46 protein-coding genes (1 of these 46 running past the window's edge) are annotated in these 57671 nt (G+C 68.8%); 21 read left to right on the top strand and 25 right to left on the bottom strand.

Going from position 1 to position 57671, the window contains the following annotated elements:
* On the top strand, positions 1–1165 hold the 3' portion of the coding sequence (locus ACTWQN_RS12320; protein ID WP_443203777.1) for an MBL fold metallo-hydrolase. It extends 191 nt beyond the left edge of the window; only the last 1165 of its 1356 coding nucleotides appear in the window; its start codon lies beyond the left edge, outside the window; the stop codon is at positions 1163–1165.
* A gap of 193 nt (positions 1166–1358) precedes the next feature.
* Positions 1359–3674 (top strand): LuxR C-terminal-related transcriptional regulator, encoded by a 2316-nt coding sequence (locus tag ACTWQN_RS12315; RefSeq protein WP_443203550.1) that lies wholly within the window; start codon positions 1359–1361, stop codon positions 3672–3674.
* Positions 3675–3933: 259 nt separating this feature from the next.
* Here the strand turns inward: ACTWQN_RS12315 and ACTWQN_RS12310 are convergent, their stop codons facing one another.
* The gene (locus ACTWQN_RS12310; protein ID WP_443203549.1) at positions 3934–4338 is read right to left on the bottom strand and encodes a hypothetical protein; all 405 of its coding nucleotides are present in this window, start codon (positions 4336–4338) and stop codon (positions 3934–3936) included.
* 598 nt (positions 4339–4936) lie between these two features.
* On the opposite strand from ACTWQN_RS12310, the gene ACTWQN_RS12305 reads away from it, so the two are divergent.
* The 3 genes from ACTWQN_RS12305 to ACTWQN_RS12295 all read left to right on the top strand — a co-directional run bounded on the left by ACTWQN_RS12305 (position 4937) and on the right by ACTWQN_RS12295 (position 10366).
* Positions 4937–6730 (top strand): HEAT repeat domain-containing protein, encoded by a 1794-nt coding sequence (locus ACTWQN_RS12305; RefSeq protein WP_443203548.1) that lies wholly within the window; start codon positions 4937–4939, stop codon positions 6728–6730.
* A 137-nt stretch (positions 6731–6867) separates the two neighbouring features.
* Complete coding sequence (locus tag ACTWQN_RS12300) at positions 6868–8091, top strand: MFS transporter (RefSeq protein ID WP_443203547.1); 1224 nt, start codon at positions 6868–6870, stop codon at positions 8089–8091.
* Between the two features lie 283 nt (positions 8092–8374).
* Entirely contained in the window at positions 8375–10366 is a 1992-nt protein-coding gene (locus ACTWQN_RS12295; protein WP_443203546.1) for a PhoX family protein, read from the top strand.
* Positions 10367–10665: 299 nt separating this feature from the next.
* On the opposite strand, the gene erm is transcribed toward ACTWQN_RS12295, so the two are convergent.
* Positions 10666–11403, bottom strand: coding sequence for a 23S ribosomal RNA methyltransferase Erm (erm, locus tag ACTWQN_RS12290; RefSeq protein ID WP_443203545.1), 738 nt, complete (start codon positions 11401–11403; stop codon positions 10666–10668).
* 331 nt (positions 11404–11734) lie between these two features.
* Between erm and ACTWQN_RS12285 the strand changes: the two genes are divergently transcribed.
* Both ACTWQN_RS12285 and ACTWQN_RS12280 read left to right on the top strand, forming a co-directional pair.
* Complete coding sequence (locus tag ACTWQN_RS12285; RefSeq protein WP_443203544.1) at positions 11735–12565, top strand: M55 family metallopeptidase; 831 nt, start codon at positions 11735–11737, stop codon at positions 12563–12565.
* A gap of 447 nt (positions 12566–13012) precedes the next feature.
* Positions 13013–15007, top strand: coding sequence for a PhoX family protein (locus tag ACTWQN_RS12280; RefSeq protein WP_443203543.1), 1995 nt, complete (start codon positions 13013–13015; stop codon positions 15005–15007).
* A gap of 98 nt (positions 15008–15105) precedes the next feature.
* Here ACTWQN_RS12280 and ACTWQN_RS12275 read toward each other — a convergent pair whose 3' ends face one another.
* The 3 genes from ACTWQN_RS12275 to ACTWQN_RS12265 form a co-directional block, all read right to left on the bottom strand.
* The gene (locus ACTWQN_RS12275; RefSeq protein ID WP_443203542.1) at positions 15106–15951 is read right to left on the bottom strand and encodes a PPOX class F420-dependent oxidoreductase; all 846 of its coding nucleotides are present in this window, start codon (positions 15949–15951) and stop codon (positions 15106–15108) included.
* 109 nt (positions 15952–16060) lie between these two features.
* Positions 16061–16804: an MBL fold metallo-hydrolase gene (locus ACTWQN_RS12270; protein WP_443203541.1), complete on the bottom strand. Its 744-nt coding sequence runs from the start codon at positions 16802–16804 to the stop codon at positions 16061–16063.
* Positions 16804–18150: an MFS transporter gene (locus ACTWQN_RS12265; protein ID WP_443203540.1), complete on the bottom strand. Its 1347-nt coding sequence runs from the start codon at positions 18148–18150 to the stop codon at positions 16804–16806. The genes ACTWQN_RS12270 and ACTWQN_RS12265 overlap by 1 nt, the downstream gene beginning before the upstream one ends.
* 101 nt (positions 18151–18251) lie before the next feature.
* Here ACTWQN_RS12265 and ACTWQN_RS12260 point away from each other — a divergent pair, with 101 nt between their 5' ends.
* On the top strand, positions 18252–18935 hold the full coding sequence (locus tag ACTWQN_RS12260) for an SDR family oxidoreductase (RefSeq protein WP_443203539.1): 684 nt from the start codon (positions 18252–18254) through the stop codon (positions 18933–18935).
* A gap of 99 nt (positions 18936–19034) precedes the next feature.
* On the opposite strand, the gene ACTWQN_RS12255 is transcribed toward ACTWQN_RS12260, so the two are convergent.
* Together ACTWQN_RS12255 and ACTWQN_RS12250 are read right to left on the bottom strand one after the other, a co-directional pair.
* Positions 19035–20366 (bottom strand): amidohydrolase family protein, encoded by a 1332-nt coding sequence (locus ACTWQN_RS12255; RefSeq protein ID WP_443203538.1) that lies wholly within the window; start codon positions 20364–20366, stop codon positions 19035–19037.
* Positions 20367–20599: 233 nt separating this feature from the next.
* Positions 20600–21571: a LysR family transcriptional regulator gene (locus ACTWQN_RS12250; RefSeq protein WP_443203537.1), complete on the bottom strand. Its 972-nt coding sequence runs from the start codon at positions 21569–21571 to the stop codon at positions 20600–20602.
* 406 nt (positions 21572–21977) lie between these two features.
* On the opposite strand from ACTWQN_RS12250, the gene ACTWQN_RS12245 reads away from it, so the two are divergent.
* A complete protein-coding gene (locus ACTWQN_RS12245) occupies positions 21978–23210 on the top strand; it encodes an MFS transporter (RefSeq protein ID WP_443203536.1) in 1233 nt (410 codons plus the stop codon).
* 3 nt (positions 23211–23213) lie between these two features.
* Here ACTWQN_RS12245 and ACTWQN_RS12240 read toward each other — a convergent pair whose 3' ends face one another.
* Positions 23214–23873: a response regulator gene (locus ACTWQN_RS12240; RefSeq protein WP_443203535.1), complete on the bottom strand. Its 660-nt coding sequence runs from the start codon at positions 23871–23873 to the stop codon at positions 23214–23216.
* Complete coding sequence (locus ACTWQN_RS12235; protein ID WP_443203534.1) at positions 23870–25645, bottom strand: sensor histidine kinase; 1776 nt, start codon at positions 25643–25645, stop codon at positions 23870–23872. The genes ACTWQN_RS12240 and ACTWQN_RS12235 overlap by 4 nt, the downstream gene beginning before the upstream one ends.
* A gap of 193 nt (positions 25646–25838) precedes the next feature.
* Here ACTWQN_RS12235 and ACTWQN_RS12230 point away from each other — a divergent pair, with 193 nt between their 5' ends.
* A complete protein-coding gene (locus tag ACTWQN_RS12230) occupies positions 25839–26546 on the top strand; it encodes an ABC transporter ATP-binding protein (protein WP_443203533.1) in 708 nt (235 codons plus the stop codon).
* Entirely contained in the window at positions 26543–28777 is a 2235-nt protein-coding gene (locus ACTWQN_RS12225) for an FtsX-like permease family protein (protein ID WP_443203532.1), read from the top strand. Before ACTWQN_RS12230 ends, ACTWQN_RS12225 begins: the two co-directional genes overlap by 4 nt.
* 299 nt (positions 28778–29076) lie before the next feature.
* On the opposite strand, the gene ACTWQN_RS12220 is transcribed toward ACTWQN_RS12225, so the two are convergent.
* The 4 genes from ACTWQN_RS12220 to ACTWQN_RS12205 form a co-directional block, all read right to left on the bottom strand.
* Positions 29077–30306: a nitric oxide synthase oxygenase gene (locus ACTWQN_RS12220; protein ID WP_443203531.1), complete on the bottom strand. Its 1230-nt coding sequence runs from the start codon at positions 30304–30306 to the stop codon at positions 29077–29079.
* Between the two features lie 392 nt (positions 30307–30698).
* Entirely contained in the window at positions 30699–31349 is a 651-nt protein-coding gene (locus tag ACTWQN_RS12215) for a formylglycine-generating enzyme family protein (protein WP_443203530.1), read from the bottom strand.
* A 160-nt stretch (positions 31350–31509) separates the two neighbouring features.
* The gene (trmB, locus tag ACTWQN_RS12210; protein ID WP_443203776.1) at positions 31510–32154 is read right to left on the bottom strand and encodes a tRNA (guanosine(46)-N7)-methyltransferase TrmB; all 645 of its coding nucleotides are present in this window, start codon (positions 32152–32154) and stop codon (positions 31510–31512) included.
* 140 nt (positions 32155–32294) lie between these two features.
* Positions 32295–32870, bottom strand: a complete 576-nt coding sequence (locus ACTWQN_RS12205; RefSeq protein ID WP_443203529.1) for a hypothetical protein — start codon at positions 32868–32870, stop codon at positions 32295–32297.
* Positions 32871–33101: 231 nt separating this feature from the next.
* Here ACTWQN_RS12205 and ACTWQN_RS12200 point away from each other — a divergent pair, with 231 nt between their 5' ends.
* Complete coding sequence (locus tag ACTWQN_RS12200; RefSeq protein ID WP_443203528.1) at positions 33102–33569, top strand: universal stress protein; 468 nt, start codon at positions 33102–33104, stop codon at positions 33567–33569.
* 38 nt (positions 33570–33607) lie between these two features.
* Positions 33608–34216 carry a hypothetical protein gene (locus tag ACTWQN_RS12195; protein ID WP_443203527.1) on the top strand — a complete coding sequence of 203 codons (609 nt, stop codon included), beginning with the start codon at positions 33608–33610 and terminating at the stop codon, positions 34214–34216.
* Positions 34217–34702: 486 nt separating this feature from the next.
* Here ACTWQN_RS12195 and ACTWQN_RS12190 read toward each other — a convergent pair whose 3' ends face one another.
* From ACTWQN_RS12190 to ACTWQN_RS12175, 4 genes are all read right to left on the bottom strand, one after another.
* On the bottom strand, positions 34703–35428 hold the full coding sequence (locus tag ACTWQN_RS12190) for an ABC transporter permease (protein ID WP_443203526.1): 726 nt from the start codon (positions 35426–35428) through the stop codon (positions 34703–34705).
* Complete coding sequence (locus ACTWQN_RS12185; RefSeq protein ID WP_443203525.1) at positions 35425–36360, bottom strand: ABC transporter ATP-binding protein; 936 nt, start codon at positions 36358–36360, stop codon at positions 35425–35427. Before ACTWQN_RS12185 ends, ACTWQN_RS12190 begins: the two co-directional genes overlap by 4 nt.
* A 167-nt stretch (positions 36361–36527) precedes the next feature.
* The gene (locus ACTWQN_RS12180) at positions 36528–37331 is read right to left on the bottom strand and encodes an HAD family hydrolase (RefSeq protein ID WP_443203524.1); all 804 of its coding nucleotides are present in this window, start codon (positions 37329–37331) and stop codon (positions 36528–36530) included.
* Positions 37332–37379: 48 nt separating this feature from the next.
* A complete protein-coding gene (locus tag ACTWQN_RS12175) occupies positions 37380–38036 on the bottom strand; it encodes a response regulator (RefSeq protein WP_443203523.1) in 657 nt (218 codons plus the stop codon).
* Positions 38037–38400: 364 nt separating this feature from the next.
* On the opposite strand from ACTWQN_RS12175, the gene ACTWQN_RS12170 reads away from it, so the two are divergent.
* From ACTWQN_RS12170 to ACTWQN_RS12160, 3 genes are all read left to right on the top strand, one after another.
* Entirely contained in the window at positions 38401–39948 is a 1548-nt protein-coding gene (locus ACTWQN_RS12170) for a dynamin family protein (protein ID WP_443203522.1), read from the top strand.
* Between the two features lie 128 nt (positions 39949–40076).
* Entirely contained in the window at positions 40077–40415 is a 339-nt protein-coding gene (gene grpE / locus ACTWQN_RS12165; protein ID WP_443203775.1) for a nucleotide exchange factor GrpE, read from the top strand.
* 100 nt (positions 40416–40515) lie between these two features.
* Positions 40516–42372, top strand: a complete 1857-nt coding sequence (locus ACTWQN_RS12160; RefSeq protein ID WP_443203521.1) for a dynamin family protein — start codon at positions 40516–40518, stop codon at positions 42370–42372.
* A gap of 64 nt (positions 42373–42436) precedes the next feature.
* Here ACTWQN_RS12160 and ACTWQN_RS12155 read toward each other — a convergent pair whose 3' ends face one another.
* The gene (locus tag ACTWQN_RS12155; protein WP_443203520.1) at positions 42437–42679 is read right to left on the bottom strand and encodes a DUF397 domain-containing protein; all 243 of its coding nucleotides are present in this window, start codon (positions 42677–42679) and stop codon (positions 42437–42439) included.
* Between the two features lie 9 nt (positions 42680–42688).
* Positions 42689–43525, bottom strand: a complete 837-nt coding sequence (locus tag ACTWQN_RS12150) for a helix-turn-helix domain-containing protein (RefSeq protein WP_443203519.1) — start codon at positions 43523–43525, stop codon at positions 42689–42691.
* Between the two features lie 99 nt (positions 43526–43624).
* Between ACTWQN_RS12150 and ACTWQN_RS12145 the strand changes: the two genes are divergently transcribed.
* The 4 genes from ACTWQN_RS12145 (at position 43625) to ACTWQN_RS12130 (ending at position 47712) form a co-directional block, all read left to right on the top strand.
* The gene (locus ACTWQN_RS12145; RefSeq protein ID WP_443203518.1) at positions 43625–43849 is read left to right on the top strand and encodes a hypothetical protein; all 225 of its coding nucleotides are present in this window, start codon (positions 43625–43627) and stop codon (positions 43847–43849) included.
* A 231-nt stretch (positions 43850–44080) separates the two neighbouring features.
* Entirely contained in the window at positions 44081–44857 is a 777-nt protein-coding gene (locus ACTWQN_RS12140; protein ID WP_443203517.1) for a DUF6802 family protein, read from the top strand.
* A gap of 561 nt (positions 44858–45418) precedes the next feature.
* Positions 45419–47233: a phosphoenolpyruvate carboxykinase (GTP) gene (locus ACTWQN_RS12135; protein ID WP_443203516.1), complete on the top strand. Its 1815-nt coding sequence runs from the start codon at positions 45419–45421 to the stop codon at positions 47231–47233.
* Positions 47234–47547: 314 nt separating this feature from the next.
* Complete coding sequence (locus ACTWQN_RS12130) at positions 47548–47712, top strand: hypothetical protein (protein ID WP_443203515.1); 165 nt, start codon at positions 47548–47550, stop codon at positions 47710–47712.
* A gap of 96 nt (positions 47713–47808) precedes the next feature.
* Here the strand turns inward: ACTWQN_RS12130 and ACTWQN_RS12125 are convergent, their stop codons facing one another.
* The 4 genes from ACTWQN_RS12125 to ACTWQN_RS12110 all read right to left on the bottom strand — a co-directional run bounded on the left by ACTWQN_RS12125 (position 47809) and on the right by ACTWQN_RS12110 (position 52601).
* Positions 47809–49437, bottom strand: a complete 1629-nt coding sequence (locus ACTWQN_RS12125; RefSeq protein WP_443203514.1) for an alpha/beta hydrolase — start codon at positions 49435–49437, stop codon at positions 47809–47811.
* A gap of 118 nt (positions 49438–49555) precedes the next feature.
* Entirely contained in the window at positions 49556–50395 is an 840-nt protein-coding gene (locus ACTWQN_RS12120) for a carbohydrate ABC transporter permease (RefSeq protein ID WP_443203513.1), read from the bottom strand.
* Positions 50395–51261 carry a carbohydrate ABC transporter permease gene (locus ACTWQN_RS12115; protein WP_443203512.1) on the bottom strand — a complete coding sequence of 289 codons (867 nt, stop codon included), beginning with the start codon at positions 51259–51261 and terminating at the stop codon, positions 50395–50397. The genes ACTWQN_RS12120 and ACTWQN_RS12115 overlap by 1 nt, the downstream gene beginning before the upstream one ends.
* Positions 51261–52601 (bottom strand): extracellular solute-binding protein, encoded by a 1341-nt coding sequence (locus ACTWQN_RS12110; protein ID WP_443203511.1) that lies wholly within the window; start codon positions 52599–52601, stop codon positions 51261–51263. Before ACTWQN_RS12110 ends, ACTWQN_RS12115 begins: the two co-directional genes overlap by 1 nt.
* A 121-nt stretch (positions 52602–52722) precedes the next feature.
* Between ACTWQN_RS12110 and ACTWQN_RS12105 the strand changes: the two genes are divergently transcribed.
* Positions 52723–53937, top strand: coding sequence for an ROK family transcriptional regulator (locus ACTWQN_RS12105; protein WP_443203510.1), 1215 nt, complete (start codon positions 52723–52725; stop codon positions 53935–53937).
* A 127-nt stretch (positions 53938–54064) separates the two neighbouring features.
* Here ACTWQN_RS12105 and ACTWQN_RS12100 read toward each other — a convergent pair whose 3' ends face one another.
* Together ACTWQN_RS12100 and ACTWQN_RS12095 are read right to left on the bottom strand one after the other, a co-directional pair.
* Positions 54065–54925, bottom strand: a complete 861-nt coding sequence (locus ACTWQN_RS12100; protein WP_443203509.1) for an SGNH/GDSL hydrolase family protein — start codon at positions 54923–54925, stop codon at positions 54065–54067.
* 143 nt (positions 54926–55068) lie between these two features.
* Positions 55069–57342 carry an oxidoreductase gene (locus ACTWQN_RS12095; protein ID WP_443203508.1) on the bottom strand — a complete coding sequence of 758 codons (2274 nt, stop codon included), beginning with the start codon at positions 57340–57342 and terminating at the stop codon, positions 55069–55071.
* Positions 57343–57671 lie beyond the last annotated feature (329 nt).

Below are 57671 nucleotides of genomic sequence, written 5' to 3'. Positions count from 1 at the left end.
TCTGGAGCTGTGTCGGCTCACCGGCGCGGAGTACGGGGTGGCGGCGGCCGACGAGGTGTCCTTCGCGCGGCGCCCGCTGGTGGAAGGCGATGTGCTGGAAGTGTCGCCGCAGCTGCGGTTGCGGGTGCTCGCGACACCCGGGCACACCTTCCACCACCTGTCCTACGTGCTCGAAGGGGACGACGGCGCGGTCGGGGTGTTCACCGGCGGATCGCTGCTGTTCGGCGCGACCGGGCGCACCGATCTGCTCGGGCAGCAGCACAGCGAGGAGCTGGCCCGCCACCAGCACGCCTCGGTCCACAAGCTCGCCGAGGTGCTGCCCGATGGCGCGGAGATCTGGCCGACGCACGGTTTCGGCAGTTTCTGCTCGGCCAGCGCGGTAACGGGCAGTTCCGGGACGGTCGGCCAGCAGAAGAAGGTCAACGCCGCGTTCCGCCTCAGCGAGGACGAATTCGTCGAGCACACCCTCGGCGCGCTCGACCCGTTCCCGACCTACTACGCGCGGATGGGCGCGCGGAACACGACCGGACCGCAGCCGGTGGACCTGCGGGAACCGGCCAGGGTGCAGCCCGCGGAGCTGGCACGACGGCTGCGCGGCGCGGACTGGGTGGTGGATCTGCGGTCCCGCCGCGCCTTCTCACGCGCCCACCTGGCGGGCGCGATCAGCCTCGGACTGGACGGCCCGCTGGCGACCTGGCTCGGCTGGCTGACCGACTGGGGAACGCCGCTGACCCTGCTCGGCGAAACACCGGAGCAGGTCGCCGCGGCGCAGCGCGAGCTGGTGCGCATCGGCATCGACCGGCTGACCGCGGCGGTCGGCCAGCCGCACGAACTCGCCATGGACGCCAGTCTGGTGCGCAGCATGCCGTCGGCGACCTTCGCCGATCTCGCCGAAGCCGGTCCGGGCACCGTCGTGCTGGACGTCCGGATGCGCGGCGAGTGGCGGGCCCGCCACCTCAAGGACGCCGTGCACGTCCCGCTCTTCGAGCTGCGGGACCGGGGCCACGAAATCGGCGACGGAGTCGTGTGGGTGCATTGCAGCGCCGGATACCGGGCCGCCGCGGCGGCTTCGCTGCTGGCGCGCGAAGGCCGCGAGGTCGTGTTCGTCGACGAAGAATTCGACGCCGCGCAGCAGGCCGGACTGCCACTGGTATCCGATCGCTGAGCCGCGCATCGACCAGGCGTCGTCGGATCATTCGGGAACCTCGGTCGCGGCCTGGAAGCTCACGAGCCACAGGCGCCACGCACGTCGATCCGCGCGGCTCGCCGCTTCGCAGCGCAAGATCGAAGACCGGCTCTGCGGCCGCTCGCCGATGACGAATCCGGGCCTACACTCGTGGCGACAAGGTGTTCGGTGAGTGCGGGTGGTCGTAATGGCACCCCGGCGGGTGGGCAGACTCCCCGACGACCTGACGAGTTTCGTTGGCCGCCGCGGAGCGATCACACAGGTCAAACGACTGCTGTCGGCATCCCGGCTGGTGACCTTGACCGGTGTCGCGGGGGTCGGCAAGTCGCGCCTGGCCACGCGCGTCGCCCGTGATCTCCGCCGCGCCTTCCCGGACGGCATCTGGCTGGTGGAGCTGGCCAAGATCCCCGCGCGGGACCAGCTCACCCGCGTGCTGCTGACCACCCTGCGGGTGCGCGACCGACCGGCCCTGTCGCCGGAGGACCTGCTCGCCGAGCAGCTGGCCGACAAGCGGATGCTGATCGTGCTCGACGGCTGCGAGCACCTGCTCGATGAGTGCGGATCGCTGGTCGGCGGGCTGCTGGCAGCCGCACCCGAAGTGCGCGTCCTGGTCACCTCGCGGGCACCGCTGGCCATCGCGGGCGAGCAGGTGTGGCCGGTGCCGCCGATGCTCATGCCCCGGCTGGACCGCACCGGCCGCGTGGTGCAGCGGGCCACCGGCTACGAGGCGCTGGAGTTGTTCGCCGACCGCGCCTCCGCGGTCCTGCCGGGATTCACCGTCGGCCCGGACAACGAGGCCCTGGTGGTGCGGTTGTGCCAGCAGCTCGACGGGCTGCCGCTGGCCATCGAGCTGGCCGCGGTGTGGATGCGGTCGCTTTCGGTGGAGGAGATCCTGGACCGGCTCACCGACCGGTACCGCCTGCTGACCTCGGGCGATCGAAACGCCGTGCCGCACCACCGCTCGCTGCGCGCGGCGATCGAATGGAGCTTCAACCTGTGCTCGCCGACCGAGCGGGCGCTGTGGGCGCGGCTGTCGGTGTTCGCGGGCGGTTTCGAACTGGACGCCGCCGAGGCGGTCTGCGTCGGTGACGGCGTGAGCACCGAGGACGTGTTCGTGGGGGTCGCGGGCCTGGTGGAGAAGTCCGTGCTGACCAAGGAGGACCACCACGACACGCCGACCCGCTACCGGCTGTTGAAGACGATCCAGGAGTACGGGCGGGAGCGGCTGGGCGGCGGCGCGAAGGAGCTGGTGCTGCGGCGACGGCACCGCGATCACTTCCTGCTGCTCGCCGAACACGTCGACGCCGAATGGCTGGGCCCGAACCAGGCGGAGTGGCTGACCCGGCTCCGGCAGGACCGCGCGAACCTGCGGGCCGCCCTGGACTTCTGCCGCACCGAACCCGGCGAAGGGCACGAGGGCCTGCGCATGGCGGCCGCGCTGCGGTTCTACTGGGTGGCTTGCGGGCTGCTGCGCGAGGGCCGCTACTGGCTGGACGAAGCGCTCCAGGTGTCGACTGGAGCGGGCGAGCAGCGGGCGCGCGCACTGGCGGTCAACAGCCTGATCAGCGGTTTTCAAGGCGAAACCGATACGGCGAGCGAGTTGCTGACCGAGGCGCGGGAGGTGGCCGCCCAGGTCCGGGCCCATTCGGTGCTGGCGTCGGTCGCGCACCTCGCCGGGACCATCGCGATGCTGCGCAACGAGCCCGCGCGGGCTGCGGCCTGGTTCACCGAGGCGCTGGAACGGCAGGAAATGCTGCGGCACGACGGATTCGCGCTGCTGAGCCTGCCGAAACTGGCCTTGGTGACGGCCTTCCAGGGCGACTACCAGCGGGCCGTCGAGCTGTGCGAGCAGTGCCAGGAGATCTGCGAGGAGCACGGCGAGCAGTGGGGTCGGTCGTGGGCCGAAATGGTGCTCGGCCTGGCGCGCTGGCGGCAGGGCGACCTCCCGGCCGCGGTGGCGCACCTGCACGAAAGCCTGCGGATCAAGCACCTGTTCAGCGACCTCACCGGGATTCTGATGACGATCGAAGTGGAGTCGTGGGTGGCGGCAGCGCAGCATCGCGCGGACCGGGCCGCCCGGCTGAGCTCGGCCGTCGCCCACCTGTGGAAGCCGCTGGGCAGCTACCTGTTCGGCATCGAGCGCTATTTCACCTGGCACGCGGAGACCGAGGCGCGGATCCGAAACACCTTGCCGACGCCGGAACTTCGCGCCGCGCGGCGGCAGGGCATCGACGACACCGTGGAGGAGCTGATCCGGTTCACCCTTGGCGAAAGCCGACCGGCGCAACCGGCGGACGCCCCGGTGCGGCTCACCCCTCGCGAGCAGGAGGTGGCGCGACTGGTGGCGCAGGGCCTGTCGAACCGGCAGATCGCGGAGCAGCTGGTGATCTCCAAGCGCACTTCGGACAGCCACATCGAGCACATCCTCGCCAAGCTCGGCGTCACCTCCCGCGCCCAAATCGCCGTCTGGATAGCCGAACAGCCCTAGCAGGTACTTCTGCCGTTGTTGATCAGAAGTTCCCGCAGCCAGCCGCGCACGGGCAACTCCTGGAACAGCCAGCCGGGGACATCAACTGCCAGCCGCGAAGCTCCCGGCGCCGTCCTTGTTCTCGGGCGTTGCCCGAGCGTTTGCGCCTTGAAGATCGTGGCGATTTCGCGCGAAATCGGCGTTTCCCGTGCGGAGCGGGCGACGGTTTCGCGCGAAATCGCCCAGCCCTGCCAACCAGCACGCGTTCGAGAGCGGATGGTCAGGCGGTCGGGTGGAGGATTTCGGCTCGGGCGCGGCGAGCGGCTGAAACGACGACCTGCCAGGACGGGACCGGGCGGTGCGCCTGCGGCGGGCTGATCCAGCGCGGGTCGTCCAGCGGGGGCAGCGCCAGCCGACTCCCGGTCGGCACGGCGGTGACGTCCGCGAGCTCGTCCGGCAGGTCAACCCGACCGTCGGGCTGGGTGAGCAGCACCCAGTCGTCGCCGTCGACCAGCGCCGGTCCGGCCTGCAGGTGGATTACCAGCACGTGCTGCACGCGAGCGGCCAGTTTGGCGGGAATGCGCAGCGCGCTGACCCTGCCGCCGATGATCAGAGTGGTCCGGTCGGTCTTCGGATCTTGCTCGATCCACCAACCGTAGGAGCGGTATTCGGAGTTGCTGTTCATGTCAAGTGATCGCGAGCCTTCGAAGGATCGGGGGAAATGGTCTGGGAATTCCGACGTGCTCTTCCGGACGCGACCTTTTTCAAGTCACGAAGAGCGCACCGGGGAACAGGAGGCCAGCGAGGCGGGTGCGGCGGCTCCTGCGCCGCCTTGTCGGACGGGTGGCACCCGCCCCGCTGATGGGAGGGCCGAACAACAGGCAGCTGGGGCAAATGGCTGCTGTCCGGTCGCTGGGTTACCTCCTCCCCTGTTGCGGGATCCGCTGAAAGATCCGGAGGTCGACCCATGGCCACCCCGGCCGGGTGGGCCGCAGTCGAGGCGACGGTGTCGCTGTTCGACCGCCGGGTCTCCCAGGCGGAAGCACTGATTGCGCCGCTTGTCGCAGCGCCACGTCCTAAACCTCCGGACGTGGCGAAAGCATGGACCAAGGTCTCTGGCGACCGAAGCGGGACATGTACCGATGGCCGTACCGATGTGACTGGGGTTTCACCCATTCGGGGGTCCCGACACGCGTGCGGAATCCGGCTCCACAACCGGAAACCGACCGGGAACTCCCTACCCTCTAGCCGATCCCCAAACACCTGAGCGAAAGGAGCGCGTCATGCGCACTGTTTTCATCCACGGCGAAGTGGACCGATTCGAAGCCGCGCGCACCGAGTTGATCGACCGGTTCGACCGCAGCCGACCGGAACTGGGCGCCGGTTGGCTGGTGGAGTACCTGTTGGACGACAAGTTCAGCCGAGATGGCTTGCTGGCCTGTTGGACCGAAGAGGACTTGGCGAGGTTCCTGGTCGAAGTGGTGCCACGTCGCCTGGTGGTGCAGCAGTGGTCGGTGGTTCCGGAGTTCCTGCACCAGTGGCTCGGTTTCCTCGCCGAGGAGGGCCTGCTGATCTCGCCGAATCCGGAGTCGGAGCTGCACGACGCGGTCGAGCGGGCCGTGCCGAACTACCTGGCCGCGATGGCCGAGCCCACCGAGTGGAGCCTGGAGAAGTTCTGGGACACGACGATGCGCGAACTCGTCGTGGACGTCGACGATCCGCAGGCCGTGATCGAGTTCTTCGACTCGGTGGACTCGGGCGAGATCGACTTCGACGGCGACGTCGTCGACGAGATCGAGCGCCGCGACTCGCTGGACACCGCGCCGCAGCCGACGCTCTGGCTGCCGCCCATCGACCTCGACGGGACCGAACCCCACCGGGCGTTGGCGGCGAACTCGCCGATCGTGCATCGGATGCGCACAGTGCTGGACTGGGTCGGCGACGGCCAGGACCCCTCCGATGTGGACAAGCTCGTGGCGGCCCTGGGCAGCGATGCGCAAGAGGCCGACCTGCTGCTGGAGTGGGCCGAGCGGGTGGGCCTGCTGCGGTCGGCCGGAGATCTGCTGGCGCCAACCCTGATCGCGGAATCGCTGCTGGCCGAACCGGAACTGCTGTGGACCCGGCTCTGGCAGCGATTCGTGCTGGTGGACGACGTCTTCCAGGAGCAGTTCGACATCCTGGCCGATGGCGAGGACGCACTGCCGGAGATCGTGCAGTCGGCGTTGAGCCTGCTGTACTCGCGAACCGACGCGGTGCCGCTGGAACTGATCGTCACGACCGCCTGCGATCTCCTCGGGCAGGGCGAGCCGGCCGAGCGGGAGGCGGTGCGCGGCATCGTGCGGCGGATGCTCGCCCAGTGGGAGGCGATGCAGGCGGTCCGCTGCCACGTCACCACCGCGCCGGAAGAGGTCGCGGTGCTGGAAGCGGACGTGCCGGAGGGGATCACCGCAGATCGCACGATGGTGGAGCTGATGCCAGCGGGCCTGTGGGCAGCGCGAGGATCGTTGCGCGCCTTCGGCTTCCAGGTGCCCACTGTGGACGATCTGGCGTCCTGCCCGGCCGAGTTGTTGGCGCTGGTCGCCGCCGACACCCCAGCGGACGTGCAGCAGGTGTTGATCGCGCGGTGGATCGACCGGTTGGGCGCACCGCAGGCCAGCGCGGAACTGGCGGCGCTGCTGCGGCGCGTCGACGACCCGACGATCCGCCTGGCGGCGCTGGGCCTGCTGGAGCACACCGGCGCGGAAGGCGTCTCGGCGGTGGGCCAGCTGATCGAGGACCCGACCGCTGGCCCGGCGGCGCGGATGTGGTTGCAGTCCAGGCCGACGAACACCGAGAACGTGACTCGGCCAGGCGATGAGCTGCTGTTCTCGTTGGACGGCATGGCCGCGGCGCTGGACGAGGACGTCGACCTGTTCCTGACCGAGTTCAGCCGCCAGCAGGCGGCGGACCAGCTCGCCCTGATCCAGGAGATCGCGACGACCGAGCACCGCAGCGCGGGCGAAGTGCTCGCGGTCCTCGCCGAACACCACCCGGAGGAAACCATCGCAACAGCCGCTCAAGCGGCCTTGAATTCGTGAGCCGCTTTTCCGGAGATCATCGTTTTTGCTGGTCGGAGCCTGGCACTCGTGAGCTGACTCATGTCCGTTTGGTCTGCTAACAGAAACTTGTTAGCCTTGCAAACGAACAGTTCCCAGTCAGCAAGGGGTGGCGGCCGATGAGCGCCGGGCACGACGTTCGGTTACTCGACGTTTTCAAGGGACAACCGAAGGCGGTGTGGATCACCGCGTTCGCCGCAGTGATCGCCTTCATGGGCATCGGCCTGGTCGACCCGATCCTGTTGTCGATCGCGGAGGCGCTGCGCGCCGGGCCCGAGCAAGTCACCCTGCTGTTCTCGTCCTACCTGGGCGTGCAGGTCGTGGCGATGCTGGTGACCGGCGCGTTCAGCGCTCGCTTCGGTGCGAAGCGCACCGTGGTCACCGGTCTGGTGCTGATCGTGCTGGCGACCGTGGCGTGCGCGGCCGCCGGTTCGATCGGCCAACTCGTCGCCCTGCGGGCGGTGTGGGGCCTGGGCAACGCCTTCTTCATCGCCACCGCGTTGTCGGTGATCGTCGGTGCCGCCAGCGGCGGTCAGCAGGCCGCCATCCTGCTCTACGAGGCGGCCTTGGGCATCGGGCTGTCCACCGGGCCGCTGCTGGGTGCCCTGCTGGGCAACATCTCCTGGCGCGGACCGTTCGCGGGCACCGCGGCGCTGATGGCGATCGCGCTGATCCTCTCGGCGGGTTTCCTGCCCAAGGACAGCGATCGCAGCGAACGACCCAAGATCCGGCTGCTCGACCCGATCCGCGCGCTCGGCCACGGCGGCCTATTGCGCACCTCGCTCGGCTCCGCCTTCTACACCGCCGCGTTCTTCATCGTGCTCGCCTGGTCGCCGTTCGTCCTCGAATTCGGTGCCATCGCGGTCGGACTGGTGTTCTTCGGCTGGGGACTGTGCGTCGCCGTCGCCGGTGTCACCCTCGCCCCGCGGCTCGCCGCCCGCTTCGGCGAGGTCGGCGGGACCATGATCGCGGTGCTGATCTACGCCGTGCTGCTGGGAATCATGGCGGTCGGCTCCAAGCCGGTGGTGATCGTGGGGGTGATCCTCAGCGGGCTGGCCTCCGGCCTGCTCAACACCCTGTTCACCGGCTCCGCGATGAGCGTCAGCAACGCGCCGCGGCCGGTGGCCAGCGCGGGCTACAACTTCTGCCGCTGGCTGGGCGGGGCGGCTGCGGCCACCCTGGTCGGGCACGTCGCCGATTGGTTCGGCTCGCCGTACGCCCCGTTCGCCGCCGGTGCGGTGCTGTGCGTGATCGCCGCAGGCCTGCTGATCACCGACCTGCGCACCAAGTCCAACAAGCACGAAGTCCCAACCGAAGCCGCCCTGATCGGCGAAGAGTTCTAACCACCGCCCCAACGTTCGGGTGACCCAACGTTCGGGTGAGCAGTGATGGGCACCTTTCGCCAACTTACTTGGTAGAAGGTGCCCTTCACCTCGCCCTCATCGGGCGGTGCCTGCGGTTTCGCCGTTCTCGGGCGCGATCGAACGTCGGAGTTGGAGCTCCGGCTCAGCATGTTCGGTTGTGCAAGCGGTCTTCGAGAATTCGCCGAATTTTCGAAGAGCGTTTGCCACCCGTTGGTGGTGTCATACGCTCCAAGCCGTTTCTAGATCAGCTTGGGAGGTTGCGGTGGCACAGCTGGGCGAACGTCGACTCCTGCCGCTGTTTTCGACCGGTCGGGCACGAGTGACCTGCCGCTACCGCTGCGGCGACCAGTGCGCCGAGCATCCGCCGAACCCCACGGCGAACCCGTATTTCGGCGACCTGCTGCAAAACGTGCTGAACCGACGCGGATTGCTGCGCGCCGGTGCCGTGGTCGCGGCCTCCGCCGCCGTGCTACCGGCGATCGCCGGTCGGCCCGCATCCGCCGCGCCCGGTCGGCCACCGGGCCTCGATTTCACCCCGGTGCAGCCGAACAGCGCGGACGCCGTGGTCGTGCCGGAGGGCTACCAGCAGCAGATCGTGCTGCGCTGGGGCGACCCGATCCTGCCCGGCGCCCCGGAATTCGACTTCGACAACCAGACACCGGAAGCCCAGGAAGGGCAGTTCGGCTACAACAACGACTTCTGCGCGCTGCTGCCGCTGACCGACGACCGGCGGCTGATGGTCAACAACCACGAGTACACCACCGAGGAGTTCCTGTTCCGCGGCTACGACCCGGAAAACCCCACCGAGCAGCAGGTCCGGGTGGCATGGGCGGCGCACGGGCTGTCGGTCGTGGTGCTCGAAACCCACCACGGCGCACCGAAAGCGGTGCTCGACCCGCTGAACCGGCGGATCACGCTGAACACCCCCTTCGAGCTGCGCGGTCCAGCGGCCGGCAGCGATCTGCTGAAAACTCCGGCGGATCCCACCGGCACGCGGGCCTTCGGCACCATGAACAACTGTTCGGGCGGGGTGACCCCGTGGGGCACCATCCTCTCCGGCGAGGAGAACATCCACTTCTACTTCGCGGGCGCCGACCAGGTCACCGACCCGACCACCCAGCAGCGGCTGGCCCGCTACGGGATCGCGGGCAGCGCCAGCGAACGGAAGTGGGAGCGCTTCGACTCCCGCTGGGACCTCAGCCAGCAGGTCAACGAGCCGAACCGCTTCGGCTGGATCATCGAACTCGACCCGTACGACCCGACATCAACACCGGTGAAGCACACCGCGCTCGGCCGCTTCAAGCACGAAGGCGCCAACATCCGGGTCGCCGACGACGGCCGGGTGGTGGCCTACCTGGGCGATGACGAGAAGTTCGAATACATCTACCGGTTCGTCTCCGACGAGAAGATGAAGCCCGGCAGCAGCAGGCACGCCCGGCGGCACAACATGTCGCTGCTGGACTCCGGCACGCTCTACGTCGCCCGGTTCACCGGCGACAGCCCGGCCAGCGAGTTCGACGGTTCCGGCAAGCTGCCCTCGGACGGCGAATTCGACGGTGTCGGCGAGTGGCTCCCGTTGGCGCACAACGACACCAGCTTCGTGCCCGGGATGAGCGCCGAAGAAGTCTACATCTTCACCCGCCTCGCGGCCGACCAGGTCGCGGCGACCAAGATGGACCGCCCGGAGGACATCCAGCCCCACCCGATCACCGGCCGCGTCTACTGCGCCCTGACGAACAACTCCGACCGCGGCCCGGACGGCAAGGCCGCCGCGGACGAGGTGAACCCGCGCAACAGCAACAAGCACGGCCAGGTCCTGGAACTCGACGACGACCCGACGGGCACCCGGTTCAGCTGGCGCCTGCTGCTGGTCTGCGGCGACCCGAACGACCCGAGCACCTACTTCGCCGGATTCGACAAATCGCAGGTCAGCCCGATCACCTGCCCCGACAACGTGGCGTTCGACCGGCACGGCAACCTGTGGATCAGCACGGACTCGGCAGAAGCCCTGGGCGCCAACGACGGCCTCTACGCGCTGCCCCTGGAAGGCCCGGAGCGCGGTCACGTGATGCAGTTCCTCAGCGTCCCGCGAGGCGCCGAGGCCTGCGGGCCGATCATCGAAGACAACCTGGTCCTGGTCTCCGCCCAACATCCCGGCGAGGTCGACGGGGCCGACGCGGACAACCCGATCTCCCACTGGCCGGATGGCGGAACCTCCCAACCCCGCCCATCCGTCATCGCCGTCTGGCGCTGAATTCCCCGGTGCCGGTGCCTTCGCCCGACTGCGCGAAGGCACCGGCACCACCGTTGCAGCGTCATCCACCAAGACGCCGATCGCAGACGCGGTTGTCCACCAAGAGGCACCAAGCGATTTCACCTCGTCCGCGAAGCCGCTGACCGACTCATCAACGGCAGCCTCACCATCGCCGCTCTGGCACCGAAGCTTGCCCACCGCGCCAACGCAGCTACGAACACCACACCGAACGCACCTGGGGAAACAAAGGTCGGTTCGCTCCGGCCCGGTTTCGCGCTCACGACCGCGTCGGGTGGGTGTCAGGTGGTTTCGGCGTAGAGGTGGGCCCAGGCTTCGGCGGCGAGGTTCTTCGGCAGCGCGGGGAGGTTCGGCACGCGGCGGCCGGTCAGGTTTCGCACGATCTCGGCCAAATCCCGACCACGGCCGGTGAAAACGGCCTCGACGAACCGCTGGTAGCGCGGCAGCTCGTCGGCGGGCACCAGCGGCTGCGGGCGACGCCGCACTTCCAGCACGCCACCGTCGACGGCTGGCACCGGACGAAACGATCGGGCGGAAACCCGGCCGCCGAGCCGGAACTCGTACCACGGCGCCCACTGGGCGTTCAGCATCGTGCCGCCACCAGCGCGTTTCCGGGCGACATCCCACTGCACCAGCAGCACGGCCTGGGACCATCCCGGCGCGTCCAGCAACCGACGGGTCATCGCCGTCGTGATGCCGAACGGCAGGTTGCCCACCACCGCGTGCGGCGCGGCGGGAAACCGGAATTCGAGCATGTCGCACCGGATCACGCGAACCTGGGGACAGCTGTCGCGGAGTTCGGCCGCCCAGCACCGGTCGATTTCCACCGCCGTGATCGACCGTCCGGTGTGGACGAGTTCGCGAGTGATGGCCCCGCGCCCGGCGCCGAGTTCGACGATCGGCACCGGGGACGGATCGAGCAAGTCGACCAGGCGGCGGGCGGCGCCGCGGTCGATCAGAAAGTTCTGGCCGAGTTCACGGCGCGCACGATCGCGCGCCGACGGACGGCGAGTAGCCATGGTGAGTGCTCCTGCGTTCGCGAACCAGTCGGAACCGGGCCTCGCGAGCGCAGGTCAGCGTGCAATCACCGCATGACGAACCGCGCGTCGGGGAATTCGAGAGCCCGGACGCGGAAGGCGACGCGGCATCAAACCCGGCGCCGCCTAGGCGGAACGCAACCGAGCGAGCGCGGCAGCAGCGAAACAATCAGCCATGCCGACCAAGCTAACAACTGCCACCTATCGGCCGAAACCGATTTTTCCGGCCCCCGGCGCCGACCGTTGCCGCCGGGGCCATCGACCGTGAAACGATCTGCATCGCGCATCGACCAGCCAACTCCGGAGCGTGCACATGCGGGTCTACTTCAGCGTTGACATGGAAGGCATCACCGGTCTCGTCGACTCCCACGACGTCCAACCTGACGGGCGGGATTACGAACACGGCAGGCTGATGATGGCCGAAGACGTCAACGCGGCGATTCGCGGCGCGCTCGCCGCCGGTGCCACCGGGATCACCGTCAACGACGCGCACGGTCCGATGCGAAACCTGCGTTCCGACCTGCTGCACCCCGTGGCCCGGTTGATCCGCGGCAAGCCCAAGAGCATGGGCATGCTCGAAGGACTCGACGACACCTACGACGCGGCGATCTGCATCGGCTACCACTCCCGCGCTGGGACTTCGGGCGTGCTCAGCCACAGCTTCATGGGCCACGAGATCGAAGACCTCTGGCTCGATGACCGCCCCGTCGGCGAGATCGGGCTCACCCAGGCCACCGCCGCCGCACTGGGTGTTCCGGTGGTGCTGCTTTCCGGCGACGACACCGCATGCGCGGAGATGACCGCCTGGGACTCGGCCGTGCAGACCGTGCCGGTGAAGTACGCGCGCGGCCGCTTCGCGGCGGAGCTGCGGCCGGTCGCCGAAGCTCGCGACGCCATCGAAGCGGCGGTCAACGCAACCCTGAGCGGAGCACTCCCGACCGGACTTCCCGCGACGGGCCCGACAACGCTCGCCGTGCGCTGGCAGTCCGCCGCCGTGGCCGCCACGCTGCTGGACCTTCCCGGCGTCACCGCCCGCGATGATCGCACCGTCGAGATCAGCGGCCCGCTGCCGGATGTCTACCGGCAGTTCCGCGTCTGGATGACGGTAGCCACCGCGCTCACCAACCAACCGCCGTACTGCTGAAGACCTCTCAGTGGGCGGGATCTTGAGTGCCTGCATTGGGCCGACCGCCTCGGGTGGGAACGGCGATTTCGCGCGAAATCGCCGGGCTCCTCCAACGCAGGACGAGTTCGAGGACAGGGTCTGAGAACCCGCGGCATGCCAGTTGCTTTGGCGGGTTGAGCGGCTGCCGCGCCAAAACCGAGATCACAAACAACGGCACTTCAAGCGGTTTCGTAGTCGGTCAACTACTTGGCGTTCGTCAATTTCGGTTGTCCAGAGGCGGTTTCGGCAACTCTGCGTCATGTGTTTGACCTTTGTTCACCTCCGCGTTCAGGAACTATCGCCTGATCGCCCTAACGTCCGGGTGTTCCCGACGAGCATCTGGAGGTCCGCTTGTCTTCCCGATCGGACAGCGGGCGGGTCATCCCGCTCCCCCTTCTGTCCCACCATTCCGCCAACCGGTCCTCGGTGACCTGCAAGTACCGCTGCGGTAGCGCGTGCGCGCACGAGGCCCCCAACACCTCGGAGAACGCCTATTTCGGCGACATCGTCGAAAGCGTGCTCAGCCGACGCGGCGCGCTGAAGGCCAGTGGCGTGCTCGCCCTGACCGTCGGCGGCGCAGCCGCCCTCACGGGCACCGCGACGGCCAGCCCGGCGCCGACCGCGCCGCAGGCCCGACCGGGCCGGGGCAGCGTCCCGGGCACCGACTTCGCCCCGGTCGCCCCGAACACCGAGGACGCGGTCGTCACCGCCGAGGGCTACGAGCAGGGCATCGTGATCCGCTGGGGTGACCCGGTTATGCCCGGTGCTCCCGAGTTCGACTTCAACAACCAGACCGCGGCGGCGCAGGAAAAGCAGTTCGGCTACAACAACGACTTCGCCGAACTCATCGCGTTGGACCGAGGCGGCAACGAGAACCTGCTTGTGGTGAACCACGAATACACCACCGAGACGCAGATGTTCGCCGGTTACGACGAGAGCAACCCGACCGAGGAGCAGGTGCGCATCGCCTGGGCCGCGCACGGCCTTTCGGTGGTGTTCGTCAAGCGGCAGGGCGGCGGCCTCAAGCCGCAGCCGAGCAAGTACAACCGCCGCATCACGCTGAACACGCCGTTCGAGCTGCGCGGTCCAGCCGCGGGTAGCGACTACCTCAAGACCTCGGCCGACCAGAGCGCCACATTGGTCATCGGCACGCAGAACAACTGCGCGGGCAGCCTGACGCCGTGGGGCACGATCCTCTCCGGCGAGGAGAACTTCAACCAGTACTTCGCCAACACCGACTCGGTCACCGACCCGGCGACCAAGACGCGTCTGGCCCGCTACGGATTCACCGGCGCCGCCAGCACCCGCCTGTGGGAGAAGTTCGACAAGCGTTGGGACCTCGCCCAGGAGCCCAACGAGGCGAACCGCTTCGGCTGGATCGTCGAGATCGACCCGCACGACCCGCAGTCCACGCCGGTCAAGCACACCGGGCTCGGCCGGTTCAAGCACGAAGGCGCGGCCATCCAGGTCGCCAAGGACGGCCGGGTGGTGGCCTACTCCGGCGACGACGAGCGCTTCGACTACATTTACAAGTTCGTCTCCAACGGCAAGATGAAGAAGGGCGACAGCGCCTTCGCCCGGCGGCAGAACATGACGCTGCTCGACGACGGCACGCTGTACGTCGCGAAGTTCACCGGCAACAGCCCGGCCGGTGAGATCGACGGCACCGGCAAGCTGCCCACCGACGGCGCGTTCGACGGCACCGGTGAGTGGATTCCGCTGGCCAGCGGCAAGAAGTCGTTCGTGCCCGGGTTCACCGCCGAAGAGGTCTACATCTTCACCCGCCTGGCGGCCGACCAGGTCGGGGCGACCAAGATGGACCGCCCGGAGGACATCCAGCCGAACCCGGTCAACGGTCGCGTCTACTGCGCGCTGACCAACAACACCAACCGCGGCTCGGCGGGCAACGCCCCCTCGGACGAGGCGAACCCGCGGATCGGCAACAAGGACGGCCACGTGCTGGAGGTCGACGACGACACGACCGGCACCAAGTTCTCCTGGAACCTGCTGCTGGTGTGCGGCGACCCGAACGACCCGAGCACCTACTTCGGCGGATTCGACAAGTCGCAGGTCAGCCCGATCTCGTGCCCGGACAACGTGGCGTTCGACCGGCACGGCAACCTGTGGATCTCCACCGACGGCAACACGTTGGGCAGCAACGACGGCCTGTTCGCGGTGCCGGTGGACGGTCCGCAGCGCGGTTGGGTCAAGCAGTTCCTGTCGGTGCCCCACGGCGGGGAGACCTGCGGCCCGGTCATCCGGGACAAGGTCGTGACGGTGTCCGTGCAGCACCCGGGTGAGCTCGACGGTGCGAGTGCCGACAACCCGTTGTCGCACTGGCCCGACGGCGGGAACTCGCAGCCGCGTCCGTCGGTCGTGGCGATCTGGCGCAAGGACGGCGGTGAGATCGGCCAACGCTGATCCACCTTGCGAGCGCGGGGTCTCCGGCCAGGTCGGGGACCCCGTTGCGCGCGCTGTTCGCCCACGTAACCCCGCCGCCACATCCGGCCCGGTTCCGGCTAATCCGCGTCCCGCTTCGCGGGCCCATCTCCCTCGCGCCACACCAGGTCGATCGCCAGGCTGTTGATCCGCCATCCCCGCTGGAGCTCGACGGCCGTCCCGGAGACCTGGGCGCCGATGCGCAGATGAGCTCCGGGGTCATCGGGCCAGTGGACGTGGGTCGCGGTGAGCGCGGCGGTGAACTCGGCTTCGCCGGGCTTGGTGATCACCTGGTGGTTCGAGGTCTGGTGCAGGGTCGCGGCCCACAGCGAGAGCACCTGCTGCGACAGTTGGGCCAGGTCGTCGAGCCCCACGGCCTGGCCAGCCGGGAACCGCACCGCCACCTCGTCGGAGAAGATCGATGCGAGCCAGGCAGGCTCGCAGAACCGCTTGTCGAAGCCCTGGAAGTAGGCGTCCAGCAGGTGGCGCACCGCGTCTTGCGCGGTGCGCCGGGGCATCGGGCCGCTGCTTCCCCTGCTGCTGAACGCTTCCTGGCCGGGGAGTCCCCAGCTGCCGATCCACCGCGGCGTGATCCGGATCAGTTCACGGCTCAAACCGTCCATCGGTGGGTCGACGTCCTCTTGGGCCTCTGCGGTGCCGCGCACCTCGACTCCCCGGACCCGCCACGGGTTGGTGGACGCAAGGTCGTCGACCACCAGACTCACCCGGGCGTTGTGCCGAACATTCCGGTACTTGCGGGATTTTCCCATCGCGGTGCCTGCGATGACGAGCGCTCCGGTGACGTCGTCGACGAAGAATCCAACCGGGTTGTTCTGCGGGGCGCCCGCGCTGTCGACGGTGGCGAGCCGACCGAGGTGCTGACCGCGGAGATAGGCCAGTTCGGTTTCGGTGAAGGTGACGTCCATGCGTCCGACGCTAAAATCTCTACCAATGTAGAAGTCAACCAACCCCGCGGAGCGCACCCGAGCGAAACCACCGGGACGGCTGTGCTTGCGCATCGCTGCGGCCACGGAGTCAACTGAGCGTCGCAGTCAGCCCCGGGGTTGCCACGTCGATCCGGCCGGTGCAGGTGGCGCGAGCGGACTGCTCCGCTGCCGCTGGCTCGACGCCTGGCCAGAGGTGCGCCAGCACGAGTCGACCGACCTCGGCCTCAGCGGCGTAGGCACCGGCCTGGCGAGCGGTCGACAGGAACGGGGCGTCCTGCTCCGGCAGCACCTGCTCCGGGAAGGTGGCCTCCGCCAGGAACACGTCGGCGTCGCGGGCCAGCGCGACGATGTCCGGGCTGGGGCCGGTGTCTCCGGTGCAGGCGAAGACCTCGCCGTCGGCCATCAGCCTGATGCCCGCGTTGGGCACGAAGTGCGGGAGCAGCTTGGTGTCCACTGTGAACGGTCCGATTGCGAACGCCGTGCCCGCGTCGAAATCCCGCACCTCGTAGGAGCCCGCCAGCATTCGGCCATCCAGCGCCAGCACCGCATCGAGAGCACCGGGCAATGCGTGGACCGGCAGCGGCGTCGGGGGAGCATCGCCGAGCGCTCTGGCCCGCAGCAGCGGGTTGAGGTCCGCGCAGTGATCCGGGTGCCCGTGGCTGACCAGGACCGCATCCACCCGCTCGGCCGCCGTCAACGCGAGCAGGCGGGGCAGCGTGGCGTATCCGGGGTCGAGCAGCAGGCGGAATCCGTCGTGCTCGACGAAATATCCGCTGCACGCCTGCCCCGCGCCCGGCCACGCCCCGCAGCCACCGAGGACCGTGCGGCGCATCAGCTTTCTTGCTGGGTGCTGGTTTCGGTCTGCTCCGTGCGGGGTGCTGCGCGCAGGGCGATCGCGGTGATCGCCGCCGCGATCATCACGATGCCGACCACCCACAGGCCGGTGCGCTGGGAGCCGGTCGCGTCCTTGAGCGCACCGGTGATGTAGGGCGCCGCGAAGCCGCTGATGTTGCCCAACGAGTTGATCAGCGCGATACCACCGGCGGCCGCCGCGCCCGCCAGGAAGTTGCTCGGCAGGGCCCAGAAGGTGGGCAGCGCGGCGCAGACCCCGACCGCGCAGATCGTCACCGCGACCATCGCGCTGAACGGGTTGCCCAGGTACAGCGCGATCGGAATGCAGGCGCCGCCGAGCAGCATCGGCAACGCGACGTGCCACACCCGCTCCCGGGTCCGGTCGCCGTGCGCGGCCCAGAGCACCATGGCCACGGCGCCGATCACGTACGGCACCGCAGTGATCAAACCGGTCTGCATCGTGGACAGATCGGTGCCGTACTGCTGTTCGAAGCCCTTGATGATGGTGGGCAGGAAGAAGCCCAGCGCGTACAGGCCGTAGGCGATGCCGAAGTACACGAACGCCAGGGCCAGGATCCGCGGGTGGGTCAGCGCCTTGCGCAGCGGCCAGCTGTGCGCGGCCTCGGTCTGCTTTCGTTCGGCGTCCAGCTGTTCGTTCAGCCAGGCCCGCTCCTCGGGCGCCAGCCACTTCGCCTCGGACGGCCGGTCGGTCAGGTAGAACCAGGTGGCGACGGCCAGCAGCATCGCCGGGATGCCCTCGACCAGGAACATGAACCGCCACCCGGACAGACCGAAGATCCCGTGCCCGGCGCTGATCAGCGCGCTCGACACGGTCGCGCCGATGGCGCTGGACACCGGGATCGCGGTCATGAACAGCGCGACCGCCTTCGCCCGCTGCGCCGCCGGGAACCAGTAGGTCAGGTAGAGGATGATGCCGGGGAAGAACCCGGCCTCGGCCACGCCGAGCAGGAAGCGCAGCACCACCAGGGTGACGGGGTTCGGCACGAACGCCATGGCGGTCGCGACCAAGCCCCAGGTGATCATGATGCGCGCGAGCCACTTGCGCGCCCCGAAGCGGTGCAGGGCGAGGTTGCTCGGAACCTCCAGCACCAGGTAGCCGATGAAGAAGATGCCCGATGCGAAACCGAAGGCGGTCGCGGTCAACCCGAGTTCGTCGTTCATCCCGTTCGGACCGGCGAAGCCGATGTTCACCCGGTCCAGGTAGTTGACGAAGTAGAGCAAGCAAAGGAACGGCATCAACCGGACCGCGACCTTGCGCAGGATCCGGTTCTGAACTCCAGCAGAGGCTGCGTCGACACTGCTCACTCAGGTGACCTAAGCCGCATCGTCTCAACGGGTCAAGTGGTCACCCGCCGATTGGGACGCCCGGTAGCCGGATCGAAACCGTTCGACGATACCGTTCAGGCATGCCCGAACGCCCAATTGCCCTGGTCACCGGCGCTTCCCGAGGCATCGGTGCCGCCGTCGCCCGCTCGCTTTCCGACACGCACGATCTGCTGTTGGGCGGGCGCGACGCCGACGCGCTGCGAGAGCTCGTCGACGAGCTTCCCGGGGCCCGGCCGTGGCCGGTGGAACTCACCGATCACGGCGCCGTCGCCGCAGCGGTCGCCGACATCCAGCGGCTCAACGTGGTGGTGCACAGCGCCGGTCTCATCGAGCTGGCGCCGGTCGCCAATGCGCGCAGCGACACCTGGCGGCGCACCTTCGAGCTGAACCTCTTCGCGGTCACCGAACTGACCCGGCTGCTACTGCCCGCGCTGCGCGTCGCGAAGGGCCACGTCGTGCTGGTCAACTCCGGCGCCGGGCTGTCCGCGAAGCCGAACTGGGGCTCCTACGCCGCGAGCAAGTTCGCGCTGCGCGCCTTCGCCGACGTGCTCCGCGCCGAAGAAGCCGCCAACGGCGTCCGGGTCACCTCGGTGTTCCCGGGTCGCACCGTCACGGACATGCAGCGCAACGTCCGTGAGCAGGAGGGTGGTGTGTTCGAGCCGGACCGGTACCTGCGCCCCGAGTCGGTGGCCGCGCCGATCGTGTCCGCGGTGCACGCCAGCTCCGACGCGCACCTCACCGAGATCGTCATCCGGCCGTCCTGACCCGACACTCGGGCCCGGTCGCCGAAGCACTGGGCCGCGGAAGCACTGGGCCGCCGAAGCACTGGGGCCGCGCGTGTTGGGACCGCCAGAGCACTGGGTTCAGCCCCGGACGTAGTGCGCCGCTGTGCGGGCCGTCGCCTGCACCGTTCGGCGATCCACTCGGGTGGGCTCGCGCTCGTGCAGCACTTCTTCACCCGCGACCCAGACGTCCCGAACGCAACGCGATCCGGCCGCCCACACCACGTTCGCCAGCACCTGGTCGTCCGGTGCGTCCAGGCCGGTGGCGAACGCCGGGTTGTCGACGTCCAGGTGCACGATGTCGGCCCAGCGACCCGGCTCCAGCGCCCCGATGTCGTCCCTGTGCAGGGCCGCAGCTCCACCCCGTGTCGCGGCGAGCAGCGCGGCTGCCGAGCTGAGCGCCGTCGCGTCGCCTGTCAGGGTCCGCGCGAACAGGCCCGCGAGCTGCACCTCCTCCCACAGGTCCAGGTCGTCGTTGCTGGATGGCCCATCGGTGCCCAGTCCCACCGGAACGCCGGCGGCGAGCAGATCGACCAGCCGAGCGGTCCCCGAGGCGAGCTTCGCGTTGGATCCCGGGCAGTGCGCCACACCCACCCCGCGGCGCGCGAACAACTCGATGTCGCTGTCCGAGAGGTGCACCCCGTGCGCGGCGAGCACCCGGCCGTCGAGCACGCCCAGCTTCTCCAGCAGAGCGGGTACCGAACCGAACTTCTCTCGCTGTTCGGCGTCCTCGGCGGTGGTTTCGGCCACGTGCGTGTGGACCAGGGCGGCACGCTGCTGCGCGGACTCCCCGATCATCTGCAGCGCTTCCAGCGGCAGCGTGTACGCCGAATGCGGACCGTAGGCCAGCTCCACCCGATCACCGGCGCCGAACCGCAGCCCATCGGCATCGATCCACCGGTTGATGCCGTCGACCATGCCCTGCCAGCCGCCGAAACTGTCCAACGCAGGGGTGGAGATCACCGCCGAGGCGAACACCACCCGAGACCCGACCGAGAGGGTGGCGTCGACCACCGCCTCGCCCATGAAGTACATCTCGGCGCTCGTCGTGACCCCGGCCCGCAGCATCTCGACGCACCCGAGTTCCATCCCCGCGCGGACGTCCGACGGCCGCAGCCGCGCCTCGGCGGGCCAGATGACCTCCTGCAGCCACCGCATCAGCGGAAGATCGCCGCCCATCCCCCGCAGCAGGGTCATCGGACTGTGCGAGTGCGCGTTGATCAGGCCAGGTAACAGGATTCCGCTGCATTCCCGGACGTTCGCATCGTGCGGACGCTCCGGTGCGCCGGTGCGCGGCCCGCAGTACACGATGCGCCCGTCGGCGTCGACGTCCACCACCGCGTCCCGAATCACCGAGCACATCGGATCGCAGGGCAGAACCATCGGCGCGTGCAGGCGTAGTGCGATCGGCATGCCCGCATTCTGCCCGACGCTCACCCACCACCCGACGCACTTATGACGAGCAACATGATCACCCCCGCCGCACCCGCGATGCCGGTCAGCACTGTCACGAAAACGATGTCTTGCATTCGCTGCGTCATGACTCCAGCATCGCCGGGATCCGGCGCCCGGACCTCGGCTGATCGGCCCGCCGACCTCATACGATCGGCCAGTACGCGGCAACCCGTCGGTCGAGCTCGGATGGGTTAGACGCGGCGGCTCAGGGCGTCGTCGCCGCTGGGTCGGCGCGGTGGTGCCTGCCCCCAGCTCGGCGCCCAGGTCTCGACAGCGGAGTGGTCGGGCAGCGCGGCGTCGAGGTAGTCGCGGAGCGTGGTCAAGGCGGGGTGCGGGTTGTCGTCGCGCCAGATCAGCGAGTGCGGGTAGACCGGTGTCGGATCGTGCACGGCGATGCGCCGCAGGTCGTAGTCGGCGGGCCAGCGGAGCCGGGACCGCTCGCCGATGAAGGTCACCAACGCCGAGCTATCGGCGATCGCTTCCAGCAGGGGATCGGTGCCGAAGTTGGGGCCGACCGCGTCGATGGTGAGCCCGAACTCGGCGGCGAGTTCGTCGTAGTAAGCGGCCCACTCGGTTCCGGGGACGATGCCGGGCATCCAGATCCGGTATCCGGCGAGCTCGGCGGGTGTGACCGCGGGGGCGGCGGCGAACTCGTGGGCCGGTCCGGTCAGCAGCTCGATGGGCTCGTCGAGGACCCGAACGGCCTCGATGCCGTCGGGGAGCTGCCGCGCGTCGACAGCGCGGAAGGACGCGTCGATCGCGCCGGATCGGACGGCGTCGATTGCCGCGTCGGCGTCGAAGAGGGTCACGACATCGAGTTCGGTCTCGGGATGCGCGCGATGGAACTCGCGCAGCAGACCCGCTGGTGCGAGCTGTCGGCCGATCACGTCGACGCGCAACGCGCGGCGACCGGGACGCACGGAGGCGACGGCCCGCGCTTCGAGCCGGAGGAGGTCGCGGGCGTGCGGCAGCAACGCCTGCCCATCGATGGTGAGCCGGACGCCGCGCGCGGTGCGGGTGAACAGCCGCGCGCCGAGGTCCTTCTCCAGCGCGGCGATGCGCTTGGAAACGGCCTGCTGGGTGATGGACAGCTCGATGGCGGCTTCCTGGAACTGACCCGCGTCCGTGACGGCGACGAAGGTGCGAACCGCATCGAAATCCACGCCGACCGACCCTAGAGGGTCCTGGAGGAGTGGGTTTTCGGAGCGGGAAGAACGCCGACAAGGCCGTCTGTGCGGCCGTGGGTCAGACCCTGGGGTCGACTGAGTGGTCGTTCTTCCCGCCGGTCGCAGTGTGGCGGGTGGCGGTGGTTGGCCGCAGGCAGGTTCGGGGTGAGCTGGGGTTCAGTCCAGAACTCGTGCTCCGTTGTGACGCGTGAGTCCGAGCGTGAGCAGTCGGTGGAAGTTGGATCCGGCCATGCGCGCGCAGGTTTGCTCTCCCGCCGCGCTAGCGCCTTCTTGGTTGCACAACGCGCGGTTGTGGCTCGCCGACGGCGCGGTTGTTTGCTCCGCGGGTCTGCTGCGGGCTTTGATCTCGCTGGTTTGTTCGGGCGGACGGCGGTGGGCGGGCATGGTCAGGCGGTCGCTGGGACGGCAGTTCGGATGGCTCTGGGCGGCGTATGCGGTCAGCACGTTCGGCACCCGGCTCGCGTTCGACGCGTTCACCCTGATCGCGATCCTGGTGCTGCACGCCGGGCCGACCCAGGTGTCGGTGTTGTCAGCTGCCGGGCTGGCGGTCGGTGCGGTGGTAGCGCTGCCGCTCGGCCCGTGGGTGGAGTTCCGCCGCAAGCGGCCGGTGATGATCGCGATGGACCTGACCCGCTGCGCAGCGCTGCTGAGCGTCCCCATCGCGTTCGCGCTCGGCTGGCTCGGCTTCACCCAACTCCTGGTCGTGTCGGTCGTCGTCGCAGCGGCCGACATCGCCTTCAAAGCGGCCAGCGGCGCATGCCTGAAAGCGCTTGTGCGGCCCGGAGATCTGATCGTCGCGAACGGGCGATTCGAGTCGACGAACTGGACCGCCACCGTGCTCGGACCACCCGTGGGCGGCGCCGCGATCGGACTGTTCGGCCCGATGACGACCGTGGTGGCCGATGCGGTCAGCTACCTGCTCTCGGCAGCGGGGATCCGCGCGATCGGCGGGAGGGAGCCGCAGCCGGTGCGAACCGCTGCACCACGGCTGCGAGCCGGTGACCTGCTCGACGGGTGGCGGTACATCCTGTCGCACCCGGCGCTGCGCCCGCTGTTGTTCAACACGGTCCTGGTCAACGGCCTGATCCTGGCAACAGCTCCGCTGCTGGCGGTGCTCATGCTCGGCCCGCTCGGGTTCGCGCCGTGGCAGTACGGCCTCGCGTTCGCCGCACCCTGCGTCGGTGGCCTCATCGGCGCCCGGCTGGCCCCCCGACTCGTCGCGCGATTCGGGCAGCACAAGGTCATGCTCACCGCCGGGGCGCTGCGCGCCTGCTGGTCCGTCGCGTTGGCCTTCGTCTGCCCCGGCACTGCGGGACTGGTGCTCGTGATCACCGTCGAGCTTGCGCTGATCACCTGCATGGGCGTGTTCAACCCGGTGTTCGCCACCTACCGGCTCGACCAGACCGAGACGGACCGCATCGCGCGCACCCTGTCCGCCTGGTCGGTCACCAGCAACATCACCGTCGCGGCCCTGACCGCCCTGTGGGGCCTGCTGGCACATCTCACCAGCGCCCGTACCGCGATCGCGATCGCCGGTCTCCTGATCCTGACAACCCCGCTGCTGCTCCCGCGCCGCGATCACGCGCCGCAGGAGCGGGAACCGGCCCGCACCTGACGGTTATTGGTCGTCCATCAAGCCACTGCGCCAAGCCCACGCGGCGGTCTCCACGCGGTTGCGGGCCTTGATCTTGCCCTGCGCGGCGGCGAGGTGGGTTTTGACCGTGGACAACGACATGAACAGCTCCTGACCGATCTCGCCGTTGGTCAGCCCGCGTGCGGTTGCCCGCACCACGTCGAGCTCTCGTTCGGTCAGTTCCACGGTCGGCCCGGGCAGCGAGCGGCGCCCGCGCTGCGGCTGGGCGAAGTGCTTGAGCAGGCGGACCGTGATCTGCGGCGAGACCAGCGCGTCGCCGCGTTGCGCGGCCCGGATCGCTTCCAGCAGCAGGGTCGGACCAGCGTCCTTGAGCAGGAATCCGCTCGCCCCGTTGCGCAACGCGCTCTCGACGTACTCGTCCAGGTCGAAGGTGGTCACCACGACGACCTTGATCGGCTCGGTCACGTCGGGACCGGCCAGCTGCTTGGTCGCCTCCAACCCGTCGATCCCCGGCATCCGGATGTCCATCAGGCACACGTCCGGCCGCTTCTCCCGCGCGACCTGAACCGCGTCCACCCCGTTGGCGACGTCGGCGACCACTTCGATGTCGTCCTGCGACTCCAAGATCATCCGGAAACCGGCGCGCACCAGCTCCTGGTCGTCGGCGATCAGCACCCGGATCATCGCTGTCCCACTTCCTCGCTCTGTTCCGCCAGCGGCAGCACCGCTTCGACCCGCCAGCCGACGTGTTCACCCGGCCCAGCGCGGAACCGGCCGCCGAGCAACTCGATCCGCTCCCGCATCCCGACCAAACCGTATCCACCCGATCCGCCGACCGGCTGGCGGCGTACCCCTGCGCCGTCATCGGTGATCAGCGCGTACAGGTTCGCCGGGTCAGCGTGCACGTCGACCTGGACGTAACTCGCGCCGAGTGCGTGCTTCTCGGCGTTGGTCAGAGATTCCTGCACCACGCGAAGGGCCGATCTGGCGACCTCCGGTGGGATTTCCCGGCCGAGGTCCACTCGCAGGTTCACCTTGGGCGCCCCCGCGTGACCGGTGACGCGCTCGGTCGCGGCCACCACGGCCCGCAGGTCGGCTTCCAGGTCGGTGGTGGCCTGTTCGGTGGCCTCGGAGGCACCGGCCGGCTCGGTGCCGCGCATGCTGGCGACCAGCCGCCGCATCGCGGTCAGCGCCTCGGTGCCGCTTTCGGAGATTCGCGCCAACGCGTCGGTCACGGCCTGCGGATTCTTCGCCGCGACGAGTTGGGCCGCCTGCGCCTGCACCACGATGCCGGTTACGTGGTGCGCCACCACGTCGTGCAGTTCGCGCGCCAACGCCATCCGCTCGGCCTGCTGGGCGGTGGTCACGGCGGTCTGCATCGACTTCGCCCGTTCCTCGTCCCGAGCGCGGAAGTACATCCCGGTGCCGACCGAGATCACCAGCAGCAGACCACCCATGAACACGTACTGGACGCTGTCGTTCCCGCTGTCGACCGGCGTGACGAACAGCGCGAACAACGCGGCGGCGACCAGCGCCGCGCCCGACCACACCGCGCGCCGCGGCTCGGCGTGGCGGGTCGCGAATGTCAACAGCAACATGCCCGCACCGGTCGAGGAAACCGGCACCGGGCCGAGGATGCCCACCTCGGCCTCCAACGCCAGGGACCGCATCACGAGCGCCGAGAGCACCAGAGCCACGGACCCGAGCATGGCCGCCTCGACCGGGCGCATCGGCGCGAACACGGCCAGCACCGACAGCACCAGCCCGCCGAGCAGCACGACCAGGCTGACCAGCAGCGATGAGTAACTGTTCCGGAAGAAGTCCAGGAAGATCAGGATGCTCAGCGCCGCGATCACCGGCCACTGGCGACGCAACAGCGCCCGGATCGGGCTTTCCCGCGCGTCGTCCCGGTTCAGCCACCTCCCGCGCAGGTACAGGCCCGTTCCCGTGGCGAGCAGCAGCTGCAGGAAGCCGAAACTCACGGTCTGCCTCAGCGAGACCGACCCACCGGTGCGGAACAGCACCGCTACGAGGCACGCCAACACCAGGACCGCGGTGACCGGGATGGCCTTCCGGAACGGGCGGAATTGGAAGAGGTAGAGCACCAGCAGCAGTCCGGCCAGGTTCTCGGTGGGCAGGACCGACTCCAACCCGAGCGAGTAGAGATTCGCGTCCGCCAACCGGACGACCGCTGTGGTGCAGCACAGCAAAACGGCGGCGGCCAGTCCGCACCGCACCGGATGGCGGCGACCGAAGACCGCGAGCAAGGCCATCGCGGTAACCACGAGGGTCATCAGCCTGGGCCGCCCGCTATCCGTCAGCAGGGCGAGCGTGTCCCCGCACCAGACCAGGCCGAGCAGCGCGGCGAAGATCCATTGCTCGCGCAGCAAGGCACCGAACCGATGCCACCACGGTTCGGCCGGTCCGGTTTCGGGGATCGTCGCGAAACTGCTCACGCCAAAACGGTAGTCGGTGGCCGATTCGAGCACCTTGGCCGAATGGTTCGAATGCCCTGGCCGATCGGCCGACCTCCGGCAATCGATCAACGGCCCGCAAGCCGATCCCAAATCTCCCGCCGAACGCCAACCTCGAATCACACGCGGTCCCGCACCCAGCGGTGACCCAGGGCACGAAGCAGGAGGAAGGAACATGTCGGCTCCCATGGTCGACCGGCGGCCCGGAAGTCCGTTCCTGGTGGGACGAGGGCTGGTCAAGAACTACGGCACGGACCGAGCACTGGCCGGGGTGGACCTCACGATCCGCACCACGGAGGTGTTGGCGATCGTCGGGCCATCGGGCTCCGGCAAGACGACGCTGCTGCACGTGCTGGCCGGAATCCTGCGCCCGGACGGCGGCGAGGTGGTGCTGGACGGGCACCGCATCGACCAGCTCGGCGAGGCCAAGCGCAGCCAGCTGCGGCGGCGCGAATTCGGCTTCGTGTTCCAGCAGGGCCTGCTGGTCGGCGAGCTGACCGCGGCGGAGAACACGGCGCTGCCGCTGCTGCTGGCCGGGGCCAACCGCGCGCAGGCGATGGCGGGGGCGCGGGACTGGTTGGGGCGGCTCGGCCTCGGCGGGCTGGAGAACCGGCTGCCCGGCGAGCTCTCCGGTGGCCAGGCGCAGCGGGTGGCGATCGCGCGCGCCCTCGCGCACCGACCGAAGGTGATCTTCGCCGACGAACCCACCGGGGCGTTGGACACCCGAACCGGGGCCGAGGCCACCGATGCCCTGTTCGACGCCGCGGCGGCCACCCAGGCGGCCGTCGTCATCGTGACGCACGACCGGGAACTGGCCGCCAAGGCAGGACGAATCGTGGAGATCCGCGACGGTGTCATCGCGGGCGGGGTGATGGTCGGATGAACCCGGTCCAGCTGGCGCTGCGGGTGTTGCGGGTGGCCACCCGCAACTCCCGCAGCCGCCTTTCGGCCGTGCTCACCGCGGCCGGAGTCGCGGTCGCCACGGCCCTGATCCTGTTCTTGGCGACCCTGCCGAACGCGACTCAGGCGAGACTGGACCGGTCGACGTGGCAGCGCAACGCCGTCGACCCATCCGGCGCGGTTTCGCTGGCCAGCCAGGATTTCTTCCACAACGAGACGATCACCAGACTCGATGTCTCGGGCCACCCGGCGCAGCCAGGGGCACCGCGCTTTCCGGATGCGGGTGAGGTGCTGCTGTCGCCGCAGCTGGCCGCACAGGCCGAGGACTACCCGCGCGAGGAGCTCGCCAACCGGTTCCCCGGCAGGGTGATCGGCGTGTTGGACGAGAATTCGCTGAAGTTCCCGGAGCAACTCGTCGCGATCGTCGGGCATCCACCGGGCACATTGGACACCTCCAAAGCGGCGATCTGGGGTTCTTTGTCGGTCGACGAAACCGACGTGCTGCTGAATCTGCTTTCCGCCGTGGGAATCGTGCTGCTCGCCATTCCCAGCCTGGTCCTCGTCGCATCCGCCGCCAGGCTGACCGCGGCACGCCGCGAACGTCGACTCGCGGCGTTACGGCTGGCCGGTGCCACGCCCGCGCAGGTGATCGGCACCGTCACCGCGGAGACCACCATCGCCGCCGTGGCGGGCACCGTGATCGGGCTGCTGCTGAGCTGGCCGCTGCGGTTCCTGGGGGCGCAGATCCCGTGGGGTGGCGGCACCTGGCTGACCTCCGACTTCACGCCGTCGGTGGGCACCGCCCTCGCGGTGGCGATCGTGATTCCGCTGCTGGTGATCCTGGCCGCGGTGCTGGGGCTGCGCCGCGTGGTGCGGGCCCCGGTCACGGCGGCGATGAGCCACTCCAGGAAGACGCCCAAGGCCTGGCGGCTGCTTTCCCTGATCGCGGTGGCGGTGTTCTTCTCCTTCGGGATCTCCGTGGCCAAGGAAACCGGTGGCCTCACGATGCTGCTCGCGTCGCTGGCCGCGGTGCTGCTGTCGGCGTCGATCGTCGGTCCATGGCTGACCGGCGCGCTCGGCACGTTGTTCGCCACGCTGTGGCGGAAACCGGCGATGCTGCTCGCGGGCCGAAGGTTGCGCAGCGATCCGAAGGCGGCCTACCGCTCGGTGTCCGGCATCGTCCTCGCGGTGTTCGTCGGGTCGATGGCACTGACCCTGCTGCCGAGTTTCGAGTCATACGCCGGTGGCGGCCGTTCCTTCAAGGACTCCGTGCTGTACGTGGACGTGCCGTCCGAGCAGGTGGCAGCGCAGCGGCAGCGCGTCACCGACGAGTTGGCGCGCACCGGCGCGAACGCCACCGTCGCCACTGCGTCGCGCGTCTCCCTGGAGGCGCCCGACGGCTCGACGTTCTCCGGGTTGGCGATCAATTGCCCGGACGCCGCGGCGGTGACCCGGATGGCGGTCGGGGTGTGCGCGGGCCCACCGGCGATTCGAGTGGACCCGGGCACTCGGCTGCCCACTTCCGGCTTGCAGGTCCAGGTCTACCCAGCGGCCGACAGCGGCACCTCGGAGCCGATGGCGTTCCCGCTACCGGCTGGCGTCGTGGTGCGCCCGCTCGGTGGGCAGGACCCGGAGCTCAGCGGTTCGGTGCTGATCGATCCCGCGCTGGTGCCCGGGCTGGCCAACGTCGGGGAGTCGACGCTGGCGGTGAACCCGGCGACCGATGCGGACCGGGAGAAGGCGCGCACCGCGCTCACCTCGGCGCTGCCCGGCGAGACGGCCAACAGTCGGGAACTGCGGTTGTACGAGCAGCAGACGATGTTGGGGGATCTCAAGCGGGTGACGGCCATCGGCTTGGCGCTGGCCGCATTGCTCGCGGGTTCCAGTGCCGCGATCACCGCGGCGTCGTCGGTGGTCGATCGACGGCGCACCTTCGCGGCGTTGATCGCCGCGGGAACTCCGGTGCGGATGTTGGCGAGTGCGCTGCGGACCGAGGCCGCGCTGCCCGCGCTGGTCGCGACGCTGGGCGCGGGTGCGGGCGGCATCGCGGTCGGCATCGGGCTGTTGGGGCTGTTCGGCTCGGAGACCCCTGTGGTGATCAACGGTTGGATCTTCGCGCCGGTCGTGATCGGTGTGGCGGTCGCGGTGCTCGCCGCCGCCAGCAGCGGGCCGATGCTGCGCCGGATCAGCAACGAGCCCATCGCCGACGAGTAGCCGTCGGCGCCGACTGCACCGGCCATTCGGCCAGTCCCGCGGTCGTGGGACTGGCCGAATGGCCATCGGGCAAGACCACCTGGCCGATCCGCTGCACCAGCCGGAAGAGCGACGCTAGAGGTATCAGAAGCGAAGTCGGGGAGGAACTGGGATGTTCGTCAACGCGATCTCCATCGTCGGGGCCGTTTTTGCCATGTCGGTGCTGCTGCTCATGGCGGCCAGCTCGGTGCTGCCGGATCTGCTGGAGCGTTTTGCCTCGAACCCGGGCCGGAACGCGGGCGACCGCGCCGACCGGTCGGTCAGTCGTCGGGCAGATCGGTCCCCAGACAGCGCCGACTCATCCGCGCCAGCACGTCGTAGCGCGGTCGGGTCGGTTCGGGGGACTGGAAGCCGGGCGGTGTGCCCTGCCGGGCACGCTGGGCCGCTTCCTTGGTGACGGTGAACGTCGGGCGGTGGACGCCGGTTCTCGGTCCGGACCGCAGCCAGGCCAATCGGTGCAGCGCCTCGCTGTGGTGGTCGGTGATGGTGACGTGTGCGGAGTCGAACGAGAACAGCACGGCCCGGTTGATCTCCACGATCGCCCGGTCTCGCCACAGGGTTCTTTCGTTGGCGGTGTCCATGCCCAGCCGTTCGGCCACATGCCGGGTGATGCCGTACGCGTTCTCATCGGCAAGGCCGCGGGTGCCGATCTCGGTTCCGACGAACCAGGTGTTGAACGGCGCGGCGGGATACCGGATGCCGCCGATGAGCAGCTGCATGTTGCTGATCAACGGCACGGTGTGCCAGCGCAGCCCGAGTTCGCCGAACCACGGGAACTCCGGGTGTTCCAACGGCACTTCCTGCACCACGTCGCGCGGCACGGTCAGCAGTTTGGCGCCTTCGTGGGCGGTTTCCACCACCAGCGGCAGGTGGTCGAAGCGCCCGCGTTGGCTCGGCGGTTTCCAGCCCAGGCGCTGCACCTCCGCGGTGAGACCGCGGTAGCGCGCATCGCCGAGCACGCCACCGTTGGACAGCGCGTAGCCCGCGTACCGGACCACCTGTTCGTTCCAGATGCAGGGGCCGGGTCGGTCCGGTGCGTCCGGGGCGAAAACGGTGACCAGCGGCTGGATTCGCCCGGCGTTGGTGGCCAGCCGGAGGTGTTCGAAGCACTCGCTGGCGATCGCTGAGGCGTTGCGCAGACCCCGCAGGTCGCGGACCCGCAACCGACGCCACGGCACACCGCTGGTGCACCAACCGCTGTCGCGCAGCGCTACCCGTGCGCCGTAGGCGAGTTCTGCACTGGTGTGCCGGTAGGTGCCGGTTTCGGCAACCGCCCGGCGTACTTCGGCCAGCCGCCTGGTCAGCGGCCCGGACTCGGGATGAGCGTCGTGGAAGGCTCGCAGGAATTCCTCAGCGGCCGAGATATCCGTGGTCGACTCGGGCCGACTGGCGACGAGTTCGTTCGCCCCGTCGCTGTTGCCGGTGCTGTCGATGTCGCTGTCCGGCGGGCGCAGTTGGATCGGGATGGCTTCATCACGGATAACGGTCACGGGCCGGTAACGTAGTCGCGATCGCCGCTCACTCGTCACTCCGAAAGCGGTCTTCTTTCCAGTGAATTCGCAGACCCACGATCGTGCGTTGAACCACCCACCGTAGCACTCATCGAACCAAAAGCAGCCGAACTTGACCGCTCAATCTGGTGAACATACTCCTGTTGATCATCGATCTGACCGATCGACCGATGCCGATCGGAAAGGCCCGGGAACGCGGTGATGCCGCCAGCATCCAGCCGACCGACACGTCCGGTCCGCAGCGCGCGACTCCTACAGCTTTGCGCACTGCCAAGGGGAAACGTCGCATCGGAAGCAGGTACGCGGCGTAGGTCGAGTACCGACGGCAGGCCGCCCGGAAGGCGATCGAAACAGCCATCCTGAACGACGCGTCAGCCCTCGGTGGAACGCGCGATGCGGAACCCCACGTCGTCGATCTGGAAGGTCGGGTGGCTGCGACGCCGCACCGAGGCCCGGCAGCTCCAGCTCTCGTCGAACCACCCACCGCCGCGCAACACCCGATAGGTGTCGTAGACCTCGGCGTCGTAGATGTCCCAGCACCACTCCCAAACGTTGCCGAGCATGTCGTGCAGACCCCACGCGTTGGGCTGCTTGCCGCCCACGTCGTGAATCCGCTCGCGCGAGTTGCCGCGATGCCAAGCGATCTCGTCGAGCCGCCCGTACCGCGCGCCGGTCGTACCGGCACGACACGCGTGCTCCCACTCGGCCTCGGTCGGCAGTCGGTACCCGTCAGCGGACGCGTCCCACTCGATATCCCCGACGTCGGCCTGGAATCGATACGCGGGCGCCAAACCCTCCTGTTCGGACAGGGCGTTGCAGAACCGGACCGCGTCCAACCAGGAAACACCCTCCACCGGCAACCGGTCGCCTTGCGCTGCGCTCGGCCGCTGGCCGGTGACCTGCGCATACCGCGCCTGGGTGACCGGAAACGCCCCGAGCAGATACGCCGCGAGCTCGACGGACCAGCTACGCCGCGTTCGCCGATCGGACAACGTCACCCGCCCCGCCGAAACGCCAACCATCTCGTTCCCCACACCCGCCCCCACCGACGCCGTCCCCGACAACAACACGACTAGCCCCAACACGAACAGCGAACCACCGCCCGCTCCCCGTTCCGGTGATGAGTGAAGGGCACCTTCGACCGACTATGCCGGTCAAAGGTGCCCTTCACTCGAAACCGACTCACTTGCGTTCGAAGATCAGGTCGTGGATTTCGCGGCCCTCGTCGTGTGCGCGGTTCTCGAACTTCGTGATGGGCCGCCACTGCGGTCGGGGCGCCCAGCCGCCCGGCTCGTCGGCGTACCGGTTGCGCAGCTGCGGCTCCGCCTGGCAGACCTCCAGCATCTGCTCGGCGTAGTTCTCCCAGTCCGTCGCGAGGTGCAGCACGCCGCCCGGCGCCAGGCGGGAGGCGATCAACTGCACCGAGTCGGGCTGCACGAGGCGGCGCTTGTGGTGCCGCTTCTTGGGCCACGGGTCGGGGAAGTAGATGCGCACCTCGGCCAGCGACGCGGGCTCGATGTGCTCGCGCAGCAGCACGATCGCGTCCCCGCGCAGCAGCCGAAGGTTGGTGACCGCCAGCTTCTCCGCCCGCAGCATCAACTGGGCCAAGCCCGGCTTGTAGACCTCGACCGCCAGGTAGTTGGCCTCGGGTTGGGTGGCCACCAGCTGCGCGGTCGTTTCACCCATGCCGGAACCGATCTCCAACACCACCGGCGCATGGCGCCCGAACCAGCCCGTCATGTCCAGCGGACCTTCGGGCAGCGCGGTCACCTCGCAGCCCAGTTCGGCCCAGTGGCGGTCCCAGGCCCGCTGCTGACCCACCGTCATCCGCTCGCCGCGCTGGACGTAGCTGACGACGGTTCGACGAAACGGAACCTGCTGGTCAGACGCATTCACGGGAACTCAGTATCGCAAACCGGCAGCGCGCCCCGACGACCGAACCCCGCGCGGCCGTCGGGACCCGTTGATCACCAGGTTTCGATCTGCGCCAACATCGACACCAGCCCGGTGGCCTGCTTGACCGGCACCGGAACCGGCTCGGTGTCGCCGTGCGCGGCAACCACGTTCAACCAACCCGGGTGCTCGTCGGTGAGCACCACGGTGGTGGGCATCTTCATCGCCCCCCGGTCCGACGGCGTGTACTCCCAGTACCCGGCTTCGCCGACCCCGGCCCAGGGCACGAAGACCCAACCCGGCCGGGCGCCGAGCACCGCGTGCACCTCGTCCTCGATTTCGAATGCGGCGTTGCGCGACGGGATCTCGCCTCGATCCAGCGCCCGCAGCCACCACGGGGCGGGCAGTCGGCTCTGGGCACCGTGCAATTTGCGGAACAGGTCGAGCACCTGCTGCTCGGGCGCGGTGTGGATCCAACTCCGGCGCAGTGATGCGGGTGTCGCGGCTTCCAACGCGGGTGGGTGTGCCTCGGTCGCCAGAGACCATTCCAAACGCGGCACCGGCTCCAGTTGCACGTCACTGTCCCGCCGGTTGAGATGCACGTCCCCGTGCTTCGCCTGGACTACCGAGCCTTCCTTCGAATACGCCATGGCCCACCTCTCTGCTGTTGAGAAAGTTGCGAGCCGTCAAACTCGCCCCTGGCCAGCGCATGCCCCCAAGCGACGCTGGTTCGGGACATCCCTACTCATGCCTTACCACAGCGAAACCAAAGAATGACACAGCGAAGTTAACTGTGTCTAAAGTCACAGATTTACAACGTGTTTGGTTGATGCACCGCTGGTCGGCTCGACAACCCGAGGCTGGGCCGTTGGAGTGGAGAGGTGCCAGACCAGACGATCCAACAGGTTGAGATCGACGGCGGAGTCGTCGTCGGGGTGGACAGTTCTGCGTCGTCGCTGCGCGCCCTGCTCGTGGCGGCCGAAGAGGCGAGGCGGCGCGGCAGCACTTTGCACGTGGTGCGCGCCTGGAGCTTCCGGACCGCACCGCGCCCGTCGGACTGCCCGCCGAACGTGGTGCCGAGCCTGGACCAGTTCCAGCAGTCGGTCCTGGCGGACACCGAACGCATCGTGAGCAAGAAGCTGGGGGAGCACCCCGACCTGCCGGTGCAGATCCACGTCGTCCACTCGCCGTCGCCGCAGGCCCTGCTGTCGGCGTCGAAGGGCGCGGATCTGCTGGTCGTCGGTCACCGGGGTCGTGGCGGTTTCGCCGGTCTGATGCTCGGCTCGGTCGCCGAACAATGCGTCCGGCACGCCGCCTGCCCGGTCCTGGTGGTCCGCCCCAACGTCTGAGCGGCTGTCCCCGCCACGGGTCCCGTAGGGTCGCCGCCGTGGGCGATGTGCGCGTGGTGTTGATCGGTGGCACGTCGAACGTCGGGAAGTCGACGGTCGCCCGAGCGGTGGCGGACCGGCTGGGGTTCGAGTACCGGTCGACGGACGGGCTGGCCCGGCATCCGGGGCGTCCTTGGCGGACACCGGAGCGGGAGGTACCGGCGCACGTCGCCGAGCACTACGGATCGCTCGACGTCGACGAGTTGATCACCTCCGTGCTCGACCACTACGAACGGCTGTGGCCCCGCATCGAAGAGCTGATCACTGACCACGCGGTCGGGACCAGTGCCCGGTCGGGCCTGGTGCTGGAGGGGTCGGCGCTGTGGCCCGCACGTGTCGCGAAGCTGACGGTCCCGCACACGGTCGCCGGGTGGCTCGTCGCGGACGACGCCGTGGTGCGTGCCCGGGTGCACGCGTCCGGCCGCTACGCGGAAGCAACGGACGAGGAACGGCACCTGATGGCGAAGTTCCTGGCCCGCACCGAGCGCTACCAGGCGCTCATGCTGGACGTCGTCGACCGGTTGGGGCTGGCTCGCATCGACGTGGGCACCCGCGGCGTGGCGGAGTTGGCGGATGCGGTGCTCGCGCTAGGGCGGGCCGAGAGCTGATGCCGAAGCGCCCAGCAGTTCAGATTGGAGCGAGCCGCCAGCTGTCCCACGAGGACGGAGACGATGTGATGCGGATCGCCACGTTGAGTTCGGGATCCCGTGGACCCGAATTCCTGAGAAAGCCCGAATTCCTGAGAAAGCCCGGATTCCTGGGAAAGCACAGGGCCCGGGCCATCCCCCGAATGACAGCCCGGGCCCTCCCCCGTCCCGACCGCCGGCGCCCCCGAGCGCTGCTGCAGTCGGTCGATTTCGGTTGTGCTAGTCGGCCTCGCCGTCACCTTCGCACGGTGTCCATAACGGACACTGCGTGCCGCACTGGTCACAGCGCACCGAGGTGGCGACGTCTGCGGCTCGATCTTGCCGTCGATCCTATCGGTTGACGTGATCAGACTCTCGGCCGGGCCGGGTAACGTTTTGCTATCCCCCGACCAGCAGGAAATTCCCCAAGTTGATCATGAAATCCTCCTCAAGATCAATTCGTGCTGGTCAGGCATCCCGCCGCCGAACGATGATCAACGCGATCAACCACAGCCCCACCGAGAGGGCGGCGAAATAACCCAGCGAGCCCCACGGGCCCAACGGCATGTCGCCGACCCCGTCGACACCGCTGAGGAAGTGGTTGGCGACGATGAACGGCAGCCACTTCTGCACATCCGCGCCGATCCCCGGGATCAAGCTGACCAGGTTCTCCCCCAGCAGCGACCAGATCAGCAGCAGGGTCACCGCCCCGGCGGTCTGCCGCAGCATGGTGCCGACCGCGACCGCCAGCACCGCGCCGATGGCGAACACCACGCCGACCCCGGCGACCTGGCGCCACGCATCGAGCGTGCCGAGCGCGAGATCGGCGTTGGGCACCAGCACCTGCGCCACACCCCAGGAGCCGAACGCGGCCACCTCGCCGATCAGCAGCGCCACCACCGCGACGACCACCGTCTTGGCCAGCAGCACGGTGCCCCGGTTCGGCACGGCCTGGAAGGTCGCCCGGATCGTGCCGAAGCGGTACTCGGTGGTGATCGACAACGCGGCCAGCACCAGCACCACCATCAGACCGAACTGGTACCCGATCTGCGTCGTCTGCAACGAGATCCGGTCGTCGAGCTGGGACGCGTACAGCGCGGTGAACCCGATGGTGATCGCCATCGCCAGGAAGGTGCACCACCACGGCGAGCGGGTGGAGAAGAGCTTGATGCGTTCAACGGCGAGCAAGGTCATCGGGCCACCCCCGAGTCGGCCAGCGCGACGGCACCGGTCTGGTATTCCACGGCATTGCCGGTCAGCTGGATGAACGCATCTTCCAGCGAACCGCGCTGCGCGGTGAGTTCGTGCAGGACTATCCCGTGCTGCGCGGCGAGTTCACCGACCTGCTCGGTGGTGACATCATCGATCACCAGGGCGTCCCCGACGGTGGACCGCACCTTCATCCCCCGCGAACCCAGCGCCTGCTGCAACTGCGCCGCGCCCGGCGAACGCACCAGCACCGCTTGGCTACCAGCGTTGTCGACGAACTGCTGGGTGCTGCACTGCGCGATGAGCTCGCCGCGGCCGATCACCACCAGTTCTTGGGCTGTCAGGGCCATCTCGGACAGCAGGTGGCTGGAGACGAAGACGGTGCGCCCCTTTTCGGCCAAGCCCTGCATGAACCGCCGGATCCAGTGGATGCCCTCCGGGTCCAGGCCGTTCACCGGCTCGTCGAACAGCAGGATCTGCGGGTCGCCGAGCAGCGCGGCGGCGATGCCGAGCCGTTGCGACATGCCCAGCGAGAACCCGCCCGCCCTGCGGCGCGCGACCTCTTCCAAGCCGACCAGGCCGAGCACCTCGTCGACCCGCTTCGCCGGGATCCCGTTGGACTTGGCCATCCACAGCAGGTGGGTGCGCGCCGATCGGTTGGGATGCACCCATTTCGCGTCGAGCAGCGCGCCCACGGTCCGCAGCGGGTGCTTCAGCTCGTGGTAGCGCTTGCCGTCGATGCGCACCTCGCCCGACGTCGGCCGGTCCAGGCCGAGGATCATGCGCATGGTGGTGGACTTACCCGCGCCGTTGGGGCCCAGAAAGCCCGTTACCCGGCCGGGTTTCACGTTGAACGTCAGGTCGTGCACCGCGACTTTCGAGCCGTAGCGCTTGGTGAGGCCGGTCGCCTCGATCATGATCACTCCTGTTACCGCCGACTGCCGCGGCCCCCGGTCGGGCCACCAGGTCAGCCTGCGCGTTCTGGCAGGGCGTCGACATCATCCCGGCGTATGGACTTCGATCAGCTTCGAGTCGTAGTGAACCCGACCGAGAGGATGACCGCCTCGGGGTTATCCCGGAGTTCTCACCTGAACCAGCGGTCCAGGACTACCGCCAGACCGTCCTCGGAAACCGGCCCGGTGACCTCGTCGGCGGCGGCGCGCACCTCTTCCGGCGCCTGCCCCATGGCGACGCCGTGCGCCGCCCACCGCAGCATCTGGATGTCGTTGTCGCCGTCACCGGCGGCGAAGGTGTCCTCGCTGGCGATGCCGAGTTCGGCGCGCAGCTTCTCCAGCGCCGAGCCTTTCGTCACGCCCTCGGGCACGACGGTGACCAGCGGTTCGTAGTGGTCCAGGGTGATGGTGCAGGACGGCAGGTCGAGATCGCCCAGCGCCTCGAAGACCTCGGCGGGCTCGTGGTCCACCCAGTGCGCGATCAACCGGGGCACCGGTTCGCCGACCAGCTCGTCCAGCGAAGCCAGTTGCTGCGGTCCGTGCAGTTCGTGCTCCTGGAACTTCGTGGTCACCAGGTTGCCGACGCCGATCTGCTCGGCGGCGAAGCTGGCGCCCGGCAGCCGAATCGCGAGTTCGGCGAGCACCTGGGCCGAGTCGAAGGTCGCCACCGACAGCGGCTCCCGGGCGGCCACGTCCATCAGCACCGCGCCGTTGGAGCAAAGCGCGAAGCCGCTGGTCAGTTCGAGTGCGTCGAGGATCCCCACGGTGCCGAGCATGGCGCGGCCGGTCGCCACGACGACCTGGCTGCCCGCCTCGATCGCGCGGTGCACCGCTGCCTTGACCACCTCGGAGATCTGCTGGGTGTCCGGATCGAGCAGGGTTCCGTCGACGTCGACAGCGATGAGGCGGGGCTTCCACGCGGCGTCGGTCACCATCGCAGGTTAGCCGCCGATCGTGGTGTTGTGGCTGGTTGGAGGCATATTTCACGCTTCGCCGGGTTTGACCAGGCCGGTCTCGTAGGCCAGCACCACCGCCTGCACCCGATCCCTTATGTCCAATTTGGACAGAATGCGGCCGAGGTGGGTTTTCACGGTGGCCTCGGACAGGAACAACTTGCCCGCGATCTCGGAGTTCGACAGCCCTTTCGCGACCAGCACCAGCACTTCCCGCTCCCGGCCGGTCAGCACCTCCAGCACCGAGGCGTCCCGCAGCTGCCCGCCGCGCTCACCCAGGAACCGGTCGAGCAGCCGCTTGGTCACGCTGGGTGCGACCACCGCGTCTCCGCTGGCCACCGACCGCACCGCGGTGACCAGGCTCTCCGGCGGGGTGTCCTTGAGCAGGAATCCGCTGGCCCCGTTGCGCAGTGCGGACAGCGCGTACTCGTCCAGATCGAAAGTGGTCATCACCAGGACTTTCGCACTGTTCGCCGTGACGATCCGGCGGGTCGCCTCGACGCCGTCGAGAACCGGCATCCGGACGTCCATCAGCACCACGTCGGGGTGCAACCGCGCGGCGAGCTCGACCGCGTCCGAACCGTTGCCGGCCTCGCCGACGACCTCCAGGTCATCCTGCGCGTCGAGCACCATCCGGAACCCCATGCGCATCAGTTCCTGGTCGTCCACCAGCAGCACGCGAACCATGGCGCACACCCTATCCAGGCGAGGCCTTCGAACTCGCTGCCTGAACCCACGCCAGGCGCCGCGCTTCGAATCGGATCGCCCGCAGGCCTCGCACCAGCCAATATCACTTCTGCGACCCGACTTATCGCAGCTGCGTGGCAGGATGTAGCGCGCAGCGAACGGACGGGAGGGCTGAGGTGCCCAGGCCAGCGGCGGAGCCGCCTCTCCAGCAGGCCCGCGACCGGGTTCTTCGGACGCCAACTCGGCAAGACCGTCCCGACGGGGTGCGCGCGCAGTGCATCATGTCGGGATCGATGGCGTCCGCGGTTCGGCTACCCGCACCGCTGCGCAAGATGCACCGCAAACTCCCCTGGAAAGGTCGGCGTTGAGTACGGCAACCGAGCAGCAGCACTGGCCCGGCCCGTTGTCGGCTGCGGTCGCCCGGTTGTGCACGGGATTGCAGTCGCAGGTCTCCGAGCGGACCGCGGTCGGGTTCGCCGAGGTGCTGCGCAGGTTGTCGGCGCCGCTGCAGGTGGCCGTCGCGGGCCGGATCAAGTCGGGCAAGTCCACACTGGTCAACGCGCTGATCGGGCGACGCGTGGCGCCCACCGATGTCGGCGAGTGCACCCGGCTGGTGACCCGCTTCCAGTACGGCACGGTGGACCGCGTCGAAGTCATCTTCCACGACGGCAAGAAGCAGGCCGTGCCGTTCGACGCCGACGGCGGCATCCCCGCCGATCTGGGCGTGGACATCGACCAGGTCTCACATCTGGAGGCCTACCTGACCAATGCGGTGCTGCGCGATCTGACGGTGATCGACACCCCCGGGCTCGGTTCGCTGGACGCCGCTTCCGTGGCGCGCACCGAAGAACTGCTGGGCACCCGGCAGGAAGCCGAGAACTCCGACGACGAACTGGATCCGGTGTCGCGCAACGCGGTCGCCGGGGCCGAGGCCGTGGTCTACGTGGTGACGCAAGGGGTTCGCGCCGACGACGAACAGGCGCTGGCCGCGTTCACCGCGGCCACCGCCAGCCGGGAAGCCGGGCCGGTAAACGCGATCGCGGTGCTGAACAAGGCCGACACCATCGAGCCGAGCTCCGTCGAGGACTCCGGCGGTGACGTGTGGAAGGCCGCCTCACTGCTGGCGGAGCAGCAGTCGCAGCTGCTCAAGCCCAAGGTCGCCGATGTGCTGCCGTTGATCGGCCTGCTCGCCGAGACCGCGGAATCCGGCGAGTTCACCGCTGCCGACGCGGAGGCGCTGCGCGGCCTGGCCCAGCTCGACGAGGCGACCCGCGAAACCCTGCTGATGTCGGCGGACCTGTTCACCAGCTGGGAATGCGACGTCCCGGCCGGTACCCGCAGCCGCCTGCTGGAGCGGATGGACCTCTACGGGATCCGGCGCGCGCTGGAGGCGATCGACGCCGACCCGGAGATCACCGCGGGTGCGCTGCGGCGGCGACTGCTGGATTCCTCCGGCCTGGCCTCGGTGTTGAACCGGCTGGAGACGGTGTTCCGCGCCCGAGCCGACGGCATCAAGGCGGCGGCCGCGCTGGCCTCGGTGACGGCGCTCGCGCAAGCCTCCGGCGATCAGGGCGAACGGCAACGGGTGCACGACGCGATCGAAGTGCTGCTGGCCAAGCCGGAGGCGCACCAGCTGCGGGTGCTGGAGGCGTTGACGCTGGTCGCGGCCGGGGCGGTGGCGATGCCCAGCGATCTGGCCGAGGAAGTGATGCGGGTCGGCAGCAGTACCGATGTCGCCGCGCAGCTCGGCCTGCCGGGTCGGCACCGCGGGGAACTGACCGACTACGCGTTGGAGCGGGCGAACTGGTGGCGCTCGTTCTCGTCGTTCGGTGCCACGCCCGCGCAGAGCCGCATCGCGCACGTGGTGCACCGGGCGTACTTCCTGATCTGGCAGCAGTTGCGGTCCGGGTGATGGCGGTGCGCAGTTGGCGACGTCGGCAGAAATCACCCGAAAGTGGAACCGGTGGGGTGCCCGCCGCGTCCGATCCGGACGAGGGCACCGAGGTGACCCCGGATGCTGACGCGGAGTTGGGGACCTACATGACCGTCATGACCAGCGATACCGTCACCGATCCGCTCGACCGCGCGCTGGCCGAGCGCGCCACGCTGATCCAGCTGTGCATGTACGCGATGGACCGGGCCCGCAGCGCGGGCGTGGTGGAGCGGTTGTCCGAGGGCCTCAGCGACATCGGGGTCGCCGCGCTGCGTCCGGACGGCACCCGATTCGACCCGGCGCACCACGAGGCCGGTGGCACCGTGCCCACCGACGATCCGACGCTGGACGGCGTGATCGCCGAGACCGAGGTGCTCGGCTTCGCCGACCGGGACCGCGTGCTGCGCGCCCCGGTGGTGACCGTCTACCAGCTGCGGACGCAGTGAAAAGCCTTCCGGTGGCGATTCGGTTCGGGGACAATTCGCAGATTCGGTCGGGCCCGGGGTTCCGCCGCGCACAACGGGTTCGGAGAGGAGCGGGGCGCACATGACGCCGACTGCACCGGCCGCGGTCGCCGCGGCCCTGCCGCAGCAGGTCAAGCAGACCAGGGACAAGCTGCTCGCGCTGCTGCGGGAGGCCGATCCGAGTGCCGCGGAGTGGGTCGAGCAGGTTCGGCGCAGCCGTCCGGGCACGCCCAGCGTGGTCGTGGTCGGGGAGACCAATCGCGGTAAGAGTTCGCTGGTCAACGCCCTGCTCGGACACCCAGGACTGTCCCCTGTGGACGCTTCGGTGGCCACCGCGACGTACCTGCAGTTCGAGCACGGCGAGCAGTGGGCGGCGCACGCCTGCTACCCCGGCCAGCAGGATCCGGTGCCCTTCGACCTGGCCGAACTGCCGAACTGGGTGGGCGCGGGCCGCGAACTGCCCGAGGGGCAGCTGCCGCCGCGCTACGTGCGCATCTCGGCGCCGCTGGACGAGCTGGCCAGGGTGACCGTGGTGGACACCCCCGGCGTCGGCGGGCTGGACGCCCTGCACGGCGAACTCGCGATGGAAGCGGCGGCTTCGGCCACGGCCCTGCTGTTCGTCGTCGACGCATCCGCCCCGTTCACCCGCGGCGAGCTGGACTTCCTGCACAAGGTCGGCGAACGCGTCGAGACCGTGGTGTTCGCGCTGGCCAAGACCGACCAGCACCGGGGCTGGCGGCAGGTCCTGGAAGACGACCGGAAACTGCTGGTCGAGCACGCGCCGCGGTTCGCCGACGTGCCGATCTTCCCGGTATCGGCGCGGATGCTGGAGCTGGCCGCGAAGGCACCCAGCGAGCAGGCCGGGAACATGCTGCGCGAGAAGTCCGGCATCACCGAACTGCGCACCGAACTGGAACGGCTCATCGGCGGCCGGTCGATGATGCTCGGCGAGGCCAACACGATGCGCGCACTGTCCAGTGTGCTCGGTGAGCTGGTGGCGAAGCTGACGGCCGAGAAGCGCGCCCTGACCGTCGGCGAGGACGAGGCGGAGTCGCTGCGCGCCCGCCGCGACGAGCTGTCCACCGCGCGGCGCTCGTCGACCCGCGGCTGGCAGGTCAAGCTGCGCGGCGAAATCCAACGCACCCGCGTCGAGACCAGCCACGAGGTGACCCGCCAGGTGCGGGAGGTGCAGAACTGGTTCCGCCGGGCCATCGACGGTGCCGACCGCAACCAGCTCACCGAACTGCCCCGGCAGGTCGACGTGGCGCTGCAGATGGCTTCGACCCGGGTCGCGGCGATGCTGTCCGGACGGCTGGCCACGGTCGCCGAGCAGTCGTTGAAGGAGCTGTTCTCCGCCGAGGAACTGGACGTGATCCGCTCGCAGTTCGCCCGCGGCGTGCAGGCGCCGATCGCGCTGCGGCCACCGGACAAGCGGCCGCCGACCGCCGAGGACAAGCTGCTGGTGTTCATGGGTGTCTCCGGTGGGCTCGGCGTCGGCCGCGCGGCCGCGTTGCCGTTGGCCGGGCTGGGCATCGCGGCGCTGAACCCGGTGGTGCTGCCGGTGACGATCGTGCTCGGGCTCGGCGCGGGCTGGTGGATGGCCCGAACCCGCAAGCACGCGGCGGACAAGCAGCACCTCAAGCAGTGGTTGACCGACGCCATCGCGGACGCCCGCTCGGCGCTCGACCAGCTGGTCGCGGAGCAGTTGATCGAGGCCGAGCAGCAGCTGTCGCTGGCCCTCGACGATGCCTTGACCAGGAGGATCGAAGCGATCGAGGGGGAGCTGCGGGAGGTCGACAAGGCGCTGAAGATGGACGCCGCCGAACGCAGCCGCGAACTCCAAACGGTCAACCGCCGCCTGACCGACGCATCAGCGGGCCGCGAACGCGCGGAGAACCTCCTCGGCAACATCCGCAACCTCCGCGACACCGCCGCCTGACCCGATCAGGCGAGGAGTGAAGGGCACCTTTGACCGGCATAGTCGGTCAAAGGTGCCCTTCACCTCAGGACTTCGGCGTGTCGAAGCGGTCGGAGCGGACAGCGGTGAGGAATGCGCGCCACTGCTGCTGATCGACGGCTAACAAGCCGCCAGCACGATCCTTGGTGTCGCGGACCCCCACAGCGTCGACACCCAGGCCGACCTCGACGCAACTCGTCTGCACACCCGAATGACCTGACTTGCGCCAGCCGATCTCGACGCAGTTGCTGCTTGGGCCGCTGTAACTCGACTTGCGCCAGATTTCCATGAGTGCCAATCACTTTCGCGCGTACTTGTTGAGCAGGTCGAGACTCTCGGACTCCGTCAGCGCACGACTCCGCAAATCCTCAAAGACCGCGCTGAGCTCTGAGGTTAGTTCGCGATCGTGGCTCAGATGACCACCAACAGCGTGCTCTTGGTAGACCGCGGCAGGCCAGGTATCGGGCGGAAAGTCGAGCAGCACGAACGCGCCTGTCATCGACTTGTGCAACCCCTTGTCGAACGGGAGTACCTGCACGGACACGTTCGACTGCTTCGACATCCGGACCAGGTGCGCGAACTGATCGCCTGCGATCGCTTCCTCGTGCGCGCATCGGGCCAACGCGGCCTCGGAAATCACCGAGACGAACTCAAGCGGCGACTCGGCTGTCAGCCTCTCCTGGCGTTTCAAGCGCAACGCGACCTGGCGCTCCACGTCTTCGGGCGCAGTGATGTGGCTTCCCAATTCGTGGATCGCACGGGCATAGGCGGCGGTGTGCAGCAATCCTGGCAGGATCTCGATTTCGAATGTGCGGATCCTGGTCGCGTCGGTCTCCAGGCCAACGTAGTCCTGGAACCAGCTCGGTAGGCGGTAGGTCGACCACCAGCCTCGGTTGCGGGCTTCCGCGCGGGTCTCTTCCAGGAGCTCGCGGCGCTGCTCCGGCAGTCCATAGTGGTCCATCAGGACTTTGAGCTCTGCCTTTGACGGGGCTGTTCGTCCGTTCTCCATGTGGCGGACCTTGGCCGTGGAGCAGCCCAACAGGTTGGCGATGTCGTCTGCCGTGAGGTTCTGGGCGTTCCGCAGCTTGCGGAGCTCTGCTCCCAAGGTCTTGCGGCGCATGGTCGGACTGGCCATGGCCGAAGCCTAGCCGCGCCACATGATCACTCAACTGTGCGATGTCGAATCTGATCGATAAGAAATATCGTTAAGGCAGATCGATCAGGAGGAGGCGAGATGTTCGTTGCGGCTGGGGTGGATTGGTTTTGGCGGCCCGTTGGGGTTGGGCGGCACGGGTTCGACGTGGCCGCGAAGCGGGCTGCGCCGCATGCGGCGGTGACCTCGTTCTGCGGAGTCGAGGTCGAGGCGTGGCAGGTGCAGCGGTTGCCGCCGGAGATCGAGTGGATCTCCGAGGACACCTGCATGGACTGCTGGCACCAGATCTCGACCCGATGGTCGTGAGTGGGAAAGCGCGTTAGAACCGGCTTTCGCACTCACGACCCCTGACCTCGTCCGGCCGTTGTCCCTCCCCGGGCCGGACGACATGGTGGCCGGGCGCTTCGCACCCCCGCCCCGGCGCCCGGCCACCCATCCCGAGCGCGGACTGCGACGAGGGCCTTCAGTTGCGGAACCGGTGGGCTCTACCCTGCGTCGTAATGGTTGCAAGGTGACCGGCGGCGAGGGGTTGCGGACGTGTACATCGAGGAGACCGGCGCGGGGGACGGTGACATCAAGGTCACCGTAGAAGGCGAGGAGTACACCGCCGAGGCCAACTACGACCTCGACGGTGACGGCGTGGACGACACCGTCACCGTGCTCACCGATGACGGCTACGTGGCCTACATCGACGAGAACGCCGACGGCCAGGCCGACGTGATGCAGTCGATCGACGCCGACGGCATGGTGGTCGAGCAGGCCCGCTTCGACCCCGGGACCGGCAAGTGGACCGGCGAAGCACCCGATCAGCACCCGGGCGGCGCCGACCCGCAGGACCAGGGCCAGTCGATGGTCATCGACACCCCGCAGGGCGACATGCAGGTCGGCCCGGCCACCGAGGACACCAACTCCGACGGCATCGCCGACACCGCCGTCGTCGAGACCGAGGCGGGCGGCACCATGCTGGTCACCGACGTGGACGGGGACGGTGCGGCGGATCAGGTCGTGGAGATCAGCCAGACCGGCGACGTGACGATCTCGCACCACACCGGCGACGGGCAGTGGACCGTGGTCGAGCAGGGCAAGATGACCGACGACGGGCAGTACGCGCCGAACCCGGCGACCGGTGCGACCGACGACGCGACCTGGACCTTCGACGACGCGGCCCAGCCGCACGCGGCAACCGCCGAGGTCAGCGACCGGCATGGCGCTGATCAGCACGGCGCCGATCAGCAGGGCACCGGCCAGCAGGGCGGTGGGCGCGGCGGCGCGGCCTCGGCAGGCAAGCCCGACTCCGACGAAGCCTGGAGCTGACGTCTCGACTTGTGCAGCGGGCGCGGCGATTTCGCGCGAAATCGCCGCGCACTCCCCACGAGAGGCGCCGCTTTCGCGCGAAATCGCCAACAAAAGGTGTCCGGGCACAGGCTCAGGCACCGGGCGTGGGGCCCGTGCTCGAACCTGCCTCGGGGCGAAGCGGGTGAGCGATGACGGCGCCTCAGAACACGGGGACGGGCACGAGTTCTCTTGAATGAACCGCGCGATGAGCAACCGCCATTCGGTTGATGCCCGCGCTTAACGCGGCGTTCGCACAGGTGTCCGGTTCGCCGGAAAATCTGGACCACAGCGATCCCGGGACGGCGGAATTTTCGTCCAGACCACCGATGAGATCGCAACTGAATCGATACCCTTATCGTTCCTGTGAGAGAACGAACAATTCTGATCTCCATTGGGCGCCGCTGTCGCCGTTAGCCTCGATGCATCCCTTTTACCCCTTCGCCCGACCTCCGGGCCGGGCGAAGCTTTCCCTCCAAACGTCGGCGGGCCCCCGTCGGCGCCGAATCCGGGCTGTGGCGCCCAGTCAGGAGACACGACGAGATGACCGCATTGACCATCCCAGGTCTCGACCAGGCACCGACCACACACGAGCGCCTGCTGTCGTGGGTGCGTGAGGTCGCCGAGCTGACCACGCCCGACCAGGTGGTGTGGTGCGACGGTTCGCAGCAGGAATGGCAGCGGCTGACCGATCAGCTCGTCGAGGCGGGCACCTTCGCCCGCCTGGACAAGAAGCCGAACTCCTTCTACGCGGCTTCGGACCCCTCGGACGTGGCGCGTGTCGAGTCGCGGACCTTCATCTGTTCCGTCGACGAGAAGGACGCCGGGGTCACCAACAACTGGATGGACCCGAGCGAGATGAAGGCGACCATGACGGAGCTCTACCGGGGCTGCATGCGTGGTCGCACCATGTACGTGATCCCGTTCTGCATGGGTCCGCTGGACGCCCAGCCGCCGAAGCTGGGCGTGGAGATCACCGATTCCGAGTACGTCGTGGTGTCGATGCACCTCATGACGCGGATGGGCGCGAAGGTCCTGGAGAAGCTGGGCAACGACGGCGAGTTCGTACCCGCGCTGCACTCCGTGGGTGCGCCGTTGGAGCCGGGCCAGCAGGACGTGCCGTGGCCGTGCAACGACATCAAGTACATCAGCCACTTCCCAGAGGAGCGGATGATCTGGAGCTTCGGCTCCGGCTACGGCGGCAACGCGCTGCTGGGCAAGAAGTGCTACTCGCTGCGGATCGCCTCGGCGATGGCCCGCGACGAGGGCTGGCTGGCCGAGCACATGCTGATCCTCAAGCTGATCTCGCCGGAGGAGAAGGTCTACTACGTCGCGGCGGCGTTCCCGTCGGCCTGCGGCAAGACCAACCTGGCGATGCTGCAGCCGACCATCCCGGGCTGGCGGGCCGAGACGCTCGGTGACGACATCGCCTGGATGCGCTTCGGCGAGGACGGGCGGCTGTACGCGGTGAACCCGGAGGCCGGGTTCTTCGGCGTCGCGCCCGGCACCAACTGGAAGACGAACCCGAACGCGATGCGCACCATCGAGCAGGGCAACTCGGTGTTCACCAACGTCGCGCTCACCGACGACGGCGACGTCTGGTGGGAGGGCATGGAAGGCGACCCGCAGCACCTCACCGGCTGGAAGGGTCGCGACTGGACCCCGGAGAGCGGCGAGAACGCCGCGCACCCGAACTCCCGGTACTGCACGCCGATGTCGCAGTGCCCGATCCTGGCACCGGAGTGGGACGACCCGAAGGGCGTGCCGATCTCGGCGATCCTCTTCGGCGGTCGGCGCAAGACCACGGTGCCGCTGGTGAACGAGGCATTCGACTGGCAGCACGGCGTTTTCCTGGGCGCCACGCTGTCGTCGGAGAAGACCGCCGCGGCGGAGGGCAAGGTCGGTGACGTGCGGCGCGACCCGATGGCGATGCTGCCGTTCATCGGCTACAACGTCGGCGACTACTTCCAGCACTGGGTGAACGTCGGCAAGTCCGCCGACGCGGGCAAGTTGCCGCGGATCTTCTACGTGAACTGGTTCCGGCGCGGCGCGGACAACGGCTTCCTGTGGCCGGGCTTCGGGGAGAACTCCCGCGTGCTCAAGTGGATCATCGACCGGCTGGAGGGCAACGCGGCGGCGACCGACACCGCGATCGGCCGGGTGCCGTCGGCCGACGACCTGGAGCTGTCCGGGCTGGACACGCCGAAGGCTGACGTCGACGAGGCGCTGCAGGTCGACGTCGAGGAGTGGAAGGCGGAGCTGCCGCTCATCGATGAGTGGTTCGACACCATCGGCGATGCGCTGCCGAGCTCGATGCGGGACGAGCTGGCTGCGCTGAAACAGCGTCTCGGTCACTGACCGAGCGACCCCCGGACGGGTGGACTTGGCGAAGCTACGTGGGAAGCTTCGCGTCCATCCGTCCGGCTCGGGATCTCTCCGAACTGTGCGCAATCGTGCGGTGTTTCCCCAAGAGAGCTGAAGCTCTTTCGGGGAAACACCGTTTTTGTTTTTCTCGCAGGTGGATCTCCCCAGTCGGAAGGAGTAAATCGGGGAATCGCTAACGATCAGCAACCCGACGGACACTGGTTGCGTCCCAACGAAAGTCCCATTGGAAGTCCCAGTGAGTGTCCAGTGAAAACCGCCCGAAAGGCGCCGATACGAGGGAGTGTGTCATGGCTGATCTGGCCATGTTGGCGTTGTCCCTGATCGCGGTCGCTGCGGTGTTCCTGTCGCTGCGCCGCGAGGATGACGAGACCAGCGAGCAGTCCGAGGCCGGTGAGCTCGACAGCCTTCACCGGGACGAAATCCGGATGCAGGGGAGGGCGCAGCTGAGATGACCGGCAAGAAATCTGCACAGGCCTGCGGGCGGTGAGCGGCACTAGTCCACTCACCGCCCGCAATCTTTTCGCAGCCGTGCCAGGGCCTTTCGCGAATCAGTCGAGCGTGCCCGCCAATTCCTCCAGCACGTCCAGCAAATTCCGGCCGGTCGGCGCGAATCCACGCGCCTGCGCCGGTTCCGGCGCCGGAATGCCCTCGCAGGTCAGATCCCGCCCCGGCACCACACCGTCGACCAGGTACGCCGCGACCGCGTCGTCCACGCAGGCGTTGCCCATGCCGTAGACCCCGTGGTCGCCCTCGTCGCGCACGCTGATCAGGCGGGAGCCCTGGAACTCCCGGTGGGCGATCTCCGCGCCTTCTCGGGCGGTGGCCGGGTCGTTCTCGGACTGCAGCATCAGCACCGGCGGCACACCCCTGCCCGTGGGCGTCCGCAGGTCGACCGCCGGGCGATCCCAGTACACGCACGGCTGGACGATCGAGTAGTAGCCGTAGGTCGGGAACTTCCGCCCCTGGATGCCGGAGTGCGCCACCACCGACTCGGGAGTGCCCTGGAAACGCGTGTCGTTGCAGCGGATCGAGTACAGCGTCGCCGCCTGGCTGTCGGCCGGGTCGCTGGCCTGCATCGGCATGGTGCGGGCGCGCGCCCGGACGAGCGGCTGGACCGCCTGGCCGGTGCCGTCCCGCAGCGCCGCGAGGGTGCTGCCGAGGTTCGGGAACGCGAACTTCGAGTACATGCTCTGCAGCACCAGGGCGTCCAGCGCGTTGTGGTCGACCGGCGGGCCGTCCGGCACGGGCAGCGGATTGGCCTTCAGCGCCGCGCGCAGATCATCCACAGTGGACTGGACCTGCCGCGCATCGGTGCCGAGGTGGTAGTTCGCGTCGTGCGCGGCCAGCCAGGGGAGCACGTCCTCGCGCCAGCGGCGCTCGAACGCCATCGGCTGCCAGCCGAAGACGTCCTGCCAACTCCCGGTGAACTCGGCGTTCGAGTCGAGCACCATCTTGTCCACCGACTGCGGGAAGTAGGTGGCGAAGTAGGCGCCGAGCCAGGTGCCGCCGGAGACCCCGAACCAGCTGATCTTCTCGCGCTGCTCCACCTGCCGGAGCAGGTCGAGGTCGGCCACCGTCTGCTCGGTGGTGACGTAGCGCCCCAGCTCACCGCTGTAGCGCTGGCAGTCGGCGGCGAACTGCCGGTTCACGTCCATCAGCACCTGGATGTTCGCCGGGGTGCGGTCCCGGACGTCCAACTGGGTGGCCGACTGCTGCGGTCCGCAGGAGACGGTGCTGCTGCGGCCGGTGCCGCGCACGTCGATGCCGTAGACGTCGAAGTTGTCCACCATCTCCGGGCGGTTGGTGGCCAGCAGCGCCAGCGGCATTTCCAGACCAGCGCCGCCGGGGCCGCCGGGATTGGTGAACAGCGCGCGGTCGCTGGCGCCGCCAGCGGGCGCCAGCCTGCTCACCGCGATGCTGATTTCCTTGCCACCGCTGGGGTTGTGCCAATCCAGCGGCGCGGTCAGCGTGCCGCACTGGAGCCGTTCGGATCCCGGTGGCAACCCCGGTGGCAGCTCGGGCGGGAAGCACGGCGCCCACTCGATGCGCTGCCCCGCGTACTTCGCCGGAACCTCGAACGGCGGCGCGGGTGCCTGCTGCCCCATGGCGGGCGAAGCGGTGGTCAGCAGCACCCCCAGGGCTGCCGCCACGCCGAATGCGTGCTTGGCGTTGCGCATGCGATCCCCTCTCACTTTGCGCTCATCAAAACTGCCAAGATCATTCGATCAAGTGAGCTCAGGAGGGGGTACTGTCGTCAGTCGCTACTTCCCGTGACAAATGTCAGGAAGTTTCCAGTCAGTGCTTGATGGCTCCGGCGAGGTTGAAGGCACCGCCGAGGGTTCGGGAGACGATCAGGTAGAGGACGATCACCGGGGCCGTGTAGAGGATCGAGTAGGCCGCGAGCTGGCCGTAGGCGATCAGGCCGCCCTGGCCGAAGAAGGTGAACACCCCCACCGAGGCGGGCTGTTTCGTCGGATCCAGCAGCAGGATGAAGGGCACGAAGAAGTTGCCCCAGGCGGTGATGAACGTGAAGATCCCGACCACGCCCATGCCGGGCGTGATCAGCGGCAGCACGATCGAACGCAGCGCCTGCATCCCCGACGCACCGTCCACCCACGCCGCCTCTTCGAGGCTGACCGGCACCCCGTCCATGAAGTTCTTGGTCATCCAGATCGCGATCGGCAGCGAAGTGGCGGCCAGGAACAGCGTGGTGCCGAACATCGAATCGATCAACTCCAACTGCACGAACATGCTGTACACCGGCACCATCACCGCGGTCATCGGCAGACCGGAGGCGAACAGCACCACGTACAGGAACGGCCGCCGGAACCGCAGCTGGTAGCGGGACAGCGGATACGCGCACAACACCGCGGCGACCACCGAGACCAGCGCCGCGCCACCGCTCATCAGCAGTCCGTTCCACAGTGGACGACCGCTGAGCTCCCAGCTCAACACCTGGTCGAAGTTGTCCAGGGTGAACGCGGTGGGCAGCTGCGCGGCCAGCGGCGCGTCCACGTCGAACGCGGCCGTGACCAGCCACAGCAGCGGAGCCAGGAAGACCAGGGCGATGATCCCGAGGATCAGGTGCACCACGGCCGACACCGAACGCCGCCGGGCGGAGGTCACCGAAGCCATCACACCTCATCTCGCAGGCTCTTGGCGTACACCACCGCGAACAGGCCGCCGATCACCAGCAGCACCAGGGAAATCGTGGCACCGTAGCCGATTTCGTCGAGCTCGAAGGCCGAGTCGTACATCAGCAGCGGCAGCGTCTGCGTCGCCGCGTTCGGGCCACCCGCGGTCAGCACGTAGATCAGGGTGAACAGCCCGATGGTCTGCAACGTGATCAGCATCAGGTTGGTCAGCACCGAGCGCCGGATGATCGGCAGCGTGACGTGCCAGAACCGGCGGAACACCCCGGCGCCGTCGACCTCGGCGGCCTCCACCAGGTCGGTGGGCACCTCCGACAGCGATGCCTGGTAGACCAGCATCGAAAACGCCGTGCCCCGCCAGATGTTGCCCAGGATCACGGCCATCATCGGCGCGCTGTAGAGCCAGTCCTGCCCACCGAGCCCGAGCGCGGTCAGCAGGTTGTTCAGCGTGCCGTCGGTGTTGAGGAACGCGTAGATGGCGAAGGCGGCGACGAGTTCCGGCAGCACCCAGGCCGACACCACGATCGTGCCAACCGTGGTGCGCAGCCAGCGGTTGCGGTGCTGGGTCAACACCGCGATCAGCATGCCAAGGCAGTTCTGCCCGATGACCGCCGAACCAGCGGTGAACACCACGGTCAGCCAGACCGAGTGCCACATCGCCGGATCGGCGAACAGCCGCAGGTAGTTCTCCAGCCCGACGAACTCGGGGTTGGTGGCCGCAACGCCGCTGAGCGCGGCATTGGTGAACGAAACGTACCCGCTCCACAGGATCGGCCCGATGACGAACAGGCCGAGCAGCAACAGCGCGGGCGCCATCGGCGCCAACCACCGCCAGACCCGCGCCGTCATCAGCCTGCCCGGGTGTTGGCGGGCTGCACGATGCGCGAAACCTGCTGCGACCACTGGTCGGCGACCTCGCCCGGCGGCCGACCGGCCACCACGTCGAGCACCGACTTCTGGATCTCCTCGGAAACCTTGGGGTATTCCGGCAGCGCGGGCCGGTAGTGCGTGTTGGCCAGCAGGCCGATCCAGAACTGGTTGAGCGGATTCGCCTCGATCACCCGTGGATCCGCGGCGGCGTCGGCGCGGGCCGGGAGGTTGCCGCTGGCCGCCGAGTATTCCACCACGTTGTCCTTGGCCATCGCCTGCTTGATGAACTCGAACGCGTCGTCCTGCTTGGTGCTGGACGCGCTGATCGCCAGCGTCCAGCCGCCGGAGAGGGTGACCGTGCCCGGCGGCTGCCCGTGCTGGGTGGGCATCGGCGTCGCCGACATCATCTGGTGCCAGTCCTGCCAGCCGGAATCCAACCAGTTGCCGGAGGCGAAGCTGCCGTCCAGCCGGATCCCCACCTTGCCCTCGCGGGTCAGGTCATCGCGGAACACCTTGTCGTACTGGGCATCCGCGATCTGCGCCTTGCTCTGCGTCAGGTTTTCCGCCAACGCGGTGGACAGGAAGCCCATCGCATCGGCGAAACCCTTGCTGGGCACCAACCACTTCTTCTGCTGCTCGTCGTAGAGCGTGCCGGTTTCGGTGCCGTACAACAGCATTTCGACGGTCTGCATGCTCACCGACTCGCCCTCGGCCTTGCCGAGCGCGAGGTCCATGGCGATCACGTCCGGGCGCCGCTGCTTGATCTGCCGGGCCGCGTTCAGGACGTCGTCCCAGGTGCGCGGCTGCCATTCGGCGGGCAGCCCGACCTCGGCGAACAGCTGGCGGTTGTACCAGAGGCCGCGGGTGTCGGTGTCCAGCGGCACCCCGTAGATCTTGCCGTCCTCGGCCCGGCCCGCCTGCTTGGTGGTGTCGATGTACTGGTTCCAGTCCGGCCACCGCGCGAGGCGATCGTCCAGCGGTGCCAGATATCCCGCTTCGACGTCGGAGTTCACGTTGAAGCTGTCCTCGTAGAGCACGTCGGGTGCGGTGGACGGGGAGCGCATCCGCAGCTGGAGCTTGGACAGGTACTCGCCCTCCGGTGCCACCACCGGATCGAGCTGAACCGTCTTGCCCGGGTGGGCCTGCTCGTACTGCTGCTTGACGCGCTGCATCCACTGGTCGACCTGCAGCGTGTTGCCGTATCGGTGGTAGGCGACGCTGATCGTGTTCGGATCGTCGGCCGCGCTGCCGCCGCAGGCGGCCAGCGAGATCCCCAACGTCGCGGTGATGAGCACGGACATCGCTTTGCTGCGCTGCATCGCGGTCCCCTCGCCAGCAGTGGTTGCGCCTGACCTGAGATGCGGATCACACTCTGGGCTAGTTAATTCCATTCGATGGAACAAGTCAACGATCTTGTCGTTCCCTCCACGAGGAGCGCCTATGGCGAAAGCGTCCTGGCAGGGCACCAATCTGCCCCGGGTGGGCGGATTCAACCGCGCGGTCGTGCTCGACACGATCCGCCAACACGGTGAAGTCAGCCGCGTCGAACTCGCGCAACGCACCGGGCTGACCGCGCAGACGATGTCCAACATCGTCCGCGCGCTCATCGACGACGGGCTGGTCACCGAGAACGGACACGCCCCGTCCACCGGCGGCAAACGCCGGGTGCTGCTGAAAGTGGTACCGGACGCGTATTCCGCGATCGGCCTGCACCTCGACCCGGAACGGATCACCGGTGTCCTGCTGGACCTGGCGGGCGGGGTCCGGTTGCGCAGTCGGCGCCGCGTCCCCGACGACGCCTCGCCCGAGGCGGTGGCCGTCGCACTGGCCCGCACCAGCCAGCAGTTGGTGCGCCGCTCCGGCATCGCCGACGGCCGGGTGCTCGGCGTCGGGCTCGCGGTGCCCGGACCGCTGGACGCGGCGCACCGCCGGGTGCTCGCACCGCCGAACCTGGCCGGGTGGACGGAAGTCGCGCTGGCCGACATCGTCGAGGAGCGCGCCGGGTTACCGGTGGTGATGGACAACGACGCGACGGCGGCGGCGATCGGCGAGCGCTGGGCGGGTTGCGCCGATCGCGCGGGTTCGTTCGTGTACGTCTACCTCGGTTCCGGGGTGGGTGTCGGGGTGGTGCTCGGCGACCAGGTGCATCGCGGGGTCAGCAACAACGCGGGCGAGATCGGGCACGTGCACAGCGGCGGTGGGCGCGAATGCCATTGCGGGAAGCGGGGATGCCTGGAGGCGTACTGCTCGATGCGCGCGATCGTCGCCGACTGGCGGGCCGCCAGCCGCCAGTCCGACGGCGAATCGGTCGCGGCGGCCTACGAGCGGTTGTGCCGACTGGCGGCCGACGGCGACGCCACCGCGGTGCGGGTGCTGCGGGTGGCGGCGACCCGGTTGGGCCATGCGTTGGCGTCGGTGGTGAGCGTGCTGGACGTCGATCGCGTGGTGCTCGGCGGACCGGCGCTGCGACATGTGGCGGAGCTGGTGCGGTCACGGGTGGCGAAGGTGGTCGAGGCGCAGGTGTGGGCTCCGAAGATCCGGCCGGTGCGGGTGGAAACCGCGCTGATCGGCGAAGACGCCGGTGCGGTCGGTGCGGCGTCACTGGTGCTCGACCACGCCTATTCACCACGCCTGGGCACCCTGCTGGGTTCCTGACCAACTCGTGAGTGCGAAACCCGGCTCCAACCGGCTTTCGCACTCACGACCCCGTTCAGGTGAGGGGTGAAGGGCACCTTCTACCAAGTAAGTTGGCGAAAGGTGCCCTTCACTCAAGACCGGTTGCTCACGAGTGCTTCGGGTGCTGGACGGCCTCGGCGACCGCGTCGCCGAAGGCGCGCATGCCGTTGGCGTTCGGGTGCATCGGGGCCGCCACCGAGGTCGGGATCACACCCTCGAAGTACTTCTCCGCCGGAGCCGCGCAGACGTCGTGGCCCTCGCTCACCGGGCCGAGGTCGACGAACTTCGCGCCGTGCGCCGCCGCGCGTTGCCCGAGCACCGCGCTCAGTCTGTCCACACTGGACTGGATGTAGTCGGCGTCGCGGGACCACAGCGGCTCCTTCGGGTGGCAGCCGCCCGGCTTGAGGTAGGTGCCGTAGCCGACGACCACTATCTCGGCGTTCGGCGCCCGGCGCTCGATCTGGCTGAGCACTTCGTCGAAGCGCGGGGCGAACGCGTTGATGCGCGCCGCCAACTCGTCCCCGCCACCCGCGGTGAACTCGTCCGCGCACGACGAGCCGACCGGCTCCGGAAGCAGGTTGACGCAGGAAACCACCGCTGGCACCAGCTCGACGTCGTTGCCGCCGACGGTGATGGTCACCAGATCGGTGCGGTCGTCGAGCGCGCCGTACTGCGGTGCCAGGATGCCGTGCTGCCGCCCGGCGAAGTCCGCGATCGTCGCACCCGAGCAAGACACGTCGGTCAGCTCCGCGCCGAGCCGTTCGGCGACCACCCTCGGGTAGTTGAGCTTCGAGCGGAAGCAGAGCAGGTTCGGGTCCGGGTTGGGCATCAGCGGCCCGGCGGCCGCGGAGTCCCCCATCGCGACGTAGTCGAACTCGTCGGCCGCATGGGCGGTCGGTGCGAGCACCGCCGCCGTCGCGGCGAGGGCGGAACCGAGTTGGGCGAGACGACCGAGCTGGAATCCCACGCGAAACCTCCTGCGAGAACTGGCACTCCGCCTTGATCTAGCACGCAGAAGTCCGCCAGGGCGCGCAGATTCACCTCCCGATAGAGGGAATTGGGCTCTCCCGCAATCGGCGATCTCGCGCGATCACCAGCGGAGGCAGCCGCTCACAGCTCCCGGCGCAGGGCCCTGGTGATACCGGCGGCCACCGTGGTGGCCAGGATCCAGCCCGCCGCGATGAGCACCACGGTTATCCACTGGGAGCTGCCGTGCGCCTGCCACATCACGTCGTGGCCGAGGTTGATGATCGGCACCAGCTGGTCCACCGTGTACAGGAACGGGTTCCACACCGGGTGGTCCTCGGCGTTGATCGGAGCCAGCTGGTGGTAGTTGAACCAGGTGGTGCCCGCCGCGGTCAGCAGCACTAACCAGATCAGCGCGCGCAGCGGGCGGAAGCCGTAGCTGACGGTGATCAGCTGCAGCATGCTCCACAACCGCACCGGTAATCGGAACGCCGGACGGGTCGCCGCCGCGATCGCCTGGTACCGGCGCCGCTGCTTCTCGATCAGCACCGTCACGGCGTGTTCCTCGTTGCCGTTGCCGCGGAACACCCGCGCCAACTGGTCGTACGGCCCCGGCTGGTACCGGCGGCCGCTGGACCGCAGCCAGCTCAGCCGCTCCAGCACCGCGGTGCTATCGGTCAGCTCGATGGTTTCGGTGAAGTTGTCGTAGGCGAAGTCCTCGACGTCCACCCCGCCGGAGGCCTCCCACAGCGCCGCGTTGTCCGCGAGCAGCTCGCACTGCGCCTGCCGCAGCAGGATCCGGCCCTGCGGCGCCGCTCCCGGTACCAAGGTGAGTTCCTGGACGACCAGGCCGAACGCGTTGATCGCGTTGCGGCTGGAGCCATCGCCGAGCCGAGCGCCCCAGAAGTTCGCCTGCCGCCCGATCTCGGCGCGCCGCAACTGGATCTCGCCTTCCGCGAGGAACGGCCGAGTGCCCTCCGCGCACACCAGGTCGCGGGCGATGCGGGCGGCGCGCAGGTCCACCGAGGACTTGTACGCCAGCCGGTGCCGGTGCCACGCGGGTTTGGTCAGCCGCGCCGAACGCAGATCCAGGTTGGCGCCGATCTGGGCGCCCTGCAGTTGGATCGAGCCGACGATGTCGGCCTCCCGGCAGTCCAGGTTGCTGCCGACCACTAACCGACTGGCCTGCAGCACATCGGTGCGCGGGCCGCGCACCTTCGCGCGGTTGAGCTGGAAGCTGCCGTGCACCCGGACGTCGATCATCCGCACCTGGCCGTGCAGGTCGGCCCGCGACGCCTCCAGGTTGCCGAGGATCTCGGTGCCGTCGATGTGCAGCGCGCGCAGCGGCTGCTCGACCGAGGCCCGCGCGGAACGGGACCAGCCCAGGTCGACGTGCGCGCCGGACATCCGCAGATCGCCGCCGATCCGCGCGCTCACCATCCGGATCGTGCCACCGCTGCGGAAACCCTGGTCGATCTGCACGTCGCCGCGCACATCGCTGCGGTCGGCGACGAGCGTGCTGGTCGGGTCGTCGTGCTGCGACTCGCCACGACGCGGCGGAGCAACACCGGGTTCCAGCACCGCGTCCCGCAACCGCAGGTCGCCCGCGATGTGCGCGCTGGGCATGAAGAGCAGCCCGGCGACGGTGAACGGCCCCCGGTCGAGCGGGTCGACGTCGCAGCGCAGGCTGCCGCCGATCTGGATGCCGTTGGCGTTCAACGCGTATCGGCCGCGGTTGCGCAGCGCGCCGCCGGAGAGGTTGAGGTTGCCGCCGACCTTCGCGCCGGGGATCCGGATCTCCCCGGACACCTGCAGCCGCAGCCCGAGCACCGCGCCGGAGACCGACAGCCGGTCGGCGTAAATCGCGCGGCCACCGGGATTGCGCAGCTCGCTGTCGTTGAGCACCAGCGAACCGCCGAGCTGCGCGTCCGCGAGGTCGATGCCACCGATGCTCGTGCAGTTGCGCAGCAGGGTGTCGTTGCTGGTGTTGAGGTTGCGGGCGTCGAGTCCGGGGAACCGGCAGTGCCAGAGCACCAGTCCGGCGATGGTGGCCTGCCGCAGGTCGGGTGCGTTCTCGAACCGGCAGCGCACGAATTCCAGCAGGTACGGCAGATCCGTGGCGCGCAGGTCCAGTCGGCCGGTGATCACCGCGTTCTCGATGGCGATGACCGGCTGCTGGCCGGTGCGCCGGGAGAACGGCCGCCAGCTGCCGGTTTCTTCCAGCGATTCGACCAGGCGTCGGCTGAGGTATTCGCCGCGGATCTCGCAGTCCTGGTCGTGCTGCTCGGCGTGCACGTCCAGCGGCGGACCGGCGTCCTGGGCGGCGCGATCCGTCCTGCCCTGCCTGAGCAGTTCCTCGAACCGCTGCTCGGCAGCGGTCAGCGGACTGTTGCTGTCCCACGGCTTGACGACCGGCACCCGTGCTCCCGAACTTGTCCAACCCGACGACCCACACGAAAGGTAGTCGATCAACTACCTCTAGAACTCTGACGTGTGATCTCGTTCGGTGGTTGCGACCTGTTCCGGAGTGCACCGAGATGGCCTACTGGCGCATCGTTCCACGTGAAACGGGTCGTGGGGGGGGGCGGGGGGGGGCGCGCGGGCGGGCGGGGGCGCGCGTCGTACCTGCTGGTACACCACTAGGTAGCGCTCCACCATTCCGTCCGCACCGAACTCCGCGCGCGCCGCCGCGCGTGCTTTGGCGGCGTTTCGCGCGGCGGCCTCGGGATCGGCGAGCACTGCGCCGA

The sequence above is a fragment of the Saccharopolyspora antiqui genome (assembly GCF_052246905.1).
In the GTDB taxonomy this organism is placed as follows: Bacteria; Actinomycetota; Actinomycetes; order Mycobacteriales; family Pseudonocardiaceae; genus Saccharopolyspora.
Note: the sequence above shows the minus strand (reverse complement) of the source record. Positions and strands in the feature narration are given on the sequence as shown.

Coding starts and splice junctions, on each gene's coding strand:
- ACTWQN_RS12160 (WP_443203521.1), top strand. CDS start 40,516: ATGACGCCGACTGCACCGGCCGCGGTCGCCGCGGCCCTGCCGCAGCAG.
- ACTWQN_RS12185 (WP_443203525.1), bottom strand. CDS start 36,360: ATGATCGAGGCGACCGGCCTCACCAAGCGCTACGGCTCGAAAGTCGCG.
- ACTWQN_RS12130 (WP_443203515.1), top strand. CDS start 47,548: ATGGCTGATCTGGCCATGTTGGCGTTGTCCCTGATCGCGGTCGCTGCG.
- ACTWQN_RS12125 (WP_443203514.1), bottom strand. CDS start 49,437: ATGCGCAACGCCAAGCACGCATTCGGCGTGGCGGCAGCCCTGGGGGTG.
- ACTWQN_RS12260 (WP_443203539.1), top strand. CDS start 18,252: ATGCCCGAACGCCCAATTGCCCTGGTCACCGGCGCTTCCCGAGGCATC.
- erm (WP_443203545.1), bottom strand. CDS start 11,403: ATGGCTACTCGCCGTCCGTCGGCGCGCGATCGTGCGCGCCGTGAACTC.
- ACTWQN_RS12285 (WP_443203544.1), top strand. CDS start 11,735: ATGCGGGTCTACTTCAGCGTTGACATGGAAGGCATCACCGGTCTCGTC.
- ACTWQN_RS12155 (WP_443203520.1), bottom strand. CDS start 42,679: ATGGAAATCTGGCGCAAGTCGAGTTACAGCGGCCCAAGCAGCAACTGC.
- ACTWQN_RS12135 (WP_443203516.1), top strand. CDS start 45,419: ATGACCGCATTGACCATCCCAGGTCTCGACCAGGCACCGACCACACAC.
- ACTWQN_RS12245 (WP_443203536.1), top strand. CDS start 21,978: ATGGTCAGGCGGTCGCTGGGACGGCAGTTCGGATGGCTCTGGGCGGCG.
- ACTWQN_RS12110 (WP_443203511.1), bottom strand. CDS start 52,601: ATGCAGCGCAGCAAAGCGATGTCCGTGCTCATCACCGCGACGTTGGGG.
- ACTWQN_RS12270 (WP_443203541.1), bottom strand. CDS start 16,804: ATGCGCCGCACGGTCCTCGGTGGCTGCGGGGCGTGGCCGGGCGCGGGG.
- ACTWQN_RS12255 (WP_443203538.1), bottom strand. CDS start 20,366: ATGCCGATCGCACTACGCCTGCACGCGCCGATGGTTCTGCCCTGCGAT.
- ACTWQN_RS12205 (WP_443203529.1), bottom strand. CDS start 32,870: ATGGCGTATTCGAAGGAAGGCTCGGTAGTCCAGGCGAAGCACGGGGAC.
- ACTWQN_RS12145 (WP_443203518.1), top strand. CDS start 43,625: ATGTTCGTTGCGGCTGGGGTGGATTGGTTTTGGCGGCCCGTTGGGGTT.
- ACTWQN_RS12120 (WP_443203513.1), bottom strand. CDS start 50,395: ATGGCTTCGGTGACCTCCGCCCGGCGGCGTTCGGTGTCGGCCGTGGTG.
- ACTWQN_RS12175 (WP_443203523.1), bottom strand. CDS start 38,036: ATGGTTCGCGTGCTGCTGGTGGACGACCAGGAACTGATGCGCATGGGG.
- ACTWQN_RS12305 (WP_443203548.1), top strand. CDS start 4,937: ATGCGCACTGTTTTCATCCACGGCGAAGTGGACCGATTCGAAGCCGCG.
- ACTWQN_RS12180 (WP_443203524.1), bottom strand. CDS start 37,331: ATGGTGACCGACGCCGCGTGGAAGCCCCGCCTCATCGCTGTCGACGTC.
- ACTWQN_RS12310 (WP_443203549.1), bottom strand. CDS start 4,338: ATGAACAGCAACTCCGAATACCGCTCCTACGGTTGGTGGATCGAGCAA.
- ACTWQN_RS12190 (WP_443203526.1), bottom strand. CDS start 35,428: ATGACCTTGCTCGCCGTTGAACGCATCAAGCTCTTCTCCACCCGCTCG.
- ACTWQN_RS12275 (WP_443203542.1), bottom strand. CDS start 15,951: ATGGACGTCACCTTCACCGAAACCGAACTGGCCTATCTCCGCGGTCAG.
- ACTWQN_RS12115 (WP_443203512.1), bottom strand. CDS start 51,261: ATGACGGCGCGGGTCTGGCGGTGGTTGGCGCCGATGGCGCCCGCGCTG.
- ACTWQN_RS12230 (WP_443203533.1), top strand. CDS start 25,839: ATGTCGGCTCCCATGGTCGACCGGCGGCCCGGAAGTCCGTTCCTGGTG.
- ACTWQN_RS12240 (WP_443203535.1), bottom strand. CDS start 23,873: ATGATCCGGGTGCTGATCGCCGACGACCAGGAGCTGGTGCGCGCCGGT.
- ACTWQN_RS12225 (WP_443203532.1), top strand. CDS start 26,543: ATGAACCCGGTCCAGCTGGCGCTGCGGGTGTTGCGGGTGGCCACCCGC.
- trmB (WP_443203776.1), bottom strand. CDS start 32,154: ATGACGGTGGGTCAGCAGCGGGCCTGGGACCGCCACTGGGCCGAACTG.
- ACTWQN_RS12215 (WP_443203530.1), bottom strand. CDS start 31,349: ATGGTTGGCGTTTCGGCGGGGCGGGTGACGTTGTCCGATCGGCGAACG.
- ACTWQN_RS12105 (WP_443203510.1), top strand. CDS start 52,723: ATGGCGAAAGCGTCCTGGCAGGGCACCAATCTGCCCCGGGTGGGCGGA.
- ACTWQN_RS12300 (WP_443203547.1), top strand. CDS start 6,868: ATGAGCGCCGGGCACGACGTTCGGTTACTCGACGTTTTCAAGGGACAA.
- grpE (WP_443203775.1), top strand. CDS start 40,077: ATGACCGTCATGACCAGCGATACCGTCACCGATCCGCTCGACCGCGCG.
- ACTWQN_RS12150 (WP_443203519.1), bottom strand. CDS start 43,525: ATGGCCAGTCCGACCATGCGCCGCAAGACCTTGGGAGCAGAGCTCCGC.